At 32.5% G+C, this 57,671-nt stretch carries 58 protein-coding genes, 1 riboswitch and 4 other annotated features (1 of these 63 running past the window's edge); of the genes, 10 read left to right on the plus strand and 48 right to left on the minus strand.

All coding sequences use genetic code 11. From position 1 onward, the window contains the following. Positions 1–215: 215 nt before the first annotated feature. The 4 genes from B5G32_RS03150 to B5G32_RS03165 all read right to left on the minus strand — a co-directional run bounded on the left by B5G32_RS03150 (position 216) and on the right by B5G32_RS03165 (position 5,627). Positions 216–1,046 carry an Abi family protein gene (locus B5G32_RS03150; RefSeq protein ID WP_087935832.1) on the minus strand — a complete coding sequence of 277 codons (831 nt, stop codon included), beginning with the start codon at positions 1,044–1,046 and terminating at the stop codon, positions 216–218. Between the two features lie 510 nt (positions 1,047–1,556). Then, entirely contained in the window at positions 1,557–3,953 is a 2,397-nt protein-coding gene (leuS, locus tag B5G32_RS03155) for a leucine--tRNA ligase (RefSeq protein WP_087297131.1), read from the minus strand. A 35-nt stretch (positions 3,954–3,988) separates the two neighbouring features. Next, positions 3,989–4,194 (minus strand) — a binding site (T-box leader). A gap of 45 nt (positions 4,195–4,239) precedes the next feature. Next, positions 4,240–4,965, minus strand: coding sequence for a TrmH family RNA methyltransferase (locus B5G32_RS03160; RefSeq protein WP_087935833.1), 726 nt, complete (start codon positions 4,963–4,965; stop codon positions 4,240–4,242). Beyond that, positions 4,962–5,627: a M48 family metallopeptidase gene (locus B5G32_RS03165; protein ID WP_087935834.1), complete on the minus strand. Its 666-nt coding sequence runs from the start codon at positions 5,625–5,627 to the stop codon at positions 4,962–4,964. Before B5G32_RS03165 ends, B5G32_RS03160 begins: the two co-directional genes overlap by 4 nt. A 59-nt stretch (positions 5,628–5,686) precedes the next feature. Between B5G32_RS03165 and sspI the strand changes: the two genes are divergently transcribed. Further along, a complete protein-coding gene (sspI, locus tag B5G32_RS03170) occupies positions 5,687–5,878 on the plus strand; it encodes a small acid-soluble spore protein SspI (RefSeq protein WP_087243207.1) in 192 nt (63 codons plus the stop codon). On the opposite strand, the gene B5G32_RS03175 is transcribed toward sspI, so the two are convergent. The 14 genes from B5G32_RS03175 to B5G32_RS03240 all read right to left on the minus strand — a co-directional run bounded on the left by B5G32_RS03175 (position 5,873) and on the right by B5G32_RS03240 (position 18,938). Beyond that, on the minus strand, positions 5,873–6,286 hold the full coding sequence (locus tag B5G32_RS03175) for a hypothetical protein (RefSeq protein ID WP_087297134.1): 414 nt from the start codon (positions 6,284–6,286) through the stop codon (positions 5,873–5,875). The two genes, sspI and B5G32_RS03175, sit on opposite strands and share 6 nt — an antisense overlap. Positions 6,287–6,288: 2 nt before the next feature. After that, positions 6,289–7,131 carry a hypothetical protein gene (locus tag B5G32_RS03180; protein ID WP_129737104.1) on the minus strand — a complete coding sequence of 281 codons (843 nt, stop codon included), beginning with the start codon at positions 7,129–7,131 and terminating at the stop codon, positions 6,289–6,291. A 61-nt stretch (positions 7,132–7,192) separates the two neighbouring features. Continuing rightward, positions 7,193–8,308 (minus strand): S1C family serine protease, encoded by a 1,116-nt coding sequence (locus B5G32_RS03185; protein WP_087935836.1) that lies wholly within the window; start codon positions 8,306–8,308, stop codon positions 7,193–7,195. Between the two features lie 105 nt (positions 8,309–8,413). Then, positions 8,414–9,256: a patatin-like phospholipase family protein gene (locus B5G32_RS03190; protein ID WP_087935837.1), complete on the minus strand. Its 843-nt coding sequence runs from the start codon at positions 9,254–9,256 to the stop codon at positions 8,414–8,416. Then, positions 9,256–10,314, minus strand: a complete 1,059-nt coding sequence (locus tag B5G32_RS03195; protein WP_087297138.1) for a M42 family metallopeptidase — start codon at positions 10,312–10,314, stop codon at positions 9,256–9,258. The genes B5G32_RS03190 and B5G32_RS03195 overlap by 1 nt, the downstream gene beginning before the upstream one ends. Before the next feature lie 109 nt (positions 10,315–10,423). After that, entirely contained in the window at positions 10,424–10,783 is a 360-nt protein-coding gene (gene rplT, locus B5G32_RS03200; protein WP_087243201.1) for a 50S ribosomal protein L20, read from the minus strand. Positions 10,784–10,801: 18 nt separating this feature from the next. Then, positions 10,802–10,996, minus strand: a complete 195-nt coding sequence (rpmI, locus tag B5G32_RS03205) for a 50S ribosomal protein L35 (RefSeq protein ID WP_087243200.1) — start codon at positions 10,994–10,996, stop codon at positions 10,802–10,804. A gap of 15 nt (positions 10,997–11,011) precedes the next feature. Further along, on the minus strand, positions 11,012–11,551 hold the full coding sequence (gene infC, locus B5G32_RS03210; RefSeq protein ID WP_087243199.1) for a translation initiation factor IF-3: 540 nt from the start codon (positions 11,549–11,551) through the stop codon (positions 11,012–11,014). A gap of 16 nt (positions 11,552–11,567) precedes the next feature. After that, positions 11,568–11,688, minus strand: a sequence feature (ribosomal protein L20 leader region). A gap of 74 nt (positions 11,689–11,762) precedes the next feature. Next, positions 11,763–12,602 carry an RluA family pseudouridine synthase gene (locus tag B5G32_RS03215; RefSeq protein ID WP_087935838.1) on the minus strand — a complete coding sequence of 280 codons (840 nt, stop codon included), beginning with the start codon at positions 12,600–12,602 and terminating at the stop codon, positions 11,763–11,765. Continuing rightward, positions 12,592–13,713 (minus strand): glycerate kinase, encoded by a 1,122-nt coding sequence (locus B5G32_RS03220; protein WP_087935839.1) that lies wholly within the window; start codon positions 13,711–13,713, stop codon positions 12,592–12,594. Before B5G32_RS03220 ends, B5G32_RS03215 begins: the two co-directional genes overlap by 11 nt. Before the next feature lie 36 nt (positions 13,714–13,749). Continuing rightward, positions 13,750–15,693, minus strand: a complete 1,944-nt coding sequence (locus tag B5G32_RS03225; protein ID WP_239386181.1) for a P-type ATPase actuator domain-containing protein — start codon at positions 15,691–15,693, stop codon at positions 13,750–13,752. A 56-nt stretch (positions 15,694–15,749) separates the two neighbouring features. Continuing rightward, positions 15,750–15,992 (minus strand): hypothetical protein, encoded by a 243-nt coding sequence (locus B5G32_RS03230; protein WP_087243196.1) that lies wholly within the window; start codon positions 15,990–15,992, stop codon positions 15,750–15,752. Between the two features lie 77 nt (positions 15,993–16,069). Next, a complete protein-coding gene (locus tag B5G32_RS03235; protein ID WP_087304848.1) occupies positions 16,070–17,659 on the minus strand; it encodes a peptide chain release factor 3 in 1,590 nt (529 codons plus the stop codon). Positions 17,660–17,720: 61 nt separating this feature from the next. Then, entirely contained in the window at positions 17,721–18,938 is a 1,218-nt protein-coding gene (locus B5G32_RS03240) for an aminopeptidase (RefSeq protein WP_087935840.1), read from the minus strand. Positions 18,939–19,153: 215 nt separating this feature from the next. Between B5G32_RS03240 and B5G32_RS03245 the strand changes: the two genes are divergently transcribed. Further along, the gene (locus B5G32_RS03245) at positions 19,154–19,363 is read left to right on the plus strand and encodes a cold-shock protein (protein WP_087304846.1); all 210 of its coding nucleotides are present in this window, start codon (positions 19,154–19,156) and stop codon (positions 19,361–19,363) included. Between the two features lie 33 nt (positions 19,364–19,396). On the opposite strand, the gene B5G32_RS03250 is transcribed toward B5G32_RS03245, so the two are convergent. The 24 genes from B5G32_RS03250 to B5G32_RS03365 all read right to left on the minus strand — a co-directional run bounded on the left by B5G32_RS03250 (position 19,397) and on the right by B5G32_RS03365 (position 41,141). Continuing rightward, the gene (locus tag B5G32_RS03250; protein WP_087243192.1) at positions 19,397–19,768 is read right to left on the minus strand and encodes a YbaN family protein; all 372 of its coding nucleotides are present in this window, start codon (positions 19,766–19,768) and stop codon (positions 19,397–19,399) included. A gap of 10 nt (positions 19,769–19,778) precedes the next feature. Then, positions 19,779–20,066 carry a nitrous oxide-stimulated promoter family protein gene (locus tag B5G32_RS03255; protein ID WP_087243191.1) on the minus strand — a complete coding sequence of 96 codons (288 nt, stop codon included), beginning with the start codon at positions 20,064–20,066 and terminating at the stop codon, positions 19,779–19,781. After that, positions 20,066–21,715, minus strand: a complete 1,650-nt coding sequence (locus B5G32_RS03260; protein WP_087935841.1) for an amino acid ABC transporter ATP-binding/permease protein — start codon at positions 21,713–21,715, stop codon at positions 20,066–20,068. Before B5G32_RS03260 ends, B5G32_RS03255 begins: the two co-directional genes overlap by 1 nt. Next, complete coding sequence (locus tag B5G32_RS03265) at positions 21,708–23,429, minus strand: ABC transporter ATP-binding protein/permease (protein ID WP_087935842.1); 1,722 nt, start codon at positions 23,427–23,429, stop codon at positions 21,708–21,710. The genes B5G32_RS03260 and B5G32_RS03265 overlap by 8 nt, the downstream gene beginning before the upstream one ends. 96 nt (positions 23,430–23,525) lie before the next feature. Further along, entirely contained in the window at positions 23,526–24,341 is an 816-nt protein-coding gene (locus tag B5G32_RS03270) for a metallophosphoesterase (protein WP_087935843.1), read from the minus strand. A 22-nt stretch (positions 24,342–24,363) separates the two neighbouring features. After that, entirely contained in the window at positions 24,364–24,930 is a 567-nt protein-coding gene (gene scpB, locus B5G32_RS03275) for an SMC-Scp complex subunit ScpB (protein ID WP_087243187.1), read from the minus strand. Further along, the gene (locus B5G32_RS03280) at positions 24,930–25,658 is read right to left on the minus strand and encodes a segregation/condensation protein A (RefSeq protein ID WP_087935844.1); all 729 of its coding nucleotides are present in this window, start codon (positions 25,656–25,658) and stop codon (positions 24,930–24,932) included. The genes scpB and B5G32_RS03280 overlap by 1 nt, the downstream gene beginning before the upstream one ends. Before the next feature lie 578 nt (positions 25,659–26,236). Further along, positions 26,237–27,505 carry an L-cysteine desulfidase family protein gene (locus tag B5G32_RS03285; RefSeq protein WP_087935845.1) on the minus strand — a complete coding sequence of 423 codons (1,269 nt, stop codon included), beginning with the start codon at positions 27,503–27,505 and terminating at the stop codon, positions 26,237–26,239. Positions 27,506–27,578: 73 nt separating this feature from the next. Then, on the minus strand, positions 27,579–27,932 hold the full coding sequence (locus B5G32_RS03290) for a hypothetical protein (RefSeq protein WP_087935846.1): 354 nt from the start codon (positions 27,930–27,932) through the stop codon (positions 27,579–27,581). A gap of 67 nt (positions 27,933–27,999) precedes the next feature. Beyond that, on the minus strand, positions 28,000–29,271 hold the full coding sequence (locus B5G32_RS03295) for a spore germination protein (protein ID WP_087935847.1): 1,272 nt from the start codon (positions 29,269–29,271) through the stop codon (positions 28,000–28,002). After that, complete coding sequence (gene spoVAE / locus B5G32_RS03300; RefSeq protein ID WP_087243182.1) at positions 29,268–29,618, minus strand: stage V sporulation protein AE; 351 nt, start codon at positions 29,616–29,618, stop codon at positions 29,268–29,270. The genes B5G32_RS03295 and spoVAE overlap by 4 nt, the downstream gene beginning before the upstream one ends. Continuing rightward, a complete protein-coding gene (spoVAD, locus tag B5G32_RS03305; RefSeq protein WP_087243181.1) occupies positions 29,615–30,622 on the minus strand; it encodes a stage V sporulation protein AD in 1,008 nt (335 codons plus the stop codon). Before spoVAD ends, spoVAE begins: the two co-directional genes overlap by 4 nt. Then, positions 30,600–31,043, minus strand: a complete 444-nt coding sequence (gene spoVAC / locus B5G32_RS03310) for a stage V sporulation protein AC (RefSeq protein ID WP_087243180.1) — start codon at positions 31,041–31,043, stop codon at positions 30,600–30,602. The genes spoVAD and spoVAC overlap by 23 nt, the downstream gene beginning before the upstream one ends. 202 nt (positions 31,044–31,245) lie before the next feature. Further along, on the minus strand, positions 31,246–32,061 hold the full coding sequence (locus tag B5G32_RS03315; RefSeq protein ID WP_087243179.1) for a folate family ECF transporter S component: 816 nt from the start codon (positions 32,059–32,061) through the stop codon (positions 31,246–31,248). Positions 32,062–32,205: 144 nt separating this feature from the next. After that, positions 32,206–33,600: a D-2-hydroxyacid dehydrogenase gene (locus B5G32_RS03320; RefSeq protein ID WP_087935848.1), complete on the minus strand. Its 1,395-nt coding sequence runs from the start codon at positions 33,598–33,600 to the stop codon at positions 32,206–32,208. After that, the gene (locus B5G32_RS03325) at positions 33,572–35,053 is read right to left on the minus strand and encodes a metallophosphoesterase family protein (RefSeq protein ID WP_087935849.1); all 1,482 of its coding nucleotides are present in this window, start codon (positions 35,051–35,053) and stop codon (positions 33,572–33,574) included. Before B5G32_RS03325 ends, B5G32_RS03320 begins: the two co-directional genes overlap by 29 nt. 83 nt (positions 35,054–35,136) lie before the next feature. Further along, positions 35,137–36,522 (minus strand): asparagine--tRNA ligase, encoded by a 1,386-nt coding sequence (gene asnS, locus B5G32_RS03330; RefSeq protein WP_087305249.1) that lies wholly within the window; start codon positions 36,520–36,522, stop codon positions 35,137–35,139. A gap of 36 nt (positions 36,523–36,558) precedes the next feature. Beyond that, positions 36,559–36,771: a binding site (T-box leader), on the minus strand. Positions 36,772–36,809: 38 nt separating this feature from the next. Next, positions 36,810–37,448 (minus strand): redox-sensing transcriptional repressor Rex, encoded by a 639-nt coding sequence (locus tag B5G32_RS03335; RefSeq protein WP_087297153.1) that lies wholly within the window; start codon positions 37,446–37,448, stop codon positions 36,810–36,812. Then, complete coding sequence (tsaD, locus tag B5G32_RS03340) at positions 37,448–38,458, minus strand: tRNA (adenosine(37)-N6)-threonylcarbamoyltransferase complex transferase subunit TsaD (RefSeq protein WP_087935850.1); 1,011 nt, start codon at positions 38,456–38,458, stop codon at positions 37,448–37,450. Before tsaD ends, B5G32_RS03335 begins: the two co-directional genes overlap by 1 nt. Further along, entirely contained in the window at positions 38,455–38,904 is a 450-nt protein-coding gene (rimI, locus tag B5G32_RS03345; RefSeq protein WP_087935851.1) for a ribosomal protein S18-alanine N-acetyltransferase, read from the minus strand. The genes tsaD and rimI overlap by 4 nt, the downstream gene beginning before the upstream one ends. Then, on the minus strand, positions 38,895–39,500 hold the full coding sequence (gene tsaB, locus B5G32_RS03350; protein WP_087243172.1) for a tRNA (adenosine(37)-N6)-threonylcarbamoyltransferase complex dimerization subunit type 1 TsaB: 606 nt from the start codon (positions 39,498–39,500) through the stop codon (positions 38,895–38,897). Before tsaB ends, rimI begins: the two co-directional genes overlap by 10 nt. Next, positions 39,485–39,913, minus strand: a complete 429-nt coding sequence (gene tsaE, locus B5G32_RS03355; protein ID WP_239386182.1) for a tRNA (adenosine(37)-N6)-threonylcarbamoyltransferase complex ATPase subunit type 1 TsaE — start codon at positions 39,911–39,913, stop codon at positions 39,485–39,487. The genes tsaB and tsaE overlap by 16 nt, the downstream gene beginning before the upstream one ends. Positions 39,914–39,920: 7 nt before the next feature. Next, positions 39,921–40,484 carry a DUF402 domain-containing protein gene (locus B5G32_RS03360; protein ID WP_087243171.1) on the minus strand — a complete coding sequence of 188 codons (564 nt, stop codon included), beginning with the start codon at positions 40,482–40,484 and terminating at the stop codon, positions 39,921–39,923. Positions 40,485–40,592: 108 nt separating this feature from the next. Beyond that, positions 40,593–41,141, minus strand: a complete 549-nt coding sequence (locus B5G32_RS03365) for an energy-coupled thiamine transporter ThiT (RefSeq protein WP_158093962.1) — start codon at positions 41,139–41,141, stop codon at positions 40,593–40,595. 66 nt (positions 41,142–41,207) lie between these two features. Next, positions 41,208–41,307, minus strand: a riboswitch (TPP riboswitch). Positions 41,308–41,417: 110 nt separating this feature from the next. Here B5G32_RS03365 and B5G32_RS03370 point away from each other — a divergent pair. Next, positions 41,418–42,608, plus strand: a complete 1,191-nt coding sequence (locus tag B5G32_RS03370; protein WP_087935852.1) for an acetate/propionate family kinase — start codon at positions 41,418–41,420, stop codon at positions 42,606–42,608. Between the two features lie 61 nt (positions 42,609–42,669). Here the strand turns inward: B5G32_RS03370 and B5G32_RS03375 are convergent, their stop codons facing one another. The 4 genes from B5G32_RS03375 to B5G32_RS03390 form a co-directional block, all read right to left on the minus strand. Continuing rightward, positions 42,670–47,046, minus strand: a complete 4,377-nt coding sequence (locus B5G32_RS03375) for an MSCRAMM family protein (protein ID WP_087935853.1) — start codon at positions 47,044–47,046, stop codon at positions 42,670–42,672. A gap of 151 nt (positions 47,047–47,197) precedes the next feature. Beyond that, positions 47,198–47,509, minus strand: coding sequence for an AzlD domain-containing protein (locus B5G32_RS03380; protein WP_087243166.1), 312 nt, complete (start codon positions 47,507–47,509; stop codon positions 47,198–47,200). Then, a complete protein-coding gene (locus B5G32_RS03385; protein WP_087935854.1) occupies positions 47,509–48,204 on the minus strand; it encodes an AzlC family ABC transporter permease in 696 nt (231 codons plus the stop codon). Before B5G32_RS03385 ends, B5G32_RS03380 begins: the two co-directional genes overlap by 1 nt. 40 nt (positions 48,205–48,244) lie before the next feature. After that, the gene (locus B5G32_RS03390; RefSeq protein ID WP_087243164.1) at positions 48,245–48,766 is read right to left on the minus strand and encodes a hypothetical protein; all 522 of its coding nucleotides are present in this window, start codon (positions 48,764–48,766) and stop codon (positions 48,245–48,247) included. Positions 48,767–49,136: 370 nt separating this feature from the next. Between B5G32_RS03390 and glmS the strand changes: the two genes are divergently transcribed. The 6 genes from glmS (at position 49,137) to B5G32_RS03420 (ending at position 56,284) form a co-directional block, all read left to right on the plus strand. Continuing rightward, positions 49,137–50,939: a glutamine--fructose-6-phosphate transaminase (isomerizing) gene (gene glmS, locus B5G32_RS03395; protein WP_087935855.1), complete on the plus strand. Its 1,803-nt coding sequence runs from the start codon at positions 49,137–49,139 to the stop codon at positions 50,937–50,939. Between the two features lie 141 nt (positions 50,940–51,080). Next, entirely contained in the window at positions 51,081–52,334 is a 1,254-nt protein-coding gene (locus B5G32_RS03400) for a hypothetical protein (protein ID WP_087297159.1), read from the plus strand. Between the two features lie 69 nt (positions 52,335–52,403). Continuing rightward, complete coding sequence (locus B5G32_RS03405) at positions 52,404–53,192, plus strand: ZIP family metal transporter (protein WP_087243161.1); 789 nt, start codon at positions 52,404–52,406, stop codon at positions 53,190–53,192. Positions 53,193–53,319: 127 nt separating this feature from the next. After that, positions 53,320–53,542: a binding site (T-box leader), on the plus strand. A 48-nt stretch (positions 53,543–53,590) separates the two neighbouring features. Next, the gene (locus B5G32_RS03410; protein ID WP_206080662.1) at positions 53,591–54,568 is read left to right on the plus strand and encodes an ABC transporter substrate-binding protein; all 978 of its coding nucleotides are present in this window, start codon (positions 53,591–53,593) and stop codon (positions 54,566–54,568) included. A 2-nt stretch (positions 54,569–54,570) separates the two neighbouring features. Continuing rightward, entirely contained in the window at positions 54,571–55,497 is a 927-nt protein-coding gene (locus B5G32_RS03415; protein ID WP_087243160.1) for an ABC transporter permease, read from the plus strand. Further along, positions 55,490–56,284 (plus strand): ABC transporter ATP-binding protein, encoded by a 795-nt coding sequence (locus tag B5G32_RS03420; protein WP_087243159.1) that lies wholly within the window; start codon positions 55,490–55,492, stop codon positions 56,282–56,284. The genes B5G32_RS03415 and B5G32_RS03420 overlap by 8 nt, the downstream gene beginning before the upstream one ends. Here B5G32_RS03420 and B5G32_RS03425 read toward each other — a convergent pair. Then, positions 56,281–56,925 carry a DUF421 domain-containing protein gene (locus B5G32_RS03425; protein WP_087243158.1) on the minus strand — a complete coding sequence of 215 codons (645 nt, stop codon included), beginning with the start codon at positions 56,923–56,925 and terminating at the stop codon, positions 56,281–56,283. The two genes, B5G32_RS03420 and B5G32_RS03425, sit on opposite strands and share 4 nt — an antisense overlap. 41 nt (positions 56,926–56,966) lie before the next feature. On the opposite strand from B5G32_RS03425, the gene B5G32_RS03430 reads away from it, so the two are divergent. Beyond that, complete coding sequence (locus B5G32_RS03430) at positions 56,967–57,320, plus strand: DUF3792 domain-containing protein (protein ID WP_087935856.1); 354 nt, start codon at positions 56,967–56,969, stop codon at positions 57,318–57,320. 66 nt (positions 57,321–57,386) lie between these two features. Here the strand turns inward: B5G32_RS03430 and B5G32_RS03435 are convergent, their stop codons facing one another. Then, on the minus strand, positions 57,387–57,671 hold the 3' portion of the coding sequence (locus tag B5G32_RS03435; protein WP_087935857.1) for a hypothetical protein. 12 nt of this gene lie beyond the right edge of the window; 285 of the gene's 297 nt are visible here — the last part of the coding sequence; its start codon lies beyond the right edge, outside the window — the gene reads right to left on this strand; it ends in the stop codon at positions 57,387–57,389.

The following is a 57,671-nucleotide window of genomic DNA, read 5'->3' on the forward strand; positions in this document are numbered from 1 at the left end:
ACTACACTTTTTTAGCTACGGTTATTCACAATTTTACGGTGGATAACATTTTTTAAGCTAGAAAATAGACATGATTTATAAATTTTTCATCACAAATTTGCTTTCATGAATAATTTGGGATAAATATAAAAGATTTATACTTTTAGTTGATATTTTTATAATATTTGCATATAATATTAATGTAAATGGCACACGGTGCGGAAGAAAGCTCACGATTATTCGTGAGCTTTTTCTATACTCAAGATTCGAATCATATTTATATATTTTTTCCTATCAGAGTTTTTTCTTAATTCATGTGTTTTAGGATTATAAAATCTAATTAAGATTTCTAAACTATTACAATGCATTACACAATTTCTAATTGATACCAAACAGAAAACTTTATTTATAAAATCAGGAACTTGATCAACATTAAAAGTCATTTGGTATTTCTTTAAATCTTTAAATATTTTATTTTGTAAATGATGATTAAGACATGTAAATATTGTTAACATATTCCCTAAACTCATTCTATCAAAAAAACAATAGACATTTGCATATTTAAAAATATCTTTTTTTAAAGAATCTATGTGATTATTCATATGCGATATTCTAGTTTTAGTATATCGTGATTCTAAAAAAGAAAACTGAAGTTTCAATGAATCAAGAAATAATTGAAGCTGGTTAGAATCTCTCATATCATTAGATATTAATATATGATATGCTGTGATTGTCTTAAAGTGAATTTCAAAATCAAGTATATTAGAAATGATTGTTGGATATCTTTTTCTTTCATCTCTGAATAAAGAATAGTATTCATTAAAATCAACATCTCTTTCATATACATGATTGCCATTAACTCTTTCAACCTCTTTGTTTTCATTTAGTTTTGCAAATTTATGTTTAAATGGCGTAATAATATGAATGTAATTATATTCTAATAATTTATCTTTTGCTGTATCTTTATTCATACAATTAAATTGTACTCTTTTATTCTTATTTAAATACTCAATTTGTTCAGAAATTGTTTTAGCAATTTTATATTGTTGATAATCGCTGTTATCCATATTGCCACTTCCTTTGATTTGTTTTCTAACTATTAAAAATATTTGACGATTTTATTAATATATACATTTTATCAAAAATAACAACCAAATTAAAATAACAAATTAATTTCAGTTAAATTTCTTATAAAATCTAGACATTTTAATTAACTAGTTAAAACATATCTTTGACGAAAAAATTGAATAATTAATTACAAACAAAAACATTAGAATATTATAGAATTATCAAATATGTCTTAAACAAAATCCTCTATTTAATCAAATCTGACTCTATGAGTTTTTGTAATATCATTTTCAATAAACGGTTCAATAAAACCAGTAATGTCGTATGAATAGTTTACTATTAGTTCATTCATATATGAGATTATAACATTTTTACATGAAGTTCTTCATTCTTTTATCTAGAGTTATATATGTAGTTTGTACAATGTATCAATTTTATACAAAAAGAGTAGAGATTATATTTTGAAATCAAATAATAAATCTCTACTTAAATAACTTATAAAAATATAATTATTTCACAACAATATTGACAATCTTATTTTTCACGACAATAATTTTCACAATATTCTTTCCATCAGTATGTGTTTTTACATTATCTTGAGCTAAAGCTTCCTGTTTCACGACTTCATCATCTTCATCTTTATTCACAGTGATTTTAGCACGAAGTTTTCCATTAACCTGTACAGCCATTTCAATTGTTGACTGTTCCAACATCGCTTCATCATATGTTGGCCATGGTTCATAAGCTAATGTTTCATCATGTCCAAGTAACTGCCACATTTCTTCACAGACATGTGGAGCGATACAGCTTAACATTTTCACTAAGTTTTCAGCATATGGACGATAGACAGTTTTAGCTTTATAAGCTTCATTGACAAAAATCATCATTTGTGAAATAGCAGTATTAAATCCTAATGTTTCATAATCATGAGTGACTTTTTTAACAGTAGAATGATAAACAAAGTCTAATGAATGATCATTTTCATCACTTAATTTATCAGATTCCACAATCAAACGATACACACGATCCAACCATTTTCTAGCACCGTCAACACCTGTTTCACTCCATGGTTTACTTGCTTCCAAAGGTCCCATAAACATTTCATAAACTCTTAATGTATCAGCCCCATAAGTTTGAACAATATCATCAGGATTAATGACATTACCTTTAGATTTACTCATCTTTTCACCATTTGTTCCTAAAATCATACCTTGATGATATAATTTCTGGAATGGCTCAGGATGTGACAAATATCCTTTATCGTATAAATAACGATTCCACATACGAGAATATAATAAGTGTCCAACAGCATGTTCTGGTCCACCAACATATAAATCAACTGGTAACCAGTGATCCAATAACTTTCTATCAGCAATCGCATGATCATTATGTGGATCAATATATCGCATATAATACCAGCTGCTTCCCGCACTTCCTGGCATTGTACTTGTTTCACGTTTTCCAGCTTTTCCATTCACAGTGACATTCACCCAGTCTGTAGCTTTATCCAATGGTGATGCCCCACTTTTAGAAGGTGAGTAATCTTCTAATGGTGGTAAAATCAATGGTAATTCATCATCTGATAATGCAACGGAAGTGCCATCATCAAAATTAATCACTGGAATTGGTTCTCCCCAATATCTTTGACGTGCAAAGATCCATTCTCTTAAACGATAATTCACTTTCTTTTCACCACAATGATGATCAGTTAACCATTGAATCATTGTTTCAATGGCATCTTCTTTGTTCATACCATTTAAGAAATCAGAATTAATATGATTTCCATCCTGTGTCCATGCTTCTTTTGTAACATCTCCACCTTCAAGCACTGGAATAATTTCAAGACCAAATTTATTCGCAAATTCCCAGTCACGATCATCATGAGCAGGAACCGCCATAATAGCACCAGTTCCATATCCTGCTAAAACATAATCTGAAATCCAAATAGGTATTTTCTTTTGATTCACTGGGTTAATTGCATAAGCACCAGTAAAGACACCTGTTTTATCTTTATTTAATTCAGTACGTTCTAATTCAGATTTTGTAGCACAGACTTTCACATAGGCTTCAATCGCTTCTTTTTGTTGTGGTGTTGTAATCTTAGCTACCAATTCATGTTCAGGAGCTAACACACAATAAGTTGCGCCAAAAAGCGTATCACAACGTGTTGTAAACACAGTAAACTGTTCATCATGTCCATCAACTTGGAAATGCACATGAGCGCCAATAGATTTTCCAATCCAGTTTCTTTGAATTTCTTTGGTAGATTCAGGCCAATCAACATCCTCTAAACCAGCCAATAATTTTTCAGCATAAGCAGGGATATCAATAACCCACTGTTTCATATTCTTTCTAATAACTGGGTATCCCCCACGTTCACTTTTTCCATCAATGATTTCATCATTAGCTAAAACAGTTCCTAATTCTTCACACCAGTTCACTGGAATATCCACATTTTTAGCTAAACCATCTTCATAAAGCTGTTTAAAAATCCATTGTGTCCAATGATAATAATCAGGATCACAAGTAGAAATACATTTATCCCAATCAAATGAAAAACCTAACATCTTTAACTGATGTGTAAAAGTTTCAATATTATGACGTGTAAATCCTTCAGGGTGATTTCCTGTTTTAATCGCATATTGTTCAGCTGGTAATCCAAAAGCATCAAATCCCATTGGATGTAAAACATTATATCCCTGCATTCTTTTCATACGTGACATAATATCTGTTGCTGTATATCCTTCAGGATGCCCAACATGTAATCCTTGTCCTGATGGATATGGAAACATATCTAAAGCATAGTATTTAGGTTTTGAAAAATCCCAAACATCAGTATAGAAAGTCTGATGTTCATCCCAATATTTTTGCCATTTCTTTTCAATGGCTTGATGATCAAATGGCATCATTTATCCCTCCTTATAATATAAAAAGCCGTCCTTCTAAGGACGACTTGATCGCGATACCACCTTAGTTCATATATGGAATCCATATATGCTCTCAAAACTTTAACGCAGTTAACGACAAAGACTACTCTTTTCATCTTTGTATCTCCAAGGCGAGTTCATTGCCTAACCTGTCTATTTCCACCACCCATAGACTCTCTAAAAAGTATCACCAACTACTACTCCTTTTCATCGATTCTAAACACAGAATATTATATCATATGTTTATTATTTTGCAAATCTTTTCTTAAATTTTAGGAAAATGATACATAACAATAGCTCCAGCAATCGCAACATTTAAAGATTCAATCGCTTGAATAGGAATATATAAATGAGCATCACATGCATCTAAAACAGCTTGAGAAACACCCTGTCCTTCATTACCTAACACAAAAGCCATTTTGTCTTGTGGCTGATAGTGATGAATAGGTTGTGCCTGATGTAATGATGTTCCATAAACTCTGACATCATTTTGTCGGAGTGATGTGATAGCTTCTATCAAATCCATTTGACAGATGGACATTTGAAAAAGTGCTCCCTGTGTTGCACGAATGACTTTATCATTATATAAATCCACACTATTATAGGACATGATAATTTGATCATAGCCCAGTGCTAATGCTGTTCTGATAATCGTTCCTAAATTACCAGGATCTTGAATATTATCCAATAACAGATAACGCTGATGATTGGTATTGAAAAGACGATGATGTGGTTTATGACAGATGGCCATAATAGGTTGTGGTGTCTTTGTAAAAGCGAGCTTTTCCATGATATTGGAAGATACATAAATCGTTGGTTCTTCAAATGTTTCATGAAGCGTTGTAATAATTGTTTCAATACAATTGGCTTTTTTAGCTTCTTCAACCAAATGATACCCTTCAATTAAAAATTGATCTTCTAAATCACGGTATTTCTTTTGTTTCAATTTCATGATTTTTTTTATTGTTTCATTTTGTATAGATGTAATCATGTATGCTTCTCCTTTAAACGTTTTTGAATTTCCTGATAACAAGGCATTCTTTGAGCTATTTCCTGATAAAACAAAGCAGAGTGATTAGGCTGTAAAAAGTGTACGAGTTCATGAAGAATGACATAATCAATAAGTTCTTTTTCCAAATGAATAAGTCCTAAATGAAAAGAAACACGATGATCACGATAATAACAGCTTCCCCATCGACTCTTATATTTTTTAATCTCAATCAAAGGCATATCTAAATCAAAATCATAAGCTAAATAAGCAATGATTTTCTCTTCAATGTAATCATGTAATATTTGACGACACATTTTTTCAATACATGTTTGTATATCACGATGATAAACATAAATATCCTGATGATGAAATTGACATTTTTTTATTCCTATATCACGTAAAACAATACGATATCGCTGATTAAAAATCAAGACATATCCATGATCACAATATTGAGCATAAGGCTGATAAGCATTGATTTGTTTCAGTAAGCGTTTTTGATAAGTCTGTATTGTTTTTTCAATATATTCTAATGGTGTTCCATAAGGTGCACTGACAAATAACATTCCATCTTTAACACGCATACGTATATTTTTCATATACTTATATGTTAACTGATATGTTATAGTTTCACCATTTAATAAGATTTGATACTCTTTCATAAAACTCCCTGTATAAATCAAAATATTTATCCCATATTATATAAGAAAGGACTGATAAAATGCGTGAAGCACTTTTAATGAATCTCAAAGGATTTTCTCCAGCACAACTCCAAGAAACAATTGATGAAGGTATTGCTTCTCAAGAAGAAACAATTCTTGTTGGTTTAGGTGTTCTTTTTGAAGAATACTATAATTCTTTGGATCAGACTTCTAAACAACATTTTTTACAAAGCCTGAGTGCTCTTTTATAGACCATTTGATGGTCTTTTTTTATGAATATATAATTGTTTCACTTGTCTTAATGCAATAAACAGACATAAGAAAATAAAATTCCATTGAAATAAATCCAACATTGGAACAAAGAACAAAATAATCGCAATCAAGCATAAAACAAGAATAAATTTATATGTCAGAATATTTTCATAAGTATCAAATATGATTTTTGATATTTCAAAAATCATATAATCCAATAACCATAACAATAAAAAATATAATGTTGTATAAATATTAACTAAAAATAATCGTTGAATAGCTTCAAGAAATGAACATTCATAATATGATATCAATGATATCATAAAAGATATAAAAGCGATAACCAAAGTAGATAAAGCATTTCTCAACATATATAATGTCATTTTATCTTTTTTTCCTGGTGTCATAGTTATTCTCCTTTTTGAATAGGACTTAAAGGTAATGTAAAAGTATAAGGATGCAAATCATCTTCACTTTTCATTAATGTTATTACACAACATAACTGCATATCAAATAATGATCCTTGACCATCATAATATCCAATTTCTTCCATCTGATCATTTAAAAAATCTTCTGTTTTTCCTTTTAAATAAACAAATCTTTCATAATCATTAATATTCACTTCATGATTCTGTTCATGAGAATACATATAATTAATAATCATATAAGGATATTCTTTAGCAAGATCCTGATCTTTACTTGAAAAAACTCCTGTTTTTAACCAATTTTCAGTCACATATACATTGGTTAATGTATAATCTTTATTTGCTGAAGTATATGTCAACATATCTTGATTTTTTAATTCTATTGTCTGATCATAAGTCGTTTTGTTTTGACGATTGACTGATATTTGCAGTTTTGCATTTTGAATGTCTTCTTCTAAAAAAGCGTCTTCACTTTCTTGTTCATCTAATGTCACGACCTGATCATCATTTTGAATCTTAATTTTCTGAGATAACTGATGTTCCTGGGATAAAATTAAAGTCAATGTCACTTCATCATTCTTTTTAAAAACTTGCGATTTTAAAGGCGTAATGCGTGCATGACCATATCCCTGTGTTTGACCATCCTGATAAAATTGATATCCATCAACAACAAATTCATCATTTTCACCACGCAAACAATACTGATAATCTAATCTTTCTACATATGTATGAAACATAAAATTAGGATACCAGAAAAACAATGTTGCGATTAAAAGAGCGAGTAAAATTAATGATAAAGTAAGTTGTTTTTTGACTTCATTATTCATATCATCACCAACACCCATTATATATTCTTTATAAAAAAAAGGAAAGACCTTTTCGCTTTCCTTATGAAGAACCTAAAGTGACATTGACTGAAGATGTCGAACCATTACGATTAATTGTTAATTTTATCGTATCACCAGGATTTTTAGAATAAAGTTCTGTCAAGAAATCCTTATATGATTCAATATCTTTACCTTCAATTTGTGTAATGACATCTCCTACTTGAATACCTGCTTGACTTGCTGGTGATTGACTTTGTACATCAGCAACATAGATTCCTTTATTTAAATTCGTTTGAATACGATACATATAAAGTTCATATGAAGAATAACTATCTAACGATACAGCTGAAATCCCAATAGTTGGACGATTCACTTTACCTGTTTCAATAATTTCTTCAACTAATTTAACAGCATCATTAATTGGAATAGCAAAGCCCATACCCTCAACTTCTTCTGAAGCTAATTTCATAGATGTAATACCAACCAATTCTCCAGCAGCATTGACTAATGCTCCACCACTATTTCCTGGATTAATCGCTGCATCAGTCTGAATAACATTCATATCCCAGTCTTCTCTACCATCATTATTCAAATCAACAGATACTGTTCTTGATGGAGCAGATACAATCCCCTGAGTGACTGTTCCCGCATATTCAATACCTAATGGACTTCCCACAGCAAGAACAGGTTCTCCAGCTTCTAATAAATCAGAATCTCCAACCTTATAGGCTGATACATCAAAATTAACTGTCATTTTCAAAACAGCAATATCACCATACTCATCACTACCTAAACATTCAGCTCTCACTGATTCACCATTAGAATAAATGACTTCAATAGATTGAGCATTTTCAATAACATGGTGATTTGTAATGACATAAACTGTTTTTCCATCTACTTTGTAGATGACACCACTACCACTACCAGCAAGTTGGTTATTTTGATAAACTGCAACACCAACAGCGGATTCCTTGGCACTTTCAATAACATCTGTTAAATCAGATTGCACATCATAATTAACTGTTTGAACAGTCGCATTAGATGAAGAAGCAGAATGACCACTTCCCTGATTCCCTAAGACTTTATACATCAAAAATCCATTACATCCTAGTGATACAATCAATAATAACACAACAAAGATTTTAAATAGTTTATTTTTATTCATATGTTTCATCATATATCTTTCCTTTCCATCATCAGATGATTTATTTTTATATTTTTAATATAATATATAAATACCTTAACATTATTTTAAAAATGTGTGAAAATGTCAAAATAATGTCTATTCAAGGAGTTTCTTGATTTCTTCCATATGTTCTAAAGCTAATTGATAGCCATATTGATAAATACGATCAATCTTCTGTAAATCTTTTTCAAAAGAATCAATTTGAAGTTCTTCACTTGGTCTTAAAATAATCGCCTGTCCCTGTTGTTCTAACTGTTCACAATAAGCCAATGTTTCATTATATAAAAGATGTCTTGTTAATAAGGGTTGTACAAGTTGAGGATATTTTTTCTTTAATAAACGACTCGCAACAACATTAGCCTTTGATAGTGTTTTTTGATATCCTTTAGGTCGCGTTAGGACAATCAATAGTTTCTGATGTCCATCCTCCATAGCTTTTTTAACTGGAATAGGATCACAGATTCCTCCATCATAATATTTCTTACCATTTAAAGAAATAACTGGAAAAGCAAAAGGAATGGCACAAGTTGCTTTCAACATTGTACATTTTTTATCTAATTGTTTCCCATCCAAATATTCACATTGACCTGTTTCCACATTGGTCACACCAACTTTCACTTGAGCTGGATTATTTAAAAATGTATCCCAATCAAAAGGATAGATTTCGTTAGGAATCGTTTCATAAGCATACTTTAATCCAAATAAACTACGATCATGTAAATAATTACGAAGTCCCACATATCTTTTATCATGACGATGATTCATTAAAATATCATAATTACGTTTTGGCTGCTTAGATACATAAGAAAAACCATCTGTAATACCTGCTGATACTCCAATAACATAAGGAAAATCAACACCATGATCATTCAATGCATCCATCACACCACTAGAAAAAATAGGACGAAAAGTTCCTCCTTCTAATACAAGAGCCCCCATTAGCGTTTATCCTCTACCATAGACATATACATGTCTTCGTCAAATTCCTTTAAGAAAGCAACCAGCATATCAACAGTCGCTTCAAAATCATCAAGATGAATCATCGTATAATGAGAGTGCATATAACGTGTCGGGATAGAAATAGTTAAATTCATGACACCCTGTCCCACTTTACTTAACTCTCCTGAATCTGTTCCACCTGCCAAATCCATATCAAGCTGATAAGCAATATGGTGATTTCGACAAATATTTTCTAATTGTTTTAATAAACCAGTATGACCAATCACACTGCCATCCATCACACATAATGCGACACCATTTCCCAATCTAACATCGCCCTGTTCCCCGCCAGGAAGATCATACGAAAAAGTCACATCAATGGCTAAAGCCAAATCCGGTTGAACCATTTGTGCCACTGTTTTAGCACCACGTAATCCCACTTCCTCCTGTACTGTTCCTGCTACATAAAGAGTGGGATAAATCTTTTCATGATGCAAACGTTTCATAACTTCTACCATGACTGCGACTCCAATGCGATCATCCCATGCTTTGGAAAGTACACATTTTTCATTTTGCATCATAATAAAATCAGATACAGGTGTTACAGGATCACCTTTACCAATTCCCATATCTAAAACATCCTGTTTAGAAAAAGCCCCTACATCCAAATATAAGTCATCTACAGTAAGCACCTTTTCTTTAGGTGTCTGTTGTTTAAGAGCCATGACACCTTTTATGTTTTGACCATCACGTGTTTCAATATTCATTAAAGATGATGGTAAATGACGTGGATTCCATCCTCCTACAGGCTGAACCTGTATAAATCCATGTTCATCTATATTCTTAACTAAAAATCCTATTTCATCAACATGAGCTGTTAATAAAACCTTAAATGGGCTCTCTCCATTTTGAATCGCTATTAAACTCCCTAACCCATCATATTGTATGTCATCTGCATATTCTTCTAAATATGTTTTCATTAATCTTGTTATATGTTTTTCATAGCCAGAAATACCATTGGCTAAACTGAACTGTTTCAACATTTCTAAATCAGCCATTTTTTCAACCTCCTGTTTTCTATTATACCTTATTTTTATATCATCACAAGAGTCCTAAAAATTATTCCCATTTTTTCTCCAAAAAAACAAAAAGAGGGAAAATCCCTCTTTATTTTGCTAAAGCTTTTTTTGCTGTATCTACAATAGCCGTAAATCCTTGAGGATCTGCAATTGCGATTTCAGATAACATTTTTCTATTAATTTCTACATTAGCTAATTTTAAACCATGCATTAATTTTGAATAAGAAATATCATTCATTCTTGCAGCTGCATTAATACGTGCAATCCATAATTTTCTCATTTCACGTTTTAAATTTCTTCTATCTCTATATGCATATTCTAAAGAGTTCATGACTTGTTCATGAGCTGTTTTATATAACGCATGTTTAGAACCAAAATATCCTTTGGCTAATTTTAAGACTTTCTTTCTTCTACGTCTAGTTGTATATCCACCTTTAACTCTTGCCATTTTTTATCCTCCTATTCATTACCCTTGTAATCTAGATTTAATACGTTTCATATCTGAAGGGTGTACTAAAGTTGCTTTTGCTAAATGTTTCTTTTGTTTATGAGTCTTGTTATGAGATAAATGTGAAACATACGCATGTCCACGTTTATATTTTCCTGAACCAGTTCTTTTTAAACGTTTTTTAAGTCCACTATGAGATTTCATTTTTGGCATAATAATATCCTCCTGTTATTTTTTCTTTGGTGCTAATATAGCAGTTAATGTTCGTCCCTCTAATTTGGCAGGTTTTTCAATCACACAATAATCTGCACATTCAGCGACGAAATCATCTAGTATTTTTTGACCAATATCAATATGAGCGAGCTGTCTACCTCTAAAGCGAACCGCAATTTTAACTTTATCACCAGCTTCTAGCCATTTCAATGTTCTTTTTAATTTGACATTTTTGTCATGAACATCAATCGTTGGTGATAATTGCGTTTCTTTTAAAGAAACAGTTTTAGAATTCTTCTTCATTTCTTTTTGTTTCTTTTGTTGTTCAAAACGATATTTTCCATAATCCATAATACGACATACTGGTGTTTTGGCTTTTGGTGCAACACACACTAAGTCTAAATCTTCATCATATGCTGTGTTAATAGCCTGATTACGTGACATGACACCTAACTGGTCTCCATTTTGATCAATCACTAGAACTTCTTTGAAACGAATCTTTTCATTCACTAAATCGTCATTTGATTGATTGTTATACTTGCTAATAATAGCCACCTCCTATAAATTGTGTAGTTTAAACAAAAAGTGAGCACATAAAGCACCCACACATTGACATTAAGATATTCATCTTAGTGACATAAGCCTAGCATCATAAACACTCAGGCGAGAAGTAGGCACTTCTTCTTTCCACTACTTTTCATTTACTGACATATCATAATAGATTTTTGATGATATGTCAATCTTTTTCTTAATAATATTGTTGAGTTTATCGTTTTTTGAATAGTTTTTCAAAACTTTGTGGTGTTGGTGATACAAAACGCATCTCCTTTTTAGTCAAAGGATGAATAAACATAAATTCATGCGCATGCAATCCCAGTCTTTTTAAAGGATTTGAAGTAGAATGATATTTGTCATCACCCACAATAGGATGATGTAATGAAGAAAGGTGGACACGTATCTGATTTTTACGTCCTGTATCCAAATAAACTTCCAGCATACTCCATTTTGGACAAGAGCGAATCACACGATAATGTGTAATGGCTCTTTTTCCATTTTGTTTGCTTGTTATATAAACATTTTGAGTTTTCGATTCTGCCAGATAATTATCTATAGTTCCTGATGGTTTTGACATTTTTCCTTCCACAATCGCAATATAACCTCTTGTTTTAACATATTGATTCCAATGATGAGTTAAAATATCATATAGCTTTTTTGATTTGACAAACATCAAAATCCCAGAAGTATATTGATCTAAGCGATGAACCAAAAAGATATTTTCATTTTTTGATGTTAAATACTTTTTCACAATAGCATAGGCCGTCTTTTGACTTTCTTTGGCTGTCGCTTCACTTAATAAACCACATGGTTTATCAATAACAATCAATTCTTTACCTTCATAAAGAATAGGAAAAGGCAAAGCATCTTTCTTTTTTTCGATAGAAACAATTTGCCCCTTCTTTAAAGGATATGCATAATGCGTCTGAATATGTCCATCTACATAAATACATTGAAATTTGAGAAGATTTTTTAGTTCAGAACGTTTCTTAGATGTTTGTTCTAATAAAAACGGTAGTAATGTCGTTGATGTTTCGACTTTATATTCCATGAATCATTTCCTCCATATGATCATAAACACAGTTTCTTAAATTCTCTTTGCCTTTTTGAAGAGCTTGTGATAATGGCATGGATGATGGTGTTATGCTCCAGACATTTTGAAAACCTAACGTCTTTAATACATCCAAGTCTTCCACACGACCACAAAAAGCATAAACATTTTTATGATATTTTTGAGCCAGCTGTAAAACACCATATGGTGTTTTTCCATATTGTGTCTGATAATCCATCTTGCCTTCACCTACAATCACACAATCACATGAGGCAATAGCTGATTCTAAACCGACCATTTCACTAACAATATCAAAACCACGTTTTAAATGTCCCTGACACAATAACAATGCATAACCGAGTCCTCCTGCTGCTCCTGCTCCTGGTTCGTTATGAAATGACACACCTAGCTGCTTTTCAATAAGATCACTATAATGTTTCATGGCCTGATCGATTTTTTGACAATTATGAGGAACTAATCCTTTTTGTGGACCATAAACATATGTTGCACCCTGTTGTCCACATAAAGGATTGGAAACATCACAAACACCTATGAGTTCAATATCTTTGAGTCGTTTTTGGAAATGACTCCAATCCATAGAAACAATCTCTTCAAGTCCAGCCATTGTCAATGGGACCGTGAGATGCTGGTCATTGAAAAAAGATACACCTAAAGCCGCTAACATACCAATGCCTCCATCATTTGTTGCACTGCCTCCTAAACAAATCATGATACGTGATATAGGAAACTCTAGAGCCTTTAAAATCAATTCTCCTAATCCATATGTTGTGGTCAAATATGGGTTTTTATCTTTTTCATCTAAAAGTTCTAATCCGCAAACCTGAGCACATTCTATAATAGCCAAATCTCCAACAATTCCTAATGGCGCTTTTCGCTTTTCAAAACAAACACCTGTCACTTCATATTCGTAAATACGTCCATTCATAGAATGAATCAATGTTTCTAGCGTTCCTTCTCCACCATCTGCCAGTGGTAGACATTGTGTGACAATCACATCATCATAATCTTGAATAGCCTGTTTGATTTGCATACTGGCTTCTAAAGCACTCATACTTTCTTTAAAAGAATCAGGCGCAATCACAATCTTCATTTTTCCACCTCCAAAAAAAGAGTAGACTATTCTACTCTATAAAATACATGTTGAATTTCTCATTACAAATGCTTTTAATAATATTTCAATCAAGACAATAATCCATAAAGGAATAGCTGTCCAGCTTAATGCGACAATTAACATTGCCATCTTAACAACAACAGTTAAAATATTATTCATAACTGCAATTGTACGCATATGACGTGCAATAACAAAAGTTTCATAAACTCTATTTAAATTGGCATCAATCAATACAATATCACTATTTTCTACAACTTTTGGATCAGCAAGTCCACCACGAGAAATACCGACATAACTCTTCTGTAAAAGTTCAATATCCTTAAAAGTATCACCAATATATACAACTGGTCCTGTTAAAGAATCCATTTTTTCCATTTTTTCTTCATTTGTCAGATTGTTATAAATCATATATTGATCATCTTCTAATGCCACTGGACCATCATTATAAATAACTAATGTTCTTCCCATATGAGATAGCTTTTTAAACAGATTTAATTCCTCATTTGTGACCTCTACCCCATCAAAACGGTCATAAACAATAGTCTGAGCTGCATTCACTGAATCTAGCCCCATTGATGATTCAACAATAATTCCATTTTGAAATGCTTTCGCAAATCCTGCCAACATCCCTAAAGATGTTGCCTGATCACTTGATAAAGCGCCAGATATAACAAGGAAGATGGCTCCAACATGAATATATGCTCCATAATCTTCAAAATTAACAAGTGGTAAAACAATACCTAAAAGAAGTCCTAAAACAGTCATAACAGGTGTATAAAATTGTGCTAAACGTTTTGTATATTTTTCTACTTTTGATTCATAGACTGGTGCTACACTGGCAATATTCATTAAATTCATGTAGTTAGAACTTTCATAAGTTTCATCAACCTGCACATAAATAGGCATATCACCAACATTGACATCACCACTACGCACATGACTTCCTTCTTTCACAACAACAGGTTCATAGGTACTGGTATTAGAATAAGTGCTCATTGCTGAAACACCTTTATGAATAGTCCCTGGAATAGAAACAGTTTCTCCTGGTTTAACCACCAGAATATCACCAATTTCTACATCATATAAAGAAACCTTTTCTTCTGTATCATCTTTCCATTTGATTCCTGTTTCAGGCATTTCCACAGCGTTATCAATTTTAAGTAAAGAACGTTCTAGAACTTTATTTAAAAATGGTGTCGACAGTTCATAAAGAATCAAAGCAAAACATGTTTCAATGTAAGCTCCTGAAACAATTCCAAAAACCATCGCTATAAATATGATAAGAGATTCACTCAAAAACTTCTTAGATAAAATATCTCCCCAAGCTTTTTTTAATAAAGGTGTTCCTAATAAAATGACTGTCACCAACCATAAAACAGGTGTCATCCATGTATGATCTTTAGATGTTACCAAAGCCAAAGCAATTACAACCAATAATATTCCCACACGAATATATGTATGCAAATATTTTTCATTAAAGACATCCTGTGAACGAATAGGACGATGATGTTCAATGATTTCCACAGAAGGATTGATCTTAAACAATTCTTTTCTTAATAAACTTAAAACATCACGTTGATTAGATGTCAGTAATAACAGCTTGTTTTGTGCATCATAACGTACATTTTGATATCTATGATCTTTTTCTATTCTTTCAACCAAAACATAAATATCATCTTCTGTAATCATATTTTTAAACATGAAATAATATTGACGATCTTTCTTTTTCGCAAAATCATATTCACGTTTTTTACCATCAATGACCTCTTTGACAACCAGATCTTTATTTATACTTTGAATAAGACTTAATAAAGCATCAATATCAAGACAATGAAAAACAATACTATCTTTATTAACCTTAATATGCGAAACTTGTTCTTTTTCATTTAATTTCAAACTTAAATGATTCAATTCTTCAACCGATTGAATATGAGAGATTTCAAAAGTCTTTTTTGTCAATACAATCACCCTTTCTACGACATCATAACATATTTTTTATAAAAAACAAAGAAACATCATGATTTCTCATAAGATTGAGCATGTTTTACTAATTGAAAATACTCTTTAAATTCAGCTTCACTGCAACTTAAAGAAAACTCTTCTCCATAAATTTTATAAAAAGAAACTTCCATGTCACCTGTACGAATCAGACATAAATAAACTTGACCTTTTTTAAAAATAATCAGTTCTTCTTTACCAATTTGCATACGCATATCCTGAACACAGCGACAATAACAGCGTTTTCCTTCATTAGCCACAGGTGACACCTCCTTAAAGATATTCTATCACTTTTCATATGGCTAAAAAAGAAAAATGATACCCATGTGAGTATCATTTAGTTTTGTGAAAATTCTGCTAAAACAAGATCAGGATTTTTATCTGTTGCCCAACGAACACCCCATTCATTAGAGAACAGTAATAAATATTGTCCTTTTAAATCTTGAACTTTCTTTGTATCTGATGAAAGATTCAATTTCTTAAAATCAACCTGATCATTTTTAATCCAACGAATATATTGATATGGAAGAGGGGTACTGACAATGTCAACATTGTATTCATTTTTTAAACGATATGTTAAAACCTCAAACTGCAAGACTCCAACAACTCCAACGATAATTTCTTCCATACCGCCACCAAGCTCAGTAAAAATCTGAATAGCTCCCTCTTGAGCAATCTGTTCTACACCTTTAACAAACTGTTTACGTTTCATTGTATCTTTATTTCTGATTGTTGAAAAATGTTCTGGCGCAAAAGTCGGAATACCTTCATAGGCAAATTTATTTTTAGCCGTGCATAATGTATCACCAATCGAAAAAATACCTGGATCAAAAACACCAATAATATCTCCTGAATAAGCTTCTTCGATTTCTTCACGATTTTCAGCCATCAGTTGTTTAGATTGATTTAACTTAATCTTTTTATTACCCTGATAGTGGAAGACTTCCATACCTTTTGTAAACTTTCCTGAACAAACACGCATAAAGGCCATACGGTCACGATGTGCTTTATTCATATTGGCCTGAATCTTAAAAACAAAAGCACTAAAATCTTCAGAAAATGGATCTATTTCACCCATATTGCTTTGACGAGGCAATGGTGATGTTGACATTGACAAGAAATGTTTCAAGAATGGTTCAACACCAAAATTTGTAAGTGCTGAGCCAAAGCAGACAGGTGATAGTTCACCTTTGTGGACACGTTCAATATCAAACTGTGCCCCTGCTCCATCTAATAATTCAATATCATCTTGTAATTGTTGATACAAAGTTTCCCCAAGATGTTGTTTTAACTGTTCATCATGCGCATCACAAACTTCAACATCTACTTCTTTTTTACCACCCTGAACTGGAATAAAGCGAATAACTTCTTCTTTTTGACGTTCATAAACGCCCTTAAATTCTTTACCACAGCCAATTGGCCAGTTAACAGCACATGTTTCGACTCCCAATTCACGTTCAATTTCTTCCATTAATTCATAAGGATCTTTAGCTTCCCTATCCATTTTATTAATAAAAGTAAAAATAGGAATATGACGCATAGCACAAACTTTAAATAGCTTACGTGTCTGATCTTCGACCCCTTTTGAACCATCAATAACCATGACAGCACTATCTGCCGCCATTAATGTACGATACGTATCTTCTGAGAAGTCCTGATGCCCTGGTGTATCCAAGATATTAATACAAAAACCATCATAATTAAATTGTAATACAGATGATGTCACTGAAATTCCTCTTTGTTTTTCAATTTCCATCCAGTCACTGACAGCATGTTTAGATTGCTTTTTTCCTTTGACCATACCAGCTTCCTGAATAGCTCCTCCATAAAGAAGAAACTTTTCAGTTAATGTTGTCTTTCCAGCATCTGGATGCGAAATGATCGCAAAAGTTCTGCGTTTTTGCACTTCTTCTTTGAATTCTGACATGATTTTCCTCCTTAACGTCTCTAAGAAATCATATTAATGAAAATCTTATCGTTTGTCAATTTTAAAATGCAAAGTTTCCATCTTTAAAAATCATAAATGTTGATCCATCTTCTAAAGTGGCTTCAATAGACAAATCTTTTGTCCCCATCATAAAATCAACATGTGTCAAAGAATCATTAATACCCTGTTGATAAAGTTCCTCTTTACTCATTTGAAGACCATCTTTGATACATTCACCAAAACCTTTACCAATAGCCAAATGACAAGATGCATTTTCATCAAATAATGTATTATAGAAAATCAGATTTAACTGACGAATAGGTGAATCATAAGGAACGAAAGCCACTTCACCTAAATAATGACTGCCTTCATCCGTTTCAATAATGCTTTTTAAGACATCCTGTCCCACTTTAGCATGATAATCCACAATACGTCCATTTTCAAAAGTGATATTAAATTCATCAACAATATGTCCCTGATAATGTAAAGGCATAGAGCTATAAACAACTCCATTGACCTGATGGAAATCAGGTGAAGTAAAGATTTCTTCTGTTGGTATATTAGGGAAAGAATAAATCCCATCAGTTGTATAACTTCCTCCTCCAGCAAATAAATATTGAGGATTCATACCAATTGTTAAATCTGTTCCAAGACTATTAGAATAATGTAAAGATTTGATTTTCTTTTCATTTAAAATACGAACACGTCTTTCAAATGAACGACGATGTTCATTCCACGCTTCAATAGGATCTTCCTGATCACAGCGTGTCACCTTGAAAATAGCTTTCCATAAAGCATCAACCGCTTCTACGTCACTCATTTCTGGAAAGACTTTATTTGCCCATCCAATACTTGGAGCGCCCACAATACACCAGCGATTAATCCCTAAATCTAATGCATCATAAAATGGCTGACAAGCCTGACGCACCGCTTTACTCCAAGTTTGAATTTTTAATGGATCGATATCTTTCAATGATTCAGGATCAGATGATTCAATAGAAATCAAAGCTGCATGTTGAAGCGCATATTGGTTTCTCATTTCCTGAATATAAAGTGGAACTGTTTCAAAATGTTTTTGATCACAATGTTCATATCTTAAACGTGTTACTTCTTCATCACGATAATTGACAATCACATCCTTTGCACCCACTTCATAAGCTTTTTTGGTTAATAAACGGACAAGCTGATAACTGTCAATAGACGCTTCAATGAATAAGTCCTGTCCTTTTTGTAAATTCACACCTTGTTTAATAATAAGTTCAGCATATTTTTCTAACATGATTATCCACCTTTCTATCTAATCAAATGATACCCTATTTTGTTCTATTGTCAACAAGAACTTGTGCCATAAACGACTCTATGTTATAATAAAAAAGCAAAGGAACATAGCACGTATTTTTAAAAGTATTAGTTATTCTTCAAAGCAAAGATTTATTAGTCGTTTAAAAATGAAGTACTGGTTTTTTGCGAAATCTTTTAAGGAGGTACTTCATAATGAGTACAGGTAAAGTGAAATGGTTTAAATCTGATAAGGGTTATGGTTTTATTACAATGGAAGGTCAAGACAAAGATATCTTTGTTCATTTCTCTTCTATTAACGCTGAAGGATTTAAAACTTTACAGGAAGGTCAAACTGTTGAATTTGATATCGTTGAAGGAGATAGAGGACCTCAAGCTACTAACGTAACAGTTATTGATGATTAAACCATATAAAAAACACATCTTCGGATGTGTTTTTTATATGTGTTCTAACTTGATTGTTTTGATTTTAAAAAGGAAATAATAATATTTAAAAATATATAATCCAATAATAAAGACTCTTAACCACCATAAGTCTGTCAAAAACAATGGAAAAGCAAGCATGAAACTGGCAAGACTTAAAATACAGATTTTTGTTTTTAAAGTCATTGCTCTTTTTTGAACAAATGGTTCTAAATGTCTTTGATAAGCCTTTGTAGATACAAACCAGTTATGCACACGCTTAGAGCTCCTTGCAAAACAAAAGCCAGCCAGTAAAAGAAAGGGTGTTGTTGGTAATATAGGCAATACAATCCCAATAAATCCTAGACCAAAGCTAATCATTCCTATCATCAAATAAATATAACGCATACGTTTCCTCCTAAATTTTCAAAGCATGACGTAAAGCCAGTAGAGGATGATAAAAAATCATTCTCGGTCCACTATAACGCATGACTTTTTTGATTTGCTTTTGCATATTCTTTTCATAACAATGAATATGACATTGACTACAAAATGTTTTGTCTTTCATCATGGGACATTTTTCAATACGCTTCAAAGCATAATTGACTAAAGTCTTTTCATCTATATCATCATGATGCAAACAATATAAATGAATCATCAAAGCCACAACTTTCATTTCTCTTTGTCGTTTCTTTTCAATATTCATTAGCTGACCCTACCTTGATCCATTTTGATTGTTTGATTGACAATCTTCATTGTCGATTCACGATGAGAAACAAGAATAATGGTTCTCTCTTTTTCATTTTGTAATGCTTTTAAAATAATCCCTTCATTTAAAACATCTAAATTACTTGTTGGTTCATCTAATAAAATACATTCTGCCTGGCTAAGAAATGCTCTTGCAAGTGAAATTCTTTGTCTTTCTCCTCCTGATAATGATGACCCCAGTTCACTAACAGGTGTCTGATAACCCTCAGGTAAAGACATAATCCAATCATGCAGACTGGCTTTTTGACAGGCGGCTTGAATCTCATCGCTTGTAGCATCCAATTTTGCGATTTTAATATTATTTTCAATCGAATCATGGAATAACACAGTTTCCTGTGTGACATAAGCAAACATATGACGCATATTAGATGTATTGATATTTGTTAAAGGTGTTTGACCTATTTGGATCACACCACGAAGAGGATCATAGAAACGCATAAGTAACTTTAATAAAGTCGATTTTCCACTACCACTCTTTCCAATAATACCTGTCACTTTTCCTTTATCAAAATGAAGATGAAGATTCTGCAATATAGGATCATCTTGTTGATAAGCAAACGTCACATCATCAACGTGGATATCATCAAATGATATATGAGGCTGTCCCGTCACTTCACAGATAGCTTCCTTTTCTTCTAAAATGGCCATGACACGACGACCACTGCTTAATGTAGAAAGTAAATTATTTGCCAGATTAGACAAGGCCATCACTGGTCCAAAACTTGAAAGCATCAGTACTACTGCCGTTATAACATGATAGACATTGACTTGATTTTGTAAATAGAAAATATACATCACGATAAACATAACGAAAGATGAGATAGATATCAGCAATTGTGAACATACAATTTGCGTAGCCTCAATATTTTTCATCTGTCCTTGCATATCCTCAATACAATCACTACGCTCATTCATCTGTTCAAGACGTTTGTTACCAGCATGATATTGCAAAAGTGTTGATAAACCACGATAGCTTTCTAATAGGAAACTACTCATATTGCCAATTTCATCACGATTCTTTTGCCCTATCTCCTGCCCTTTGTGATTGACATAAAAGGGAATCACAATAGCCATCATCAAATAAGCAATCAAAGCAATCATCATAGCGAATATATGTATATGAGCAAAAAATTTCAATAAAATCAAAGATGTGAAAAAAGCAATCAAAACTGGTGAAATCGTATGAGCATAGAAAACTTCAAGTAACTCAATATCATTGGTAATAATAGAAATTAAGTTGCCTTTGTCTTTACCATCCAATTTGGCTGGTGCCAGACGTCTTAATGCCGTGTATACATGATCACGTATAATCGCTAGAAGTTTAAACGCAATATAGTGATTCAATGCCTGTTCACCATAATGAAGGACACCTCTTAGTATTGCCAAACATAGCAAAATACCTAAAACCCATGAAAGAGGAAAGTGTGCATACATCCCCGTTGTCTGTAAAATAGCCATCACCGCTATAACGGGAATGCCAATCGCACAAAGAAAACCTAAAACACCTAACAAAACAGCTCCTAACATTGGAAGGGTTAATGGTTTGACAAGTTTTAACATTTTCCATATCAATTGTACATTATTCATGGCTATACACCTCCAATTCCTGTTGACTTTGATACATATGATGATAAATGCCTTCTTGATGCATAAGCTTTTGATGTGTTCCCTGTTCTACCAAAGTCCCTTGTTGCATCACATAAATCTCATCACAATGAACCACACTTTGTAAACGATGGGTAATGAAAATAACCGTTTTTGTTTGTGTTAAGGTCTTAATGACATTTAAAATATGGTTTTCACTCTCTACATCAATATTACTTGTAGCCTCATCAAAAATATAGACATCTACGTTTTTAAGTAATGCTCTGGCAAGATTCAATCGTTGTTTTTGTCCACCAGATAAATTACTTCCATTTTCTAATAAAGGCGTATCCAATCCCATTTGTTCATGGAAAAAGCCATCTAAACGCACTTGCTTTAATACATCCCATAACTGTTCATCACGATATTGTGAAAACATATTTAGATTTTCTCTAACCGTTCCTTTCAATATCATAGGATCATGTGTCACATACATCACATGTTCCATAAAACTCTTATCACGAATATCACTACGTTGATGCTCACCCATATAAAGATGTCCTTCTAAACAACGATGATAGCCCATCATTAACTTAGCTATTGTACTTTTTCCTGAACCACTTTCTCCAACAATACCAATAAATTGATGTGGCTGAATATGTAAAGATACATCCTTTAAAATAGGTCTTTTGTCATCATATTGAAAAGAAACATGTTCAAGTCTGATATCAAAGGAAGTATCTAAATCATATTGACCATCTGATGATACAGGCAAATCTAAGATTTTAAAGATTTTATCACTCGCAGCAATACCATTCATCGCAATATGAAAGAAAGAGCCTAACTGTCTTAATGGAATAAAGAATTCAAAAGACATCAAAACAATAAACAATGCACCAAACAATGATAAAGTCTGATTTTGAAAATGTGTAATCGCAAAAAAGCATCCTAATCCTGCCCCACCATAGGCAACAATATCCATAATACTGATACTATTTAATTGCATAATCAAGACACGCATTGTAATACGTCTAAAATTCTCTGCTTCCTGATTCATCTGTTGTTGTTTATAAGCATCACTTTGATAAATTTTTAATGTTGTGAGTGCTTGAAGATTTTCTAAAAAACTATCTCCTAGTGTTGTATAGCTGTTCCAATATTTAGAAAGCAGTTTTTTGGCAAACTTCTGTACGAAAATAATCGAAACAGGAATCAATGGAACACAGACAAATAAAGCCAAAGCACTTTTCCAGTCTAAGAAAGCTGTCAAAACAAATAATGTGACTGGTGCTAAAACACTATAAAATAATTGTGGTAAATATAATGAAAAATAAGTTTCTAACTGATTAATACCTTCCACTGATAATTGAACCAATTCACTTGTTCTAACATGATCTTGATAATGACTTCCTAAACTTAAAACTTTTTCAAAAAGACGTTGTCTTAAAGTCTTTTTCACAAGACTTGCTCCTTTAAAAGAATAATAAGTTGCCTTTTTTAAAACATAAGCTCGTATCATCAAAGATACAATCATAACAAGTAAAATCAAAACAACTTTTTCTATGGAAAGTTGTTGATCAAACAACTGTATAAACAAAACACATATCAATAACGTCAACACAATATTCATCAATAAAGCTATCCATTGACAAAATACCTGTTTCCATATATATGATTTTGCATTTGGCATTTCTTTTAATAATCTCTTGTCAAACATGAATACTCTCCTTTTTTGTTAGTCTTATCTAACCGAAGTATCCAAATGTTAGCATAGAGTAACTTGCAAGTCAATAAAAAGTGATAGAATATCCTATCACTTGTTAAAATGAGCTATATCATATGTTTGCCATTGTTGATTTTTTTTGATCAATCCCTGATAACGACATGTTTGACAATCATATTGTAAAACATTTAAAAATTGTGTTGTGATCACAGAAGAATCTAAATATATAAAATCACCTAAACAACAGATTTGATGAAAATCAGATTGATGAGTTACTTGATGTGTACCAATATGTCCAGCAATGACTTTTTTATAAAACTGTCCTTGCGAGGCAGGATATTTCATCAAATAGGTATTGACTGTTGATACCTGTTTCCATAGTTCTGGTTGATAATCAATGACTTCAATACCAGCATGCACAAAGATCTGATGATCATTTTCATAATAATAAGGTAAATGTTTTAACCAGTTCATAACAGAAGCATGTTTTTGACATATCAGTTCACGGCATTGATGATACATATCTTCTATTATAGAGAAACGATCTTGATGATAAGCAGATGCTCGTTGATAGATGGATGTCATTTCATCTTCACCTGTAAAACTTTCTAACGTTGAAAAAGACATATCTATTTGCGTATCCAGATAAGTTTCACGATCTTCTAAAAAAGATAATAACCATTCTTCATGGTTTCCTTGTAAAACAATCACCTGTTGAGGATATGCAATTTGAAGCTGATAAATATATTGCAGTGTCAAACATGAATTTCCATGACAATCACCATCAATATAATCACCAACTAAAATCAATTGATCACCATTTTCAAAACGAACCCATTCATCAACAACATTCTTTAATAAATCATATCTTCCATGAATATCTGAAATTGCATAAATATATGCCATGATATCCTCCTACCCTACAATATTATTCTTCTGTATATTTCGTATTAAAAATATCTTCCTGATCAAAATCTTCCTTCATTTCTTTTAATTCAGGCAATTCATCTAAGGAAGTCAATGAAAATGCATCCATAAATTCATCTGTCACTCCATATAAGATGGGTTTACCCGGTGTATCTTCTCGTCCAACTTCTTTAATTAAAGCTTTCGCAGCTAGTTTTCTAATCATCGCATCACATCCAACACCACGTATTTCTTCAATACGTACACGTGTAACAGGTTGATTATAAGCAATGATTGCTAAAGTTTCTAATGCTGCATTAGACAATGTATTTTCACTTTGTTCAATCATTCTTTGATAATATTCATGATGTTTGGCAAGTGTGGCAAATTTATAGACACCACCAAAATTAACCAGTTCAAACCCTTTGATTGTCTTATCATTTTCAATTTGAATCAGTTCATCAACATATTGTGTCGCTTCTTTTTTACTTAATTTTAAAACAGAAGAGATTTGTTTGATTGTTAAACCTTCATCTCCTGATAAAAACAACATACCTTCTATCACACTTAATATTTCATTTTTGTCCATCAAGTTCTCTCCTTTAAATAGATATCTTCAAAGTTTCCATCCTGTTCAATAACCAGTTCATTTTTATTGACTAAAACAAGAACAGATAAAAAAGTAATCACAAAGAAGATTTTTGTTGGTTCCTCAAACAAATCTTCTAACTTGACTCTTTGATTTTTATGTATACGAAAATACTGTCTAATCTGATCACTACGTTCATCAATAGAAATCTCAACACGTGCTATTTTAGATTCTAATGGTGCCAATAATGCTTTTCTTTGAAACATCTTTTGCATAGCTCTAATTAAATCATAGACTTCCAAATTATTTGGAATCATTTCTGTTGTATCAATAACATATTCATCCATAAAAGCAGGAGCTTTTGTATGAATATATTGTCTTTGTTCATATTTTTCTTTAAATTCATCTAAGACATCTTTATATTTTTTATATTCAATTAATCGTTTGATTAACTGTTCTCTTGGATCTTCTTGATAATCATCTTCCAATTCAACCTTTTGGGCTGGTAAAAGCATTTTACTTTTCATCTCAATTAACTGTGCTGCCATGACTAAATATTCTGACATTGTTTCTAATTGCTGAGCATCCATTTGATCAATATATGCAAGATATTGATCAGTAATAACTGAGACTTCCAAAGTTTCCAAATCCATTTCCTTTTCTTTAATTAAATGCAACAATAAATCTAATGGACCCTGAAAATCTTCAAGAACAACTTCATATGCCATGCTTCCACCTCCACTAACTTATGTATTATAACATAAAGTCCAATGCCATGACTATATAGATTGACTAAATATTCTTCTATGGGATTATTATTTTTTTAAGGAAAACATCTTTTGCATAATTTTCATGTCTTGATGACTAACAGTCAATTCCTTTTCTATCGGTATTCTTCTATTGAATATCTTTAATCCATAGATCAAATCTCTTTTATTCTTGTTTTAAAACTACTTTTCATCAAGACCAATAAACATCAAATATTCTTTCATTATAGACATGACTTCATGCTGACGAAGGAATGTTGTATATATATAATCTACACATGACTATCATCAATGACACACTTTCCTTGAAACATAAGACCATTTAAAAGATCAGCAAAGCAGTCAGGATGACAAAAATAATTCTTAATATGCGTATCAAATCAACTTCTAAAATTCATCATAATAATAGCTCCTCCTATTATTTATATACGCATTTTTTTATGACACACTTTTTTATCTTTATAAAGATTATAACACAATATTTGCTTATAGCATACTTTTTGGTAAAGTAAAAATCCTTTTTACAAAGGATTTTCTTCTTATCGACACATCAATTTAATAATTTCTTTGTCTGTTTCTTTCATACCTTCTCTTGATAATTGGCCAATATTACGAATCGTATTTTCTACACCTTTTAAAACAAGACCTTCACCGTCTTTAAATTCACAGCCATTTTTATACATATAGTATCCTAATATTCCTGCATCCACACTGGCAGCAATCTTTCCAGCACATGATGGTTTCGCCCCATCACAGATAATACCTGATACAATAGCCAATCCATTAACCATTGTATGACAAAGAGCTTCATAGTCACCACCAAGCAAATAGGCAATTCCACATCCTGCTCCAATTCCAGCGCTGACAGCACCACAATAGGCAGATAGTCTTCCAATCCCAGTTTTTTGATGAATTGTACATAAATTAGATACAATCAATGCACGATAAAGTTCTTCTTGGCTTTTATGATATTCTTTGGCATATACAATGACTGGTAAAGATGCTGTCATTCCCTGATTACCACTTCCCGAATTAATAATGACTGGCATTTCACAGCCACTCATTCTGGCATCACTTCCAGCTGCTGCATAGGCCTTGGCTTTGACTTTGACATCATCACCATATGTCTTTAATAGAATCTGGCCAATATGTGCACCCCAGTCATTTTTTAATCCTTCACATGCAATAGCATAATTATAATCAATTTGTCGCTGTAAAATATCTTGCACTTCTTCAATCTTTACATTTTTGGCAAACTCATAAATATCACGAATATTCAATAAACTACGATCTGTTAAAGTCTGATCCGTAGAAGCAACGACTCCCATCTGGAAAAGGACTTCCTGATCTTTTTCAATATACACAATATTGGTATGAAAACCAGCAATACGTACTTTTGCACGATGATTTTGACCAATTAATTCAACACAGATGTCTAATGCATATTCACTTTCTATAGGTATAATTTCAATAGGTGTTCGATTCAACCATTGTTGCATTTCCTTTTTTTGCTGATCAGTCACATGCGCAATGACTTCTAATACATTTTCTGTAATTCCTGCCACTACACCAGCTCCAATACTTGAAGGAATTCCTTTTAAACCTCCAGTATTAGGAACAACAACACTTTTAACATTTTTAATAATATTCCCACTCACTTTGACTTTAGCTTTTACAATGTCATCATCTAAAACATCACGACATTTACTTGCACAATAAGCCAAAGCAATAGGTTCTGTACATCCCATAGCAGGAACCAGTTCTTCTTTTAAAATCTGTATATAATGACGATAATTTTTTTCTTCCATATTCTCTTCTCCCCGTTACTTTCTTATTCTAACATTATTTTAGAAGATATGAAATACCATTATCTGACAAATCTCAACATTGTGACTCATCGACATAGCACCAAATGACATAAAACATCAATCCTATTGAAAATATAACATAAACATTATAAAAAAGCATAGTATTCATTAAATATCTTTCCTGTGAAAAAACAATCAATAAGCCCATCTTTGCGACAACAAGCACAAAAGAACCTAAAAATGTATAAAACCAGCCATGTCTTCTTTGATAAAGATAAGACCATACACCTATCAAGTAAAAGAGAATACCTGTACACGCTAAAAGATTCAACCAATCTATCACAACCATTTCATATAATGGATTATATTGTATAAAAAACAATGGCAGCATACTAATCAAAAAAGCGTTCATTAATCTATGTGTCATCTTGATCACCCTGTAAGAGTTTATCAAAATAAAAAAATATCTTCTTTAAGAAATGATTAAGAAGATATTAATCTTTTTTAGGTTGTCTAATAAAAAAGCGTAATAATTCTTTACCATGGAAAGGATACAAGGGATATAAATAAGAAACGCCAAAGGTTTTGATACGTGCTAAACTGATCCAAAAAATCAGATTAAATAGAATAAATCCATATATATTCAATAACATAACGGCGATAATCATCATGATTTTGATATATTTATTGGTCAATGATAATTCATAATTAGGGGTTGCAAAACCACCCACGGTTCCAATTGCACAAAACATCAAAATATCTTCTGAAAAAAAGCCAAGCTGAATAGCAAATTCTCCAAGTAAGATAGCTGCAATCAATCCCATCGCATTAGACAATGATTGTGGCGTATGAACAGTCGCAATACGTAAGAGTTCAATAGATAATTCCATAATGAGAATCTGTATAAAAAAGGAATAATCCCATTGTAAAAAGGATGAACTTAAAGCAAAAATAGGAACAAGATATATAGATAAAAAGACTGCAGTCATACGTATGAATCGTATAAATGTCCCAATCAATGGTGTCTGACGATGTTCTTCAACATGTTCTAAGATTTCAAAAAGAGTTGTTGGCAACATCACTATAGAAGAAGATGTATCACATATAATCGCAATATAACCATGTTGAATATGGGTTGCGACAATATCAGGTCTTTCACTATATCGCACTAAAGGAAAAGGGTTATATCCCTGATTCAATAAAACTTCTTCAATAGCACGATCAGTCATGATAAATTCTTGAGTTTGAACTTGAGAAATACGAGTTAAAAGTTGTTGTAAGACTTGTCTATCAACTTTATCTTCCAGATAAGCCACGGCAATATCAATGGGATTTTGTGTTCCCATTGTTGTTAAATGAAAACATAATTCAGGTGAACGCATACGACGACGAATCAACCCTGTATTATTTAAGATAGACTCATTAAAGCCATCTTTAGCTCCACGGACACTTTTTTCTGTTTCTGGTTCTTGAATAGCACGATTTGGAAAATTTTTGGTATCCATTAAATAGGTGATTTCACCATCAAATAAGGCACTATTACCACCAAGAACAGCTCTTTGAATTTTTTGAATCTGATTTGTAGAAACGATTTCAACATCTCCCATGTTGATACAGTTTTCTAAATCTTTTCCTTCTCTATTTTCAATACCTTCTACCAGTCGTGAAATCAAAACATCGTTAGATAAACTGGCTAAAAAATAAAGATGAACCAGTCTTCCTTTAAAATTTAAAATACGATGTTTCAAATCATAAGAATTATTCATGATTTCGGTTTAAAAAGAATAGCCACAAGGAATCCAAAGAGAATGGCTGCACTAATTCCAGCAGCTGTTAAATCAAACATTCCCATTGCAATACCAAAAACACCATACTCTTTGGTAGCTGCCATGGCTCCATGCATTAAAGAATGTCCAAAACTGGTAATAGGTATTAATGCTCCTGCATGAAAAATATCAACCAGAAGATCATAAATATGGAAAAGATCTAAAAACGAACCTAAAACAACAAATAAACTGGTAATATGACCCGGTGTCAAACGACTATGATCATAAATAAGCTGAGCTATCAGACAAACAAAACCACTAAACAAAAAAGCCATGATATAATTCATTCTATCGCCTCCAGACTGATGGCATGAGCAATGCATGGAATACTTTCTTTTTGCGCACTCATCATTGGTGATAATAAGGCTCCTGTTGAAACAACTAGCACACGTTTTAATTTTTTGTCTTTAAGCTGTGGATATAATGAACCCATTGTCACCAAAGCACTACAGGCACAGCCACTGCCACCTTGAAAAACAGGCTGTGAAGATAAATCATATAACATGCATCCACAATCGTTATATCGCACAACATCCATTTTATGACGTTGCAGCATTTCTTTTAAAATCTGATGACCATACATAGATAAATCCCCTGTCACAACCAAATCATAATCATGAAAAGTGCGTTTTAAATCCTGAAAATGATTCATGAGAGTATCAAAAGCCGCTGGTGCCATGGCACGTCCCATATCATTAGCATCATTCTGCGAGTAATCTATGACACGTCCTAATGTGATAGCTTCAACTCTTACAGACTGTGGCTGATTGGTTAATAAAGTGGACACAGCTCCGGTCGCTGTAAAGGTTGTTGTGTCTTTTTTTTGGACACCATATTCAACAGGATAACGGTATTGTCTTTCAGCCGTTGCATTATGACTTGATACCATTGTCACAATTTTGTCTACATAACCAGCATCTATTAACAAGCCAGCCATCGCCATGGACAAGGCAAAACCTGAACATGCGCCATATAATCCAACAAAGGGTTGAGGCAGTTCTCTTGCCAGATAGTTGACAGATGTAATCTGATTTAACAAGTCACTTCCTAAATATAAATCAATATCTTTATATTTCAGTTTTTCTCTTTTCAAACAAATATCCAAGGCATCCCTCAACATTTTACGTTCAGCTTTTTCAAATGATTTTTCACCATAATGATAATCCTGTAAACTTTTATCAAAACAACTTCCTAATGGTCCTAAATATTCCAATGGTCCACAGACTGTCCCTGAAGAAGCAATATAGACATTTTCTAAAGTCACCGAATTACCCAAAAAGTGTAATGACATAACGAATCACTCCCAGCAGTGCTGAACTGACAATGCCATATGTAATGACAGTTCCTCCTAGCTTAAACATATTGCTGCCAATCCCCATAATCAATCCTTCACTTTGACTATCTAAAGCACATGATGTCATACTATTAGCAAAACCAGTAATGGGAATAAATGTCCCTGCTCCTGCCTTTTGAGCCAATTTATCATAAATACCTAATCCCGTTAACAAACAGCTTATAAAAACTAATGTAATAATCATCATAGGTGTTGCATCTTCTTGTTTAACATGATAAACATTCATAAAAAACTCTAAAACACCTTGTGCAATAGCACCAATGACACCTCCATACAAAAATGCATAAAACGCATTTTTCATCTTATGTCCAGTTGGTTTCAAAGATTCAGCCAACTGATCATATTCTTTACGATCCATTTTTCATCACCTCTTACATAGTGTTTACATTTTTTGACTTTTCAAACATGATTTTTTTTGTTGTACATATACTCTTCTTGAAAGGAAATGATGAATCATGAAAAAACTTTTAACGCGTATCTTTGAATACTTTTTTGAAGTGATTGAAGTTGATGAAGATGGGCATGAAATCAAAAAACAACAAGAATCTTAATTCTTGTTGTCATTTTTCTAAACGTACCCATATTCTATTTAAAATAGGAATCAGAATATAACCGATAAAAATTTCAATTGGTAAAACTGCACATTCCTTAACAACTCTTATACATAGTGAGATTGTCCAAGGAATCTGATACATCATATCTAACCATAATGGTGTTAAACATAAAGTGACAACCAATTCCGTAAGGACAACACATAAAACCCATGTTGAAAAGGTTTTGGCTTCCTGTGCATTAATTTTACGTTTTAAAAATGCAATCACTATCATAAATATTAATGATAACAACAGACAAATACTTATCAGTGTGATTTTATCTTGTGATTGAAGATGATACACTGTTTCAGAAATATTCACTGAATCAAGCTGTCCAATATAAATGGAAGCCCCAATACCTAAAACCAAAATCAGTCCAATTACAATGCGTAAAACATTTTGTGGGCTGATATTTTTTGAATGTTCATGAATCAATGACGGAATGACACTGACAAGAATTGTTCCTAAGGTAAATCCAAAGAATGGAAATCCTGTAGGTACTAAAATCAAACCAATCACATCGCTACACAAACCAACAATAAAGGCATAACTTGGTGATAAGAAATACCCCGCTAACATCAAGGGAATATATTCAAATCCAATTTTAAGACTTTCAGCTCCAAACAATGGGATCATAATAGCCAATCTTTTACAGATTGCTGTTAAGATAATAAAAATAGCTGCTATCACTAATTTCATGACATTTCCTTTTTCAAAAGGATAAAACTTAAATACATAAAAACCGAGTGCAATAATAATGATTGCAATAATAATTTGTTCCATAACATCATGCTACATATAACAAAATTTTCCTGCTTCATCCTCATTTCTAGTCCACAGGCGTTAATTCCGATCATAAGACCGTACATGCTTTGCTACTGACGTAGACTCCTCCTTCTTTTTTTATTTTTTTCTATCATACACGATTTATTCATTATTGACAATATTTCTTTCTTCTCCTTTTAAGAAGGCAAGTATATTTTTATAAACTTCATCTACGCATCTTTGTCTTGCTTCAATAGAACCCCAGGCAATATGTGGTGTGAAGATAACCTTATTCATATCTTGAATAGAATAAAGCACATCATCTTCTAATAATGGTTCATGTTCAAAGACATCTAAGCCAACTCCCACTAAATGTCCTTCATTCAAGACTTTCACTAAAGCTTTTTCTTCTATAATGCCACCACGTCCAACATTGATGAGATATGCCGTTGGTTTCATTTTTCTTAAAGCTTCTTCATTAAATAAATAATGTGTCTTTTCATTTAATGGTGCATGAATACTAATAATATCTGATGTCTTTAACAAAGTATCAAAGTCAACCTGCTGATAATCGCTGGTTGCATTTTGACCACTTGTCGAATAATATTGAACTTTAGCACCCATAGCCTTTGCGATACCTGCGACTTGGCGACCTATATGACCTAATCCAACAATCCCCCAAGTCATAGAAGCAACATCATGGAAAACATCATCAAAATAACTAAAACACTGACTTTGACAATATGCTTTTGATTTAACAAAATGATCATATGTCACATTTTTCTCTACCAAATGCATCAATAAAGCTAACGTATGTTGAGCAACTGTCTTAGTCGAATAATCTTTCACATTAGCGACCTTAATGCCATGATCACGACAATATTCTAAATCAACATTATTCGTTCCTGTCGCAAATAAACAGATTAATTTCAAATGTTTTAAACCTTCCAGCACTTCCTTTGTCATTTCATTTTTATTTGTAATCACAATATCAGCACCTAAAATACGACCTTTAATTTCTGAAGGTTTTGTATCTTCATACATGGTCACTTGTCCTAAAGAAGCAATTTTTGACAAATCAACATCTTTTCCAACAGAAGCACTTTGTAAAACAACAATATGTGTATCTTCCTGTTTTAATAATGTCATAAAATCTTCTAGTGAAACATCCTGGAAAAGTTTTCCAAGCCAGATAGCTTCATTTAAATCTAAAATATCAGTTGGTAAAGCTACCCCACACATCACAGTATCTACAATTTCAAATTTTAAAATATGCTGAATCATCGCAACACCTAAAGCTTTAGATGTCATTGTTTTATCATCTTCAATTTTTTCTAAAAGATGTTGTTTAAAATGTTTTTCATTTTGTATACATTGATAGATACACTCCTGTAATGACGTATATGTTAAAACATGTTCTCTTATAAAATCATGATAAAGAAGTGGTAAAACAACATCATACAATTCTAATGGCACAGGTTTTCCATACCCTTTTGTAAAATTATACAGTATAGCTGTTCCTAATTCTTCATCTTTCATGCGATCTACTAATTTCATGATTATTTCCTCCCTCAAATAAATAAACTTCTACTCTTTGTCTTTCAGCCTTAGCTTTATCATCATAAAAAATCATACAGATTTTCATTTTCTGTTCATGAATATTATATTTCATCACATTATAGGAAATATAACGGCTACGACTTTCTTTTAAGCCACCCGTAGCACTTCCTGCTCCAATATAATAACAATCATCTTCTTTTTTAAAAAAAGGTAAATGCTTATGGCCATGAAACACATAATGAATATGTCGTTTTTTTAGCCAATCAATTAATAATGGTGCATCAACCAAAACTTTTGAAGTTTCTATAATACGATTGATAAATGTTTTTTCATGCCATTTGGTTTTAATAAACTCTGCTTTATTAATGGGATAAACATGGTGATGCAACATCACTAATAATGTATATTCTTCTAAATGATCAATAGCTGACAATTCATCATCTATTTCATCAAGTTGTCTTTTTCCTACTTTTCCTCTTGCTAAGTTTCCTTCACTTGTTGTATCCATTTTAATAATAACGATTTTTTCCTGTTCTAAAACTTTAACATTTTCACCAAGCAGATAAGCAATTACTTTACTTTTTTGATTTCTAGCAAAATTAAAGCCATGAACAATCACATCATGATTTCCTAAAATAAAAGTCACATTCGCCTTATAACGCTTTTTAAGACTATTCATAAAATCATTGGCTAAATACATATTTTTACGATTAGGAGATTCCATCAAATCACCTGTTATCAAAATATTAACTGCCCATAAAGAAGGTAATCTTGGAATCAGTTCATCCAATGAAGCATAAAGACGCTCCAGCCCCTTTTGACGTTTATCTTTACCGAGATGCAAATCACTCAATTGAATGAAATAGGCATCATCCTGATACTGATTATAAACATCAAATAAGCAAACTTGATTTTCAATATAGGATGTTAACTGCAAGAAATCTTTTTGATTATGTATCGGCGCAAATACCGCCTGTTGTCCTTTAAAAATTAAACATCCTGGCCACATATCAGCATGATTTAAAGCACAGAAAAAGGCTGGAAAAGGATCAAAGAAAGATAAATTATCACGTTGAAAATGTTCTGAAATAGCATAGAAATAAATATTCTCGTATTCAGGAAAAGATGTCATTTGAAAAGAAGATTCATCAAATCCAGGCACATAAACAATGTGAATCGCTTCCTGATATGTTTGAGCCATTGTTTCCATTTCACTAGAAAAAGGCTTATGCAAAATATGATCCACATCTTCAGCTTTCATAAAACGTGACAACAATGCATAATCATCCCTTGTGATAGAAGATAAAACATCACACGAAATATGGCGTTGGCAAAGCCATTGAACAAAACTTTGTATATAGTCATATGACATCAATAAATCACGCATATATGCTGATTCATTACGATAAATAATATTAAAAAAGGTATTGATAAAGAAGATTTCATTCACTGTCTTTTCACCTCATAATTTTATTATACTACAAATTGAAATAATTGAATATGAAAAAATATAACGGGAATCCCGTTATATTTTTAGAATTTTAAGTTTCTTGGTGTTCTTGGGAATGGTTCAACATCTCTAATGTTTTGCATACCTGTCAAATACATTAAGAAACGGTCAAATCCTAGTCCAAATCCAGCATGTTTACATCCACCAAATCTTCTTAAATCCATATACCATTGAAGTCCTTCTTTAGACATTTGTTTTTCATCCATGATTTTTTCTAGAACTTCATATCTTTCTTCACGCTGACTTCCACCAACTAATTCCCCAATTCCTGGCACCAGCAAATCACATGCTGCAACAGTCTTGCCATCATCATTTAAACGCATATAGAAAGCTTTAATTTCTTTTGGATAATCTGTTAAGAACACTGGTCCACCTACAATGTTTTCACAGATATAGCGTTCATGTTCACTATTGAGATCCATACCCCATTCAACTTTATTTTCAAACTTAACATCGGCCTGTTTTAAAATATCAATAGCTTCTGTATATGTCATACGTTTAAATTCACTATTTCTGACATGAGTAATTCTTTGAATACATTCTTTATCAATCATCTGTTCAAAGAATTTCATTTCTTCAGGTGCATTTTCTAAAACATAGTCAATACAGTATTTCACCATATCTTCAATTAAATCCATATCATCTTCTAGATCAGCAAAAGCAATTTCTGGTTCAATCATCCAGAATTCACTGGCATGACGTGATGTATTTGAATTTTCAGCTCTAAAAGCTGGTCCAAATGTATAAACATCTCTAAAAGCCATACAGAATGCTTCGACATGTAATTGTCCTGTTACGGTTAAAAATGCTTCTTTACCAAAGAAATCTTTATCAAATTCAGTATTATCAATGGTTGTTGCTCTAAACATTTCTCCAGCACCTTCACCATCATTACTTGTAATAATTGGTGTATGCACATAAACAAAACCTTGTGACTGGAAAAATTCATGAATAGCCATTGATAAAACACTTCTTAATCTAAAAATAGCGTAAAATGTATTGGCACGTGGACGAAGATGAGGAATTTCTCTCATATATTCAAAAGAATGTCTTTTCTTTTGAAGTGGAAAATCTTCATCACATGCACCTTCTACAACAACTTGTGTTGCTTCAATTTCAAAAGGTTGCTTAGCTTCAGGTGTGAGTTTTAATTTTCCTAAAACACGAATAGCACTTCCCGTACTGATATGTTTGATATCATCATAATTTGATAAAGTTTCCTGTAAATATACAATCTGGCAGTTTCTAAAATATGTTCCATCGTTTAAAGCTATAAAACCAACTTTTCCATTATCACGATTTGTACGTACCCATCCATCTAATTCAACATATTCTAAACCTTCAGTTTCAAAATCTTCCCCAGATAAAACCATTTCATACAATTCTCTGACTGTCATAAATTCAAACATGACTCTCTCCTCCTTTTTATAAAAAAAGCCGTTCCTAAAAGGAACGACTATAATATCGCGGTACCATCCTCATTCATATTCATCATGAATATGCTCTCTTACCATAACGCTGTTTAGCGGGATAGTCTACTTACATTTCTCCTATCCGGTTCATTGAGTGTTCCATATTATAACAGTTTCTTTTGCTTACACCATCCAAAAGTCGCTATCAAACTTCACTATAATACGTTCTCAAATCATTACCTGTACATCTATTATTAACATCTTTCTCACAAAATTTCAATACTTTATTCATCATTGACATGCATTTTTAAAATCAATTCCTGAATAGCCACAACAACATCGACTGTCTGTACAACAACATCACTATGAACTGTAAAATGTGTATGCGTAAAATCTACAATTCCTTTAATGCCTAAATCCATTAAACGATCGACTGTTTCCTGAACATTTTCACTAATAGCCAATATCGCAATCTTGCAGCCTTGAGGAAATGTTTTTTCTAAATCATCAATATGATAAAGTTTAACACCAAAGCGTTCTCCAACTTTATTTTGATCCAAATCATAACCACACACAATTTTTCCAACTGTATATTGCCAGCGATTATATTTTAAGATGGCACTTCCTAAGTTACCAACGCCAATCAAAATAATAGATTCATCTAACCCTAAACCAAGAACATTATTAAGAATATTAATAATTTCCTTTGTATCATATCCGATACCACGTTTACCTAATGTTTCTTTGTGTGTCAAAAAACTAAAATCACGACGAATGGTTGTATCCAAGATTCCTGTTGCTTCAGATAATTCACTTGATAAAAAGTTGTTTTGCCCTTCATGTTGCATATTACGCAATGCCTTTAAATAAACGGGAAAACGTGACATTGTTGCTTTTGAAATTTTATGCTGTTTTTTTTCCATTAAGATTCACCAAGACTTTCCTCTTCTAAATCATATGACGGTTTGACCATTAAGTCAAGTGATGAAAATTTCTGATGTTCAAACATCACACGTGCTGCCGAAGCAATCATAGCTGCATTATCTGTGCAATAACGCATTGGTGGAAATAAAACAGGTATCTCACTACGCTTTGTCAACGCTTGTCTTAATCCCTGATTTGCACTGACTCCCCCAGCCACGATAATCTGTTTAACATGATAATCCTGAGCCGCTTTGATTGTTTTAGAAGCCAGAACATCAACAGCAACTTCCTGAAAAGAACATGCTAAATCTTGAGGAATAATCTCTTCACCACGCTGTGATGCATTATGACAAAGATTAATCACTGCTGATTTTAAACCACTAAAAGAAAAATTATAGCTTTCATCATTCATGGGTAATGGCAAAGCATAAGTATGTTTTCCTTCTTTGGCCATATGATCAATAACTGGTCCTCCTGGATAAGGCAAATGTAATACACGTCCAACCTTATCGTAAGCTTCTCCAATCGCATCATCTAAAGTCTGACCAATGACTTCAAATGAAAATTCATGTTTCATATAAACGAGTTCACTATGCCCACCACTGACAACCAGACACAAACATGGATATTGAATGTCTTCGACAAGTTCATTAGCATAAATATGTCCAGCAATATGATGAACACCAATTAATGGTTTATGATAAGCTAATGCCAATGTTTTGGCAGCCTGCATCCCAACATGTAAAGATCCTACCAGTCCAGGCCCTTTGGTAACGGCAATGGCATCTATATCCTGCATATTGATTTGGGCTTCATTTAAGGCTGTCTTTAAGACAGTCGATACACATTCTACGTGCATACGACTGGCAATTTCTGGAACAACTCCACCAAACATACGATGTGTATCAATTTGTGATGCGACAACATTGCATAAGAGTTCACGTTTATCCTTTAAAATCGCCACTGCCATTTCATCGCAACTTGATTCAATAGCTAAAATAAGACTCATGCTTTTCCCTCCATTTCTTTTGTCATTAAATAAGCATCTTCATGATTATCCTGATAATAATCTCGACGTATGGATTGAATATCAAATCCATTTTTTTGATAAAGCGCAATCGCTTTTTGATTAGATTTTCGTACTTCTAAACTCATCGTGTTTACACCTGCATCCCTGGCATAAGATAAAGCAAATTCTAAAAGCTTTTGTCCATAACCTTGAGATTGTTCTTCTTTTTTTATCCCAATGGATGCAATTTGTGCCTGCTCATACATCACCCAAAGATCAACATATCCAATGATTTCCATTTCTTTTTTTAAAACAAAAATATGTGCAAATGGATTTTCTAACAATTCGTATTCAAAATCTTCTTTTGACCAAGGTGATGTCATTAAAGTGTGTTCTAACTGCACGAGCGTCTCAATTTCTTTTGACTGTAAAGCTTCTATAAGCATATTTTTTTAGCCTCAACATCTTTAAGATAACGTGGTACTAAAGCATCAACATTTTGCACTATTGATGTCTGCTTGGCTAATTCATGTAAATTTTTAGCCAAATCAACCGTATTAGGTTCATACCCCACAACTTCATTTTGTCCAACAACTTGAAAATCACTATAATCTTGCATAAATTGTGGAAACTGTTGAATATCTATCATTTGTTCTGGAATAACTGCCTGTCCATTTTCATAGGCACAGACAAAAACTTTTTGACTACGTGCATCAATCACAGATACACATTTTTGTAAACCTGCATAAGCTGCTAAAGAAGAAATAGCTTTGATATGTACTGAAGAAATAACACTTAATGTTTTTGCTATTGTTAAAGCAACTCTTTCTCCCGTATAAGAACCAGGTCCTAATGTAATGACCATTTCATCAATATCCAGTAATTCCTTTTGATGTTTTTCTAATAATTTTTGAAGATAGGGAATTGCATTTTCTGATTGACGTTTAGACCCCATTTCCTGAAGAGATGACAAGCATTGATCATCTTCATATAAAGCAACCATTAAATATTGATTCGATGTATCCATTATAAGCTGTAACATATTTTCATCTCCTCCAATAATTGCTGATATTTTTCTCCATAAGGTACAAATGTCATTCGACGTGTCTGATCACTATTTTTTGTCATATGTATTTCTAATCTTTCTTGAGGTAATATATCTTGAATATACATTGGCCATTCAATAACACAAACACCATCATTTTCAAACATTTCTTCAAATCCTAATTCTTCATTTTCACCTTCTAAACGATAAGCATCAAAATGATATAAAGGCCATCTTCCCTGATATTCCTTCACAATCGTAAAAGTTGGTGAATTAATAATCTTTTTAACACCTAGACCTTTTCCAATTCCTTTTGTAAATGTTGTTTTACCAACACCTAAATTTCCTTCTAATGTAATCACAGCATTAGGAAATAAGTGTTTAGCAAGTTCTTCTCCAAAATCAATCATATCTTGTTCATTTTGAAAATCCACGATGATCTCTCCTTTTTTTATAATTTCCACTTTGATAATAATGATACCAATGTTGTGCAAAACCAGGTCTAAAAGGTCCTGCCATATTCATAGCCATCTCAATCAGCTGATCTAGCTGCTGATATAATATCTCATCTAGTTCTTGACCATAATTCATCATCATTTTATGTTGCTGGTATTCTTCTTCATCTAATATTTTATATTTATAATCTGGAAAAACCTTTAAATCTAAATCATAATCAATGTATTTTAAAGCTTCTCCATCATACAATGTTGGTGATGCAATATTACAATAAAAATGCACCCCTGTTTTACGAATCATACAAATGACATTATACCATTTTCGCTTAGGGAAATAACAAATAGCTGGTTCTCTTGTATACCATTTACGTCCATCTGATTCCGTAACAAGCGTTCTATTATTCACCACAATAAAATGATATGGTGTTTCTTCTAAAACAAGTCCTTTATCCCAACAGCGATGAATGCTTCCATCATGTTTATAACAATGAATAAGGATATTTTGACCAACAAATGTCTTATTCATAATCAATAACCTCTTTCTATAACAGAAATATTATACACAAGTTATACTCTTTTTTAAAGCAAATTTACTATTTTCTATATAGTAAAAAAATCTCTCAATACTGAGAGATTACATAAACGCTCTTTTTAAACGAGGATATAACAATGGAACAACAATCATACATAATATAAGTGTTGGTGCAACATAGATAATATTATATCCTAATGAATAAACAATTGGATTCATACCTTCTGGTGCATAACTTGCAAACAAGAAAGCGCCTGAAGCAAAATGAGATAAGTATTTTAAAAACATGACAAAAACAATACCCCAGCAAATAGGAAGGTTTCCAATTTTTTGTGTTTTCATCAAAGGTGTTAATCCACATACTGCAAGTGGTAATACATAATCAAGTAAAACTGACCATGGTCCATAGTAAGTTGCTAAACCTAAGACAAACTGTAAAATAGATACCCCTATTCCACAAATGACACCATATCCAGCTCCCATTAAATAACCACATAACATGATGGCAATGACATCAACAGAGATTGTTCCTCCCTGTGGTAAAGAAGGAATAATTTCATTCACATAGCTCAAAATCAGTGTAATAGCCATAAACATTGCAAGCTGACACATACTTTTGACTGTGAAATCAACTTTTAAAATTTTTTTCATAATTCGATCCCCTTTCATTGAAGCCAACAAATAAAAAAGACTTTTCTACCCACGTAAAAAAGTCACAAAAATCATTATTTGCACTCTCTACGCTGGCATTACCCAGTTCAGATCATAAGGGACAAGGTGAAAACCTTTCTCAGCAAATGCGCCCCTGGCTCATATCTATTATATTCTTTTTTAGAAAAAATACAAATATTTTTTACAAAACATTTTTTCCTAGTTTTTTTATAAATAAATGCTATAATAAAAGGGAATTAAGGGAGGATAAGAAAAATGGCAAAAATTATTGCAGTGAATGCTGGTAGTTCATCACTCAAATTTCAATTATTTGAGATGGATGATGAAACAGTCATTACTTCTGGTGTTATTGAAAGAATTGGTTTAGAAGATTCTATTTTTACAATTAAATTCAATGGTGAAAAAGATGTTCGTACTTTACCTATTCCAACACATAAAGAAGCTGTTCATTTATTATTAGATACATTATTAGAAAAAAATATCGTGTCTTCATTGGAAGACATTAAAGGTGTAGGACATAGAGTTGTACAAGGAGGTTCTTATTTTAAAGAATCTGCTATTATCGATGAAGACGTTGTCAGCAAGATTGATGAATTAAAATCATTAGCACCTTTACATAACCCTGCTCACTTAACAGGATATTATGCTTTTAAGGAAGCTATTCCAAATGCTGGTGCTGTTGCTGTATTTGATACTGCTTTCCATCAGACACTTGAACCAAGATGTTATATTTACCCAATTCCATATCGTTTCTATACTGATTATAAAGTGAGAAAATATGGTGCACATGGGACTTCACATTATTATGTATCACAGAAAGTTATTGAAAAACTAGGTAACCCTGAACATTCTAAAATCATTGTTGCTCACTTAGGAGCTGGTGGTTCTTTAACAGCTGTCAAAGATGGAAAATCTATTAATACATCTATGGGATTTACACCATTAGCTGGAATTATGATGGGAACTCGTAGTGGAGATTTGGATCCTTCTATCATTGATTACTTGATTGAACAAGTTGGTATGGATATGAAAGATGTCATTCATATGTTAAATAAAGAATCTGGATTACTTGGTGTATCAGGTGTATCAAGTGACTTTAGAGATGTATTAAATGCTGCTAATGAAGGAAACGAAAGAGCTAAGTTAGCTATTGACATTTTCTTTAGAAGAGTTATTGCATACATTGGTAGATATTTTATTGCTTTAGGTGGATGTGATGCAATTGCCTTTACAGCTGGTATTGGAGAAAACTCTGCTTATGCTAGAAAAGAAATTCTATCATTAGTAAGTGAAGCATTAGGTATTGTTATTGATGATGATGCTAATGAAAATGGTGAAGGTGAACGTTTAATTTCTAAACCTGAATCAAAAATCAAAGTTTATGTCATTCCTACAAATGAAGAACTTGTGATTGCCAGAGATACAAAACGTTTATTAAATCTATAAAATAAAAAAACAATATAAAAGAAAAGAAGATGCATGGATCAAAATCCCTGCATCTTTTTCTTTACCTATCTGTTTCTTTTTGAGTTCTACAAAGCTTTATAATGAAAATCAAACATCCTCCAGCTAATATCAGATAATAAAACATGTGCGTCGTATCTCCTGTTTTCACAACGACAACTGGAATCTTTTCATTTTCATACTGAAAACTATGCACCTTTCCAATTCCTTCAAGCTGGTCATCAACGACAATCTTAACAACTTCATCAGATAACTGATAACCCTTTGGCGCTTTTGTTTCTTTGACATAAACTGTTTGACCATACTCTAAATTTTCAAAAGTGACAATCCCTTTTGTTGTATCAGCCTTTAATGTTTTGAATGGCTTTTGACATTTTTCATCTAAATAAATTGTAAACTCAAAATCATTATGAACAATGTTCTTATGTGTTTGACTATCAACCTTATTGATCAAAATATCAGTGATAATACGATGATCTGTCATTGTCAGTGACATATCCTGTTTTCCATCAACAGTCAAAGTCACGGACGGAGATGTTTCATATCCCTCTGGTGTTTTGACTTCAACAATTGTATAAGTTTCCCCTACCTTCAATCCTTGCGCATAATGAACTGATCCATCTGTTGTCCATTGATCAATGATGTTTTTTGTTTTATTAGACACAATCTGTAATGTCGCACCTTTGACATTATTTCCTAATTCATCTTTCTTTTGAATACCAACTGTTGTATCAATCATTGTGATATGCTGATTCTGTTGATCATCAGTGACAGTAAACTCAATATCCTGCGCCAGATTCTTGCCAATTGGTGCTAAATCTTCATGAAGAATATAAGTCTTACCTACTATAAGATTATTTATAGTATGACTATCCTTTGTAGAAATCCATTCATCAACAATTTCTTCTGTTTCTTTATCAATGACCTGCATAGATGCACCTTCAATTTCCTGTCCACCTGCATCCTCTTTTGAGAAAATGACTTTCTTATCTATCATAGATAAATTCATATTCTCATTCTCTTTCACAGTAAACTGTATTTCATTAGCCATCGCAAATCCATCTGGTGTTTTGATTTCTCGAAGGATATATGTTTGACCAACAATAAGTCCTTCAGCGTGATGAACACTTCCGTCAGTTACCCATTGGTCAACAATATTTTTGGTCTTATCACTGACAATCTGAAGAGTCGCTCCTTGAACAGCGTTACCATCTGCATCTAATTTATTGACATCCACCTGTGTATCTTTCATGACAATTGTCTGTTTGTTTTTTGACATTGTAAACTTCACATCTTTGGCATAAGTATATCCAAGGGGTGTCAAATCTTCACGATAGATATAATCCTTTCCAATGACAAGTCCTTTAACGAGATGACCTCTTCCATCACTTGTCCATTGATCAATAATTTCTCCACTTTTAGCATCAATGACAGAATATTCTCCACCTTTGAGTTCTGTTCCGTTTAAATCCTGTTTAGAGAAATATGTTTCTGTTAGCTTATTCTTTATTGTCTTTTCCACTATATATTCTTTTGTCGTATTGTCTTTGATATCAAATTCAAAAATGACTGGTTCATCCAAAAGAACATATCCATCTATCGTTGAAATCTCTTCAACCTTGTATCTGGCACCCGTTGTTCCAAGTGGTAAATCTTTTAATTCCAGTTTTCCACTTTCATTAATCATATAAATACCATCAGTTGAATTCCCCATAATGACAGGATCACCTTTTTTGTAAATCATCTTTCCTGTTGCTGGATCTATAATATCACTATCAGCAGTGACTTTAAACTGTGCTCCTCCAACAGCTGTATCTTCCTCTCTTTCAAATTCTTTATGAAGAAGCAAATGTCCTGTTGGTTTTTCATTGATAAATGAAACTTCAATGACAGGTTGATTGTCCTCATCAAAATAGATTTCATCATTATCTGCTGTAATATTCACTTGAATATCATCTCCAATAAGGAATCCTTCAGGATTTCTCAATTCTTCGATTGTATATGTTCCTGATTTGACCATATCATCCAGCACAACATATCCATTTTCATCTGTTGCCCATTCATCTTTATAAACCATGCCAACTTTTTGTTTGACATCATTTCCTTCGCTATCTTTTAACTTAAATGTCGCATGAGATAAAGCCACTTTCTGTCCATCTTTATCTCTTTTCACAATTTTTAACCATGCCTGAAATGGTGCGTTGTTGACCATTCTATATTCAATTTCCTGATCTTCATTAATGGTAATAAAAAAATCACCAGCAGGATAATAATTTTCTGGTGTTTTTGTTTCCTTTATTTGATAAATACCATAAGGCAGATCAATAGATGTATCTCGTCCCGTTGAATCTGTCACAAGAACATCATAAGTTCTTGCCTGATCCCATCCATTCTTTTGAACATCTGAGTAAAGCTTGATAGTAAATTCTACACCTGCCAATCCTTGTGTAATGCCACTTGATCCATCAGTTCCCATTTTGGCAACTTCAAGTTTTCCTTTAATGACTTGTTCTTTAGAAACAACACTTTGTGTGACAACCTGCTGATTCGAATTTGAAGATGTCAATGTCACTATCTGAAGCCCATCTAATAAATATCCAACACTTGGCCTTGTTTCTTCTACTCGATAGACACCCATCGGTAAATTAGACCATGAAATTTTTGCCTGATCATTTGTTTTCTTTGTTCCTGTATCACCCCAGACACCATTTCCAACTGTCTTTTGAGAGATGATTTCATCTTTCTTATAAAGCACAGTTCCATCAGATGGATTCAATATATCTTGATTGGCTTTTAAAACATATTCAGCCTCTTTTAAGGTTGCATCACCTTGAGAGATATTCCCAGTTTCTTTATCCTGTTTCTCTAATTCAATTTTCCCTAGAACTGGTTCATTATAGATTTCAATGGCATAAGTCTTACCATTTTCAGTCACGCTCTGATTCTTTTCAAGTGTCGCAATGACATAGTTCTGTGGTGCTTCTTTTTCACGAATCGTATATGTTCCATAATCAAGTAATCCTGTTTTAGCAACACCTTCACTATTTGTAGATATTGTCGCAACTACCTGATTTCCACTTAAGACCTCAAACTTTGTACTTATTTTTTTGACAACTTCACCTGTTTTTTTGTCCTTTTTCACAACCTGAATATAACCCTGTTTCCAGTTATTCGTTTGCGTAAACGAAGCTGTTTGACCAGCTTTTAACTCTACTGAATGGACTGTTGAATCCAAGACAAGATGATCTGGAACCTTGATTTCCTGTATATAAATGGTTGTTGGTTGCAGTTTGTCAATCGTAACTGTTCCATCTTTTCCAGTTGTATATGTACCTAGACTTTGACTCATGTCTGCATGATAAGAAATTTGAAACTGTACATCAGCAATATTATTACCCTTATTATCTTTTTTAGTAATCTTTAAAGCAGATGCTCCAATCTTAATCTTAAAGAAAGCACTTGGCATAGCTTCATCCAATTCTCCTGCAATCGCGACTTTCTGATATCTTTCAGAACTGTCTAAACAAAGCAGCTGTCTTTTATTGAGATCAAGACTATTGATTCCAGATACTGTTTTCGTATCATCAAATGAAGCATTCGCTGTGACTTTTAAAACATTCCCATTTTTAACAAACGAAAGCCCGTTGGCCTTAAAATCATATCTTTCAAGAACCTGATTTTGATCATTCATTTCCATATAATAATGATTGCCATCAAATGCAGTCATTTCATATGTTTTCGCAAGATTTTCACTCTTTGATGCAAAACTAGGAATCTGCCCCCATGTCTTTAAAATCTGACTATAAGAATCATAGTATGTTTTGACATTGGACTTTGTCGTAGAGTTAGACCAATTCAAAGAATTATAAACAGAAGTCGCACCACTGGTTGTCACACCTCGATAACTACCATCTGCATTTCTTTCACCAACCATGATTTCCCATACAATAATTTGTGCTGCATACCACTGATAGGCATTTCCATTCACTGCTTTTAATGATCCATTTGTATGATATGAAACATTGATCTTTGTTGGTGCTAGACTTAGCACTCGACTAATAAGCTTTTCCTTTTCTGACGAACTTAAATATTTGTTCTTTTGAGCTTCTTCAATAAGCTCAATTGTGTCAGTAGGCGTATACTGTGTTCCATCATGAACAGCCTTTCCATTCTCTAGACAATAAAAATACTGTCCATTTGTCGTCAGAAGAACCGTCACACCTTCATCATATGAACTGGCCTCCAAAACAGTTCCATCATTTAGTTTGGATCCAGCTTTTGTGGTGACACCTGCCAGATAATTATAAGTATTCATCTCATATGAAGCTCCATAAACTTCACCTATGTTCAACATAAAAATACACGACAACATCAAAAGTATGACTTTCTTTAATTTTATAAAATGCTTATGTTTATCCATCTTTTTTCCCTCCTTTTTAGCTAAACATAATCGTTTTCGTACACATCACCTCCTTTTACATATCAAAAAAGACAGGTCATCATCCCGTCTTAAAACATCTTCCTTATTTTTCATCACCATAAAATATCATGAATCAATAAAAAAATTCCATCTAAAATGGAATCAGTATGTGCGCAATGAAACTGCATATAACGGTCACACAGGCAACAAAAACCAGGCCTTTTTGACGATAAGCGAAGTAAATACCCGCCAGTCCTCCAACCAAAGCACTGCCCATATGTCCAGTTGCATATAGAATGCTTGGAAATGTCAATGCCGATAAAACAGCATAAGGCACATAATATAAAAGCGAACGTATAAAACGTGAGTGGATTTCTTTTTTAAAAAACGTCAGTGGCAACATTCTTGGCAAATAAGTCATAACGGCCATCACAAAAACAGTCAGTAATAAATAGCTTGACATTAGACATTCTCCTCAATAGGGTAACGTAAAGCCCCATAGAAAGCTCCCAGTATTGTAGCCACAATCAATTGAAATCCACTAGATAATCCTTGAAACAAAGGCACTTCATACATGATTGTTGAAAGAATTGCTGCTATGACTACAACTTCTAATATAGCACGTGATTTGGCAGATGCTGGAACAATAATCGCTAAAAACATGCCATATAAAGCCAGCCCCATTGCATCTTGTAAAACAGGTGGCAAAATATTTGTCAGCGTTTCACCAACAAGTGTACCACTCGTCCATCCAATAATAGGTACCAAAATAAATCCTGCCATAAAAGAAAAAGATAATGTTCCATGTTCTAAAGATGCCAAACTAAATGTTTCATCAGTAATTCCAAAAGAAATCACCATTCTTTCCAGCGTTGACATCTTTTGATCAATCTTTTGACTTAAAGATAAAGACATTAAAAAATATCTTGCATTAATCATCAATAATGTTAATGCAGTTTCCATATACGAAGCTTGAGCCAGCATCAAAGATACTCCTGCAAATTGCCCCGATGATGTTAAATTAGTCAATGAAATCAATGTTGCTAAACCAAATGGTAAACCACTTGAAGCAACAAAAACCCCAAAAGAAAAAGAAACTGGAAAATACCCCAAAGCAATCGGCAGAGATCTTCTACAGCCTCTTAAAAATTCCTCCATCAAATCCCCTCCATATATTCCTATGATACATGAATCAAAATTACTTATCAAACAAATTTTTTTCAATAAATTCGATAATGTCTTCTCTTGATGTTAATACCTGATAAAAAGATTTTCTTAAATCTAATCTTTGGATATCAACGGAACGAATATCACTCAATTGAATACGACAATGTGTTATATGTGTATCTGTTTTTATTTTAATATCCTTTTCAAATATAGGATTAGCAGGGGTTGAATCTTTTTTGATAGATGTACATGGAACAACAAGCATTTTATATCCCATATCTTTTAAAACATAGCACCAATGTCCATCCATAAGTTCTTTAGGGAAGCCTCGTCCAATATTGAAATATGCCAATTCATGAATATGTGGTCTTTTATGTACATGATAGAACGTCTGATTACAGTCGCCATCCTTAACCAAATGACAGTAAAAATACTCTAACTGACTGGTCTGATGTAATAATGCATAGCTATATTTTTCTACATCATAAACACCGGATTCTTCTAGTTTTTTTAATGATTTATTCATTTCCAGTAAATTATTACGTATACTCATAATAACCCTCCTATTATATATATACGCATATTTTTCTCATTTTTCTTTTTTTTAAACAAACTTTTTTTATTTCACATCAAATTTTTATATTTCATATATTATAATGGAAACATTTTTAAAATATGAAAACTATTCGATGATGTTTCATGTATAATAATATCTATTATTGATGAAGTTACAAAAGAAAAGCGCCAGGACTTTATACATATAAAGTTGACGAGGACCAGATTTATCGAAAGATTCGGCGGATGATCTGGAGGTATGATGCTACCTGAACAATGAGCAAAACTAATGAGTGATCATTAAACAAATATCATTAGGCATCACTTCATTCAATAATAAAAAATGAAATTGATGGAGGAAATTTTTTATGTGTGGAATTACTGCTTATTGTGGAAAAGGTGAAGCTTTGCCTTTTTTAATGCAAGGTTTATCTAAATTGGAGTATCGTGGTTATGACAGTGCAGGTGTCACAACACTTGAAAACAATCAGCTTATCACTGTCAAATGTAAAGGACGATTAGAAAATTTAGAAAACAAACTAAAAAATCAGCATCTAAGTGGACATGTGGGGATTGGACATACAAGATGGGCAACTCATGGTGTTCCTTCTAATCTTAATTCTCATCCTCATACCAATCAGGATGAAACAATTGCTTTAGTGCATAATGGGATTATTGAAAATTATCGTGAATTAAAAGATGAATTATTAAAAAAAGGATATCAGTTTCAATCTGATACAGATAGTGAAGTTGTTGTTCAACTTCTTGATAGTCTTTATGATGGCAATCTATTAGAAGCAACACAAAAAGTATTGGCTCAAATCAAAGGAAGCTATGCTTTGTGTATTCTTTCAACATTAGAACCAGAACACATCATTGTTGCAAAAAAGGACAGCCCTTTAATTATTGGGAAAACAAAAGATGGTTATGTTGGTGCTAGTGATATCCCAGCCTTATTAGAATATACAAAAGAAGTTTATTTTTTAGAAGATTATGAAATGGCTGTTTTATCAACTGATCATATTTCATTTTATGATCAACACGGACATCCGATTGAAAAACAAACAACAACTATTCCTTATGATTTAGAAGCAGCTAAAAAAGATGGTTATGATACTTTTATGTTGAAAGAAATTCATGAACAGCCTCATGTCATTGCTGAAACATTAAGAGGTCGTATCAATCACAATCACATTATTTTAGATGAATTAAAAGATATTGATTTTTCTCAGTTTAATAAAATCTATCTGGTTGCTTGTGGAACAGCTTATCATGCATCTATGTGTGGTGCTCATATTCTTAAAAAAGTATTAGACATTCCTGTTTTAAGCGAAGTTGCCAGTGAATTTCGTTATGATGATCCTTTTGTAGATGAAAAGACTTTAGCAATCTTTGTTTCTCAATCTGGAGAAACAGCCGATACTTTAGCCGCTTTACGTCTGGCAAAAGAAAAAAAGGCAACAACAATTGCTATTGCAAATGTATTAGGAAGTACAATTTCTCGTGATAGTGACTATGTTTTATATACATGTGCAGGTCCTGAGATTGCGGTAGCATCAACGAAGGCTTATACAACACAATTGGTTTTATTGATTCTGTTAGCTTATTATATTGCTCAACAGCTTGGCAAGGACATCAACAAAGAAGTTATTCAACAATTAATGTCTATTCCTCAACATGTAGATACTATTTTAAAGGATGAAAATCTTTTTGCCCAGTATGCAAAAATGTTGGAAAATCAACATGATGCCTACTTTATTGGTAGAAATTTAGATTATGCCAGTGTCTTAGAAGGTGCTTTAAAATTAAAAGAAGTGTCATATGTCCATGCTGATGCTTATGTAGCCGGTGAATTAAAACATGGTCCTATTGCTTTAATAGAAAACGATTCTGTTGTTATTGCAGTAGCTACTCAACCACATATTGCACAAAAAACAATCAGCAATATTCAAGAAACAATGGCCAGAGGAGCACGTGTTATATTACTGACAACTCAAAATATGGAAGTGAAAAATGTTCAAAACGTATATGAACTTCCTGATATTGACCCTACTCTTCAGACAATATTGGTTGCTGTTCCTTTACAGCTTATTGCCTACTACACAGCATGCATTAAAGGTTGTGATGTTGATAAACCACGTAATCTTGCAAAATCTGTAACTGTCGAATAAAAAACATCAGATTCAAATGAACCTTGTTATTTGGACATCCTCATAACAAAGGTTCATTTTTATGATTGATTTTGAAAAATAAATCTTTATTCTTCACAAGAAGTTATGAAATTGATATAATAATAATCGAGGTGATGAATCGTGGAAAAACGTGAACCAAAAGATTTAACAAATTATGATAAACGTTTTGAAGAAGATCCAAGCTCATTTAATGATTTTCAAGCTATGGATTATGTAAAAGAATTGAAAAATCAAGGTCGTACTGATGATGCAATTGAAGTAGGTAAGACTTTCTTGCAAGTTGGAGAAGGATTAAGTGGTTTTATTAATCATTATGGTTATGCACTTTATAATAAATACATTAATATTGATGACGATAAAATCAAAGAAAAAGAAGATTTATTTTTCTCTATTGTTGATGAAATCACAAACTTATGTAAACAAGAAAAATATTCTCCTTTAGAAGCGACAATCAATAAAGCTATGAAGTATGTCATGAATCAAAAACCTGTTCGTTATCAAAAATTATCTGAACTTTTAGATAAACTTGATGTTCAGACACTTAGCATTGAGCCTTTTGTTAATAGTGCAGGTAAAGAATATGAATCAAAGAAAGAAAAATGGTATCGTTTAAAAGTGAGATGTTCTTATGAAATGGAAGATTATAAATCTTGTGTAGAATATGCAAACATGGCTTTTACACAACCTATTAAATGGCATTATAACAATTTAAATTGGGTTAAATACTATCGTGCATCTTCACTTGTACATTTAAAAAGATATGAAGAAGCTGAAAATGAATTCTTATCATTAGGAAACAAGATTCCAAACGTTGATTCATTCCAAGTGCTTTATGATTTATATATGAATACTGGTAAAGTGAAAGAAGCTTATACAAATCTTGTTTATAAATTCTTTAAAGCTGGATATAATCTTGATGAATTGGGATTATATGAAATGATTTTAGATATGGTGAAAACTGGTCAAAATCAGGAAGTAATTGATTTAGCAAATGCTTTTGTTTATCAGCTTAAAGCTGAAAATCAAAAAGATGTTTCTCAAAATTCAATTTCTGAACAATATCAAGATACGGATAGCAGCTCTTTATATGATCGCTTATATAATCAGTTAATGGAACATCTTGATGAATATATTGATCGTTTTGAAGGAAAAGTTGTTTATTACAACAAAGATAAAGAATTTGGTAGTATCGATCAAGATAATGATAGTGATGATCATTTATTCTTTAGACAATCTGATTATATTTATGATGAAATGGTTGAAAAATATGATGTTGTTGAATATAGCTTAATGAAAACATTTGATTTCAAAAAACAACAACCATCTTCAAAAGCCATTTTAATTAAAACTTTATATGAAGACATCCAATACTAAGCTATGCCCTGCATAGCTTTTTTTGTCACACAAAACTGTCTTTTTCATACTCTATAATGAGGTGAAAATGTGTTATCAATATTACAAGAAATGCCTGTTCTTATTTTTATCGGAGCTATTATTTTTAATTGGTTTTCTACCTTTTTAGGTGCTTCTTTGGTTTATTTCACAAATAAAGAAAATAAACATCTGGTCTCTATTGCTTTAGGAAGCAGTGCGGGTATTATGATTGCTGCTTCATTTTTTTCCTTAATTTTACCTGCAATGAACCTTTTAGAAAATATGAATAAATGGTATCTTATGATTATTCCATTTGGTTTTTTATGTGGTGTTGCATTTTTAGCTTTATGTGATCATTTCTTGCCACATAAACATATGATATCAGGTGAAATAGAAGGTGTTCAATCACGTTTTTCTAAGAATCAATTATTAATGCTTGCTATGACATTGCACAATATTCCTGAAGGCTTGGCTGTTGGCGTCGCTTTTGCCAGTGCGCATCAACAGTTTATTCCAGCATTGGTTCTTTCTATTGGAATAGGTATTCAGAATTTTCCTGAAGGGACTGCCATTGCACTCCCTATGCATCAATATGGAAAAAGTAAATTCATATCTATGATGTACGGACAATTTTCAGGGATTATTGAAATTCCTTCAGCCATCCTTGGATATATCTTTGCTTCTTTGATTCAAAATATTCTTCCATTTGCCTTAAGTTTTGCAGCTGGTGCTATGCTGTTTGTCTGTGTGGAAGATATGATCCCAGAAGCCTGTTGCCAACATCAGATTGATATAGGTGCGCTGTCTTGCATGATTGGCTTTGCAGTGATGATGATTTTAGATATGATGTTATCTTAATCGCTCTATTTTTTACTATTTTAACAAATTTTATAAAAATAATTCGTTAAATACTTATTTTTATTTTATTTTTAAAAAAATGATTGACAAACAATTTTCATTTATTTATGATAAGTGATATATAAAACAAAAAGCAATGATGTGACGAAGTAAAAATTTCTGTGACATAAGAGATATGATGGCTGGTGCGAATCATACGAAAAGAAATTTTGAATACACCACGGAGCTATTACTTTGATAAGGGGTAATCGGGGACATAACGTTATTTATGTAAAGTTATTCAACTTATAAAGGTTATAATTGTGAGATTATAATAAATTGAGGTGGTACCGCGTTCACTCGCCCTCTTGGGACGGGTTTTTTTGTTTTATAATCTTAAAAATGAGGAGGAATAAAATATGATCAAAAAACTATCTGTATTATTATTGACAATGGGGTTGCTTTTAACAGGATGTGCCAGTGAAACAACTGGAACAAAAGAATTATCTGAAGTCAAGATTGGGGCTATACAGTTTGCACAACATCCTGCATTAGATAAAGCATATGAAGGATTTAAAGATACTTTAATCGAAGCTGGTGTCAAAGAAGAAAACATTGATTTTCAAAATGCCAGTGGTGATCCTTCCAACTGCCAGACAATTGCTGAAAAATTTGTCAATGATGGTGATGACTTGATTTATGCTATCGCAACTGATGCCTTACAGGCTGCAGCTAATAAAACAACTGATATTCCTATTGTAGGAGCTGCTGTTACTGATTTTGAAACAGCTGGCGTTGTCAAATCCAATGAAAAACCAGAAACAAATGTCACTGGAGCTAGTGATTTAAATCCAATCAAGGAACAATTAGAACTCTTAAAGACATTGATTCCTGATGCTAAGAAAATCGCAATTTTCTATTGTAGCGATGAAGCAAACTCAGTATATCAAGGAGAAATTGCTTTACAGGCTGCAAAAGATTTAGGACTAGAAGCCAGTGAAGTGACAGTATCTAATGATTCGAGTGCTATTCAACAGGTTGCACAATCTATGATTGGTCATTATGATGCTGTTTATATTCCAACTGACAATCTTCTTGCTTCTAATATGGCAACTGTTGCACAAGTAACAAATGAAAACAATCTGCCAGTGATCGTTGGTGAAGAAAGTATGTGTGAAAATGGTGGTCTTGCAACTTTGAGTTTAGATTACTATACTGTTGGTCAAAATGCTGGAAAACAGGCTTTAGCTATTCTTAATGGTGAAGCTCAAGTAGAAGAAACACCTGTCACTTTTGTTGAAGGAAAAGACTGTCAATATTTTATTAATCAAAAAGTAGCTACTCAATTAGGTATTGATATTCCTACTGAGCTGAATGCAACTATGATTGGAGAATAATTATGGCGATATTATTATCTTTACAGGGAGCCATTGGTCAAGGTATTTTATGGGGAATTATGGCTCTAGGCATTTATTTAACTTTTCGCATTTTAGATATTGCAGATTTGTCAGTTGATGGCAGTTTTGCGACCGGAGGAGCCGTTTGTGCTGTTGCACTGATCGCTGGTGTACATCCCTTAGTTGCCATCATTTTAGCAACACTGGCTGGTTTTTTAGCAGGATTTATAACAGGATTTTTGCATACCAAATGTCAAATGCCTGCCATTTTAGCTGGGATATTAACACAGCTTGCACTCTATTCTATTAATTTAAGAATCATGGGAAAAAGTAATATTCCATTATTACAGTCTTCGACTCTTTTTAAAGATTTAGCTAATGTCATTCCATTAACATCACAATGGATTACAATCTGTATCGGTCTTGTCTTTAGTTTCATTGTGGTGGCTGGTATTTACTGGTTTTTAGGAACCGAATTTGGTTCATGTTTAAGAGCAACTGGAAATAATGAAAATATGGTGAGAGCCAATGGTGTCAATACTGATACGATGAAACTTTTTGGTTTAATGTTAAGTAATGGACTTGTCGCTATGAGTGGTGCTTTGGTCACTCAACAACAAAGTGTAGCTGATGTCAAAATGGGAACAGGTGCCATTGTCATTGGTTTGGCTTCCATTGTCATTGGTGAAGTGATTTTTGGTAAAAAAGCTGGTTTTAAATTACGTTTAACATCTATTGTTGTGGGTTCTATTATCTATCGTATGATTGTAGCAATTGTTTTACAGATGGGATTAAATACAGATGATTTAAAGCTTTTAACTGCTTTGATTGTTGCCATTGCACTGACTGTTCCTGTCATTATTGATAAAAAGAAACGTTTAACAATGTATAAGAAATTAACAGGAAAGGAATTTGAAAATCATGCTTAAATTAGAAAAAGTTTCTAAATCTTTCCATGTTGGAACTCCAAATGAAAAATGTGTCATTAACAAACTAGATTTAGAACTCAAACAGGGAGATTTTGTGACTGTGATAGGTGGCAATGGTGCTGGGAAAAGTACCCTTTTAAACCTTATTGCTGGGGTTTATCCTATTGATTGTGGAATCATGACTTTAGATGGTCAAGATATATCTTTATCGCCTGAATATCAGCGTGCCAAATTCATTGGGCGTGTTTTTCAAGATCCTATGATGGGGACGGCTTCTGATATGCAAATTATTGAAAATCTGGCGATGGCTGCACGTCGTGGTCAAAAACGTAGTTTACACTGGGGTGTAACAAAAAAAGAAAAAGAAGAATACTATGAAATTGTCAAAGCCTTAGGGCTAGGCTTAGAAGACCGTTTAACAACGAAAGTTGGCTTATTATCAGGTGGACAGCGTCAAGCCTTAACACTTTTAATGGCTACGCTCAATAAACCTAAGCTGTTATTACTGGATGAGCATACAGCAGCATTAGATCCTGCTACCAGTACAAAAGTTTTAACTCTGACAAAGCAGATCGTGACTGAGCAACATTTAACTGCCATGATGGTTACACATAATATGAAAGATGCCATAGATATTGGAAATCGTCTCATTATGATGTATGATGGTCGTATTATTTATGATGTTCAAGGTGAAGAGAAAAAACAATTAACTGTGAATGATTTACTTAAGAAATTTGAAGAAGCCATTGGTGAAGAATTTGTCAATGATAGAATGTTATTAGGCTAGTTATCTAGCCTTTTTTTAATGACAAATAAACGTTCTTTTTCCACAACACAATAAAAAACCTCATGATAATCATGAATTCCAGCTTCTTTCAACTTTTTAATCAACCAATTTTCATCACGATTCATTAACTGCAAGATTTCATAATTAATTTGACCATCACTAATAATGGCTGCTGGTGCTTTCACTTCACTGTTTTTCGTTTCAATCACAGATAACTGACCATCTGTTTCTAACACTGCAAAGTCAACTTCTGATAAAGAGCCAATCCCCTGCTCTCTTAAATGATGACAAAGATCATCAACACTATATTTTAATGAAGCCATTTTCTTTTGATTCAGTTTTCCTTGAAAGACAATAAAGGTTGGATGTCCTTCTACCATCTTTTTAAAAAATGGACTCTTTAATGAAATCAGCGTAAATAGCTTATCCATAAAAACAATGACTAAAACTGCAAGTGCTGCCTGTAAAAAGTTAACATTTTCATTCCCAATTGATATTGTCATCAATTCACTAATAATTAAAAATACAATTAAATCTGAAACACTGAGTTTACTCATTTCTTTTTTACCTAAAAAACGAATCATCAAGACAAGTAAAATATACGTTCCAAAACTTTCTATAAAGATTTCTATATATTTCATAAAAGAAAACTCCTTTGCATACAGTATATTAGGAGGAAACCATGAAACAAACACTACGTACTTATATTTATACATGTTTAATTTTTCTCATTCCTTTTATACTTATCTCTCTTATTCTTTCCGTTTTATCTTATTTCATGCAAATCAATCATTTATTTATTCAAATCATTCTGCAAGTATTCGCTTATATGACACTTATTATTGCAGCGTTATATTTGACATCACATTTACCTGATCATCGCATGAAACACTGTTTATTCTTTTCTCTCTTGTATTTTTTAATAAGCTTATGCCTTCATCTTGATGATATTCAATATGTTCATTTGATTTTCAAGTCATGCATATTTTTATTGATTGGCTTTTTTAAAGAAATCAAAACACGTACGATTGCATAAAAAAAGGAACTTATCTGAAATGAATCCAAATTCAATCATAAAGATTCACTTCAGGACAGTTCCTTTTTAAAATAATAATAAGCATGAAAAGAATACTGCTACTACTATTAATATGACATAAGGTATACGGACTAAACAAGCCAACGCTGTATTTTTCTTTAAATCATTAACCATAGAATCTTCTAATACTCCTACAAACAATGTTGCTGCCGCAATATTAAAGAAATTTAATGGTCCCAAATAAAGTTCCAGTGTACTCATAGGAAGAATAAAAGCATAGATGCCGTTGATAACAACAACAATGATTAAAAAGACAACCCACAATGTTAACACTGTTCGATTAAATTGACG

The organism is Massilimicrobiota sp. An80 (assembly GCF_002159255.1).
Classification (GTDB): domain Bacteria; phylum Bacillota_I; class Bacilli_A; order Erysipelotrichales; family Coprobacillaceae; genus Allocoprobacillus; species Allocoprobacillus merdigallinarum.

Coding starts and splice junctions, on each gene's coding strand:
- B5G32_RS03150 (WP_087935832.1), bottom strand. CDS start 1,046: ATGGATAACAGCGATTATCAACAATATAAAATTGCTAAAACAATTTCT.
- leuS (WP_087297131.1), bottom strand. CDS start 3,953: ATGCCATTTGATCATCAAGCCATTGAAAAGAAATGGCAAAAATATTGG.
- B5G32_RS03160 (WP_087935833.1), bottom strand. CDS start 4,965: ATGATTACATCTATACAAAATGAAACAATAAAAAAAATCATGAAATTG.
- B5G32_RS03165 (WP_087935834.1), bottom strand. CDS start 5,627: ATGAAAGAGTATCAAATCTTATTAAATGGTGAAACTATAACATATCAG.
- sspI (WP_087243207.1), top strand. CDS start 5,687: ATGCGTGAAGCACTTTTAATGAATCTCAAAGGATTTTCTCCAGCACAA.
- B5G32_RS03175 (WP_087297134.1), bottom strand. CDS start 6,286: ATGACACCAGGAAAAAAAGATAAAATGACATTATATATGTTGAGAAAT.
- B5G32_RS03180 (WP_129737104.1), bottom strand. CDS start 7,131: ATGAATAATGAAGTCAAAAAACAACTTACTTTATCATTAATTTTACTC.
- B5G32_RS03185 (WP_087935836.1), bottom strand. CDS start 8,308: ATGATGAAACATATGAATAAAAATAAACTATTTAAAATCTTTGTTGTG.
- B5G32_RS03190 (WP_087935837.1), bottom strand. CDS start 9,256: ATGGGGGCTCTTGTATTAGAAGGAGGAACTTTTCGTCCTATTTTTTCT.
- B5G32_RS03195 (WP_087297138.1), bottom strand. CDS start 10,314: ATGGCTGATTTAGAAATGTTGAAACAGTTCAGTTTAGCCAATGGTATT.
- rplT (WP_087243201.1), bottom strand. CDS start 10,783: ATGGCAAGAGTTAAAGGTGGATATACAACTAGACGTAGAAGAAAGAAA.
- rpmI (WP_087243200.1), bottom strand. CDS start 10,996: ATGCCAAAAATGAAATCTCATAGTGGACTTAAAAAACGTTTAAAAAGA.
- B5G32_RS03215 (WP_087935838.1), bottom strand. CDS start 12,602: ATGGAATATAAAGTCGAAACATCAACGACATTACTACCGTTTTTATTA.
- B5G32_RS03220 (WP_087935839.1), bottom strand. CDS start 13,713: ATGAAGATTGTGATTGCGCCTGATTCTTTTAAAGAAAGTATGAGTGCT.
- B5G32_RS03235 (WP_087304848.1), bottom strand. CDS start 17,659: ATGTCAGAATTCAAAGAAGAAGTGCAAAAACGCAGAACTTTTGCGATC.
- B5G32_RS03240 (WP_087935840.1), bottom strand. CDS start 18,938: ATGTTAGAAAAATATGCTGAACTTATTATTAAACAAGGTGTGAATTTA.
- B5G32_RS03245 (WP_087304846.1), top strand. CDS start 19,154: ATGAGTACAGGTAAAGTGAAATGGTTTAAATCTGATAAGGGTTATGGT.
- B5G32_RS03250 (WP_087243192.1), bottom strand. CDS start 19,768: ATGCGTTATATTTATTTGATGATAGGAATGATTAGCTTTGGTCTAGGA.
- B5G32_RS03255 (WP_087243191.1), bottom strand. CDS start 20,066: ATGAATATTGAAAAGAAACGACAAAGAGAAATGAAAGTTGTGGCTTTG.
- B5G32_RS03260 (WP_087935841.1), bottom strand. CDS start 21,715: ATGAATAATGTACAATTGATATGGAAAATGTTAAAACTTGTCAAACCA.
- B5G32_RS03265 (WP_087935842.1), bottom strand. CDS start 23,429: ATGTTTGACAAGAGATTATTAAAAGAAATGCCAAATGCAAAATCATAT.
- B5G32_RS03270 (WP_087935843.1), bottom strand. CDS start 24,341: ATGGCATATATTTATGCAATTTCAGATATTCATGGAAGATATGATTTA.
- scpB (WP_087243187.1), bottom strand. CDS start 24,930: ATGGACAAAAATGAAATATTAAGTGTGATAGAAGGTATGTTGTTTTTA.
- B5G32_RS03280 (WP_087935844.1), bottom strand. CDS start 25,658: ATGGCATATGAAGTTGTTCTTGAAGATTTTCAGGGTCCATTAGATTTA.
- B5G32_RS03285 (WP_087935845.1), bottom strand. CDS start 27,505: ATGGAAGAAAAAAATTATCGTCATTATATACAGATTTTAAAAGAAGAA.
- B5G32_RS03290 (WP_087935846.1), bottom strand. CDS start 27,932: ATGACACATAGATTAATGAACGCTTTTTTGATTAGTATGCTGCCATTG.
- B5G32_RS03295 (WP_087935847.1), bottom strand. CDS start 29,271: ATGAATAATTCTTATGATTTGAAACATCGTATTTTAAATTTTAAAGGA.
- spoVAE (WP_087243182.1), bottom strand. CDS start 29,618: ATGAATTATATCATGGCTTTTTTGTTTAGTGGTTTTGTTTGTCTGATA.
- spoVAD (WP_087243181.1), bottom strand. CDS start 30,622: ATGTCATTACACTTTTTGGGTAATTCGGTGACTTTAGAAAATGTCTAT.
- spoVAC (WP_087243180.1), bottom strand. CDS start 31,043: ATGGATCGTAAAGAATATGATCAGTTGGCTGAATCTTTGAAACCAACT.
- B5G32_RS03315 (WP_087243179.1), bottom strand. CDS start 32,061: ATGGAACAAATTATTATTGCAATCATTATTATTGCACTCGGTTTTTAT.
- B5G32_RS03320 (WP_087935848.1), bottom strand. CDS start 33,600: ATGAAATTAGTAGATCGCATGAAAGATGAAGAATTAGGAACAGCTATA.
- asnS (WP_087305249.1), bottom strand. CDS start 36,522: ATGTTTGAATTTATGACAGTCAGAGAATTGTATGAAATGGTTTTATCT.
- B5G32_RS03335 (WP_087297153.1), bottom strand. CDS start 37,448: ATGGAAAAAAAACAGCATAAAATTTCAAAAGCAACAATGTCACGTTTT.
- tsaD (WP_087935850.1), bottom strand. CDS start 38,458: ATGAGTCTTATTTTAGCTATTGAATCAAGTTGCGATGAAATGGCAGTG.
- rimI (WP_087935851.1), bottom strand. CDS start 38,904: ATGCTTATAGAAGCTTTACAGTCAAAAGAAATTGAGACGCTCGTGCAG.
- tsaB (WP_087243172.1), bottom strand. CDS start 39,500: ATGTTACAGCTTATAATGGATACATCGAATCAATATTTAATGGTTGCT.
- tsaE (WP_239386182.1), bottom strand. CDS start 39,913: ATGATTGATTTTGGAGAAGAACTTGCTAAACACTTATTTCCTAATGCT.
- B5G32_RS03360 (WP_087243171.1), bottom strand. CDS start 40,484: ATGAATAAGACATTTGTTGGTCAAAATATCCTTATTCATTGTTATAAA.
- B5G32_RS03365 (WP_158093962.1), bottom strand. CDS start 41,141: ATGAAAAAAATTTTAAAAGTTGATTTCACAGTCAAAAGTATGTGTCAG.
- B5G32_RS03370 (WP_087935852.1), top strand. CDS start 41,418: ATGGCAAAAATTATTGCAGTGAATGCTGGTAGTTCATCACTCAAATTT.
- B5G32_RS03375 (WP_087935853.1), bottom strand. CDS start 47,046: ATGGATAAACATAAGCATTTTATAAAATTAAAGAAAGTCATACTTTTG.
- B5G32_RS03380 (WP_087243166.1), bottom strand. CDS start 47,509: ATGTCAAGCTATTTATTACTGACTGTTTTTGTGATGGCCGTTATGACT.
- B5G32_RS03385 (WP_087935854.1), bottom strand. CDS start 48,204: ATGGAGGAATTTTTAAGAGGCTGTAGAAGATCTCTGCCGATTGCTTTG.
- B5G32_RS03390 (WP_087243164.1), bottom strand. CDS start 48,766: ATGAGTATACGTAATAATTTACTGGAAATGAATAAATCATTAAAAAAA.
- glmS (WP_087935855.1), top strand. CDS start 49,137: ATGTGTGGAATTACTGCTTATTGTGGAAAAGGTGAAGCTTTGCCTTTT.
- B5G32_RS03410 (WP_206080662.1), top strand. CDS start 53,591: ATGATCAAAAAACTATCTGTATTATTATTGACAATGGGGTTGCTTTTA.
- B5G32_RS03415 (WP_087243160.1), top strand. CDS start 54,571: ATGGCGATATTATTATCTTTACAGGGAGCCATTGGTCAAGGTATTTTA.
- B5G32_RS03420 (WP_087243159.1), top strand. CDS start 55,490: ATGCTTAAATTAGAAAAAGTTTCTAAATCTTTCCATGTTGGAACTCCA.
- B5G32_RS03425 (WP_087243158.1), bottom strand. CDS start 56,925: ATGAAATATATAGAAATCTTTATAGAAAGTTTTGGAACGTATATTTTA.
- B5G32_RS03430 (WP_087935856.1), top strand. CDS start 56,967: ATGAAACAAACACTACGTACTTATATTTATACATGTTTAATTTTTCTC.